General features: G+C 62.8%; 42 protein-coding genes and 1 pseudogene. 16 read left to right on the top strand and 27 right to left on the bottom strand.

Annotation, left to right across the window (positions count from 1 at the left end; all coding sequences use genetic code 11):
* The 5 genes and pseudogenes from tnpA to guaA all read right to left on the bottom strand — a co-directional run.
* Positions 1 to 419 (bottom strand): IS66-like element accessory protein TnpA (gene tnpA, locus J6497_RS33350; protein WP_225708452.1); only part of this gene is annotated, 419 nt, incomplete at its 3' end.
* Between the two features lie 845 nt (positions 420 to 1264).
* Positions 1265 to 2017, bottom strand: a complete 753-nt coding sequence (locus tag J6497_RS33345; protein WP_225708451.1) for a hypothetical protein — start codon at positions 2015 to 2017, stop codon at positions 1265 to 1267.
* Positions 2001 to 3209 (bottom strand): annotated as a pseudogene (locus J6497_RS33340) (RNA-directed DNA polymerase); the annotation flags it as partial. The pseudogene J6497_RS33340 and the gene J6497_RS33345, both read right to left, overlap by 17 nt.
* Before the next feature lie 410 nt (positions 3210 to 3619).
* Positions 3620 to 4558, bottom strand: a complete 939-nt coding sequence (locus J6497_RS33335) for a restriction endonuclease (protein ID WP_225708450.1) — start codon at positions 4556 to 4558, stop codon at positions 3620 to 3622.
* A 48-nt stretch (positions 4559 to 4606) separates the two neighbouring features.
* Positions 4607 to 6205: a glutamine-hydrolyzing GMP synthase gene (gene guaA / locus J6497_RS33330; RefSeq protein ID WP_225708455.1), complete on the bottom strand. Its 1599-nt coding sequence runs from the start codon at positions 6203 to 6205 to the stop codon at positions 4607 to 4609.
* A gap of 326 nt (positions 6206 to 6531) precedes the next feature.
* On the opposite strand from guaA, the gene J6497_RS33325 reads away from it, so the two are divergent.
* Entirely contained in the window at positions 6532 to 7641 is a 1110-nt protein-coding gene (locus J6497_RS33325) for an endonuclease/exonuclease/phosphatase family protein (RefSeq protein WP_225708449.1), read from the top strand.
* A 4-nt stretch (positions 7642 to 7645) separates the two neighbouring features.
* On the opposite strand, the gene J6497_RS33320 is transcribed toward J6497_RS33325, so the two are convergent.
* Positions 7646 to 8944: an RsmB/NOP family class I SAM-dependent RNA methyltransferase gene (locus tag J6497_RS33320; RefSeq protein ID WP_225708448.1), complete on the bottom strand. Its 1299-nt coding sequence runs from the start codon at positions 8942 to 8944 to the stop codon at positions 7646 to 7648.
* A gap of 9 nt (positions 8945 to 8953) precedes the next feature.
* Positions 8954 to 9367 carry an MAPEG family protein gene (locus tag J6497_RS33315; RefSeq protein WP_225708447.1) on the bottom strand — a complete coding sequence of 138 codons (414 nt, stop codon included), beginning with the start codon at positions 9365 to 9367 and terminating at the stop codon, positions 8954 to 8956.
* A 123-nt stretch (positions 9368 to 9490) separates the two neighbouring features.
* Between J6497_RS33315 and J6497_RS33310 the strand changes: the two genes are divergently transcribed.
* Positions 9491 to 10330, top strand: coding sequence for a metallophosphoesterase family protein (locus J6497_RS33310; RefSeq protein WP_225708446.1), 840 nt, complete (start codon positions 9491 to 9493; stop codon positions 10328 to 10330).
* On the opposite strand, the gene J6497_RS33305 is transcribed toward J6497_RS33310, so the two are convergent.
* The 4 genes from J6497_RS33305 to guaB all read right to left on the bottom strand — a co-directional run bounded on the left by J6497_RS33305 (position 10331) and on the right by guaB (position 13886).
* Positions 10331 to 10567, bottom strand: a complete 237-nt coding sequence (locus J6497_RS33305; protein WP_225708445.1) for a hypothetical protein — start codon at positions 10565 to 10567, stop codon at positions 10331 to 10333.
* A 205-nt stretch (positions 10568 to 10772) separates the two neighbouring features.
* A complete protein-coding gene (locus tag J6497_RS33300) occupies positions 10773 to 11030 on the bottom strand; it encodes a hypothetical protein (protein WP_225708444.1) in 258 nt (85 codons plus the stop codon).
* Between the two features lie 192 nt (positions 11031 to 11222).
* Positions 11223 to 12260, bottom strand: coding sequence for an NADPH-dependent curcumin/dihydrocurcumin reductase (gene curA / locus J6497_RS33295; RefSeq protein ID WP_225708443.1), 1038 nt, complete (start codon positions 12258 to 12260; stop codon positions 11223 to 11225).
* Between the two features lie 129 nt (positions 12261 to 12389).
* The gene (guaB, locus tag J6497_RS33290) at positions 12390 to 13886 is read right to left on the bottom strand and encodes an IMP dehydrogenase (protein ID WP_225708442.1); all 1497 of its coding nucleotides are present in this window, start codon (positions 13884 to 13886) and stop codon (positions 12390 to 12392) included.
* 348 nt (positions 13887 to 14234) lie between these two features.
* On the opposite strand from guaB, the gene J6497_RS33285 reads away from it, so the two are divergent.
* The 3 genes from J6497_RS33285 (at position 14235) to feoB (ending at position 17970) form a co-directional block, all read left to right on the top strand.
* A complete protein-coding gene (locus J6497_RS33285; RefSeq protein ID WP_225708441.1) occupies positions 14235 to 15710 on the top strand; it encodes a DHA2 family efflux MFS transporter permease subunit in 1476 nt (491 codons plus the stop codon).
* Between the two features lie 93 nt (positions 15711 to 15803).
* Entirely contained in the window at positions 15804 to 16079 is a 276-nt protein-coding gene (locus J6497_RS33280; RefSeq protein WP_225708440.1) for a FeoA family protein, read from the top strand.
* A 19-nt stretch (positions 16080 to 16098) separates the two neighbouring features.
* The gene (feoB, locus tag J6497_RS33275; RefSeq protein WP_225708439.1) at positions 16099 to 17970 is read left to right on the top strand and encodes a ferrous iron transporter B; all 1872 of its coding nucleotides are present in this window, start codon (positions 16099 to 16101) and stop codon (positions 17968 to 17970) included.
* Positions 17971 to 18178: 208 nt separating this feature from the next.
* Here the strand turns inward: feoB and J6497_RS33270 are convergent, their stop codons facing one another.
* Together J6497_RS33270 and J6497_RS33265 are read right to left on the bottom strand one after the other, a co-directional pair.
* The gene (locus J6497_RS33270; protein WP_225708438.1) at positions 18179 to 18871 is read right to left on the bottom strand and encodes an RlmE family RNA methyltransferase; all 693 of its coding nucleotides are present in this window, start codon (positions 18869 to 18871) and stop codon (positions 18179 to 18181) included.
* Positions 18872 to 18886: 15 nt separating this feature from the next.
* A complete protein-coding gene (locus J6497_RS33265) occupies positions 18887 to 19945 on the bottom strand; it encodes a Ppx/GppA phosphatase family protein (protein ID WP_225708437.1) in 1059 nt (352 codons plus the stop codon).
* A 196-nt stretch (positions 19946 to 20141) separates the two neighbouring features.
* Between J6497_RS33265 and J6497_RS33260 the strand changes: the two genes are divergently transcribed.
* Positions 20142 to 22517, top strand: a complete 2376-nt coding sequence (locus tag J6497_RS33260; protein ID WP_225708436.1) for a xanthine dehydrogenase family protein molybdopterin-binding subunit — start codon at positions 20142 to 20144, stop codon at positions 22515 to 22517.
* A gap of 180 nt (positions 22518 to 22697) precedes the next feature.
* Here the strand turns inward: J6497_RS33260 and J6497_RS33255 are convergent, their stop codons facing one another.
* A complete protein-coding gene (locus J6497_RS33255) occupies positions 22698 to 23495 on the bottom strand; it encodes a hotdog family protein (protein ID WP_225708435.1) in 798 nt (265 codons plus the stop codon).
* Between the two features lie 129 nt (positions 23496 to 23624).
* On the opposite strand from J6497_RS33255, the gene J6497_RS33250 reads away from it, so the two are divergent.
* The 5 genes from J6497_RS33250 to J6497_RS33230 all read left to right on the top strand — a co-directional run bounded on the left by J6497_RS33250 (position 23625) and on the right by J6497_RS33230 (position 28558).
* Positions 23625 to 24122 (top strand): YaiI/YqxD family protein, encoded by a 498-nt coding sequence (locus tag J6497_RS33250; RefSeq protein ID WP_225708454.1) that lies wholly within the window; start codon positions 23625 to 23627, stop codon positions 24120 to 24122.
* On the top strand, positions 24122 to 25933 hold the full coding sequence (locus J6497_RS33245) for an ABC-F family ATP-binding cassette domain-containing protein (RefSeq protein WP_225708434.1): 1812 nt from the start codon (positions 24122 to 24124) through the stop codon (positions 25931 to 25933). Before J6497_RS33250 ends, J6497_RS33245 begins: the two co-directional genes overlap by 1 nt.
* Before the next feature lie 3 nt (positions 25934 to 25936).
* Positions 25937 to 27016: a D-TA family PLP-dependent enzyme gene (locus J6497_RS33240; protein WP_225708433.1), complete on the top strand. Its 1080-nt coding sequence runs from the start codon at positions 25937 to 25939 to the stop codon at positions 27014 to 27016.
* A gap of 624 nt (positions 27017 to 27640) precedes the next feature.
* A complete protein-coding gene (locus tag J6497_RS33235; RefSeq protein WP_225708432.1) occupies positions 27641 to 28135 on the top strand; it encodes a DUF4265 domain-containing protein in 495 nt (164 codons plus the stop codon).
* Positions 28136 to 28207: 72 nt separating this feature from the next.
* Positions 28208 to 28558, top strand: coding sequence for a hypothetical protein (locus J6497_RS33230; protein WP_225708431.1), 351 nt, complete (start codon positions 28208 to 28210; stop codon positions 28556 to 28558).
* Positions 28559 to 28844: 286 nt separating this feature from the next.
* Here J6497_RS33230 and J6497_RS33225 read toward each other — a convergent pair whose 3' ends face one another.
* The 8 genes from J6497_RS33225 to J6497_RS33190 form a co-directional block, all read right to left on the bottom strand.
* Positions 28845 to 30056: a BaiN/RdsA family NAD(P)/FAD-dependent oxidoreductase gene (locus J6497_RS33225; protein WP_225708430.1), complete on the bottom strand. Its 1212-nt coding sequence runs from the start codon at positions 30054 to 30056 to the stop codon at positions 28845 to 28847.
* Between the two features lie 2 nt (positions 30057 to 30058).
* Positions 30059 to 30976: an SDR family NAD(P)-dependent oxidoreductase gene (locus J6497_RS33220; protein WP_225708429.1), complete on the bottom strand. Its 918-nt coding sequence runs from the start codon at positions 30974 to 30976 to the stop codon at positions 30059 to 30061.
* Positions 30977 to 31208: 232 nt separating this feature from the next.
* Positions 31209 to 31685: a MaoC family dehydratase gene (locus J6497_RS33215; protein ID WP_225708428.1), complete on the bottom strand. Its 477-nt coding sequence runs from the start codon at positions 31683 to 31685 to the stop codon at positions 31209 to 31211.
* 4 nt (positions 31686 to 31689) lie between these two features.
* Positions 31690 to 33423: an AMP-binding protein gene (locus J6497_RS33210; RefSeq protein WP_225708427.1), complete on the bottom strand. Its 1734-nt coding sequence runs from the start codon at positions 33421 to 33423 to the stop codon at positions 31690 to 31692.
* 47 nt (positions 33424 to 33470) lie between these two features.
* A complete protein-coding gene (gene mmsB, locus J6497_RS33205) occupies positions 33471 to 34358 on the bottom strand; it encodes a 3-hydroxyisobutyrate dehydrogenase (RefSeq protein ID WP_249793863.1) in 888 nt (295 codons plus the stop codon).
* A gap of 25 nt (positions 34359 to 34383) precedes the next feature.
* Positions 34384 to 35466: an enoyl-CoA hydratase/isomerase family protein gene (locus tag J6497_RS33200; protein WP_225708426.1), complete on the bottom strand. Its 1083-nt coding sequence runs from the start codon at positions 35464 to 35466 to the stop codon at positions 34384 to 34386.
* Complete coding sequence (locus J6497_RS33195; RefSeq protein WP_225708425.1) at positions 35463 to 36608, bottom strand: isobutyryl-CoA dehydrogenase; 1146 nt, start codon at positions 36606 to 36608, stop codon at positions 35463 to 35465. The genes J6497_RS33200 and J6497_RS33195 overlap by 4 nt, the downstream gene beginning before the upstream one ends.
* A gap of 21 nt (positions 36609 to 36629) precedes the next feature.
* Positions 36630 to 38126 carry a CoA-acylating methylmalonate-semialdehyde dehydrogenase gene (locus J6497_RS33190; protein WP_225708424.1) on the bottom strand — a complete coding sequence of 499 codons (1497 nt, stop codon included), beginning with the start codon at positions 38124 to 38126 and terminating at the stop codon, positions 36630 to 36632.
* A 177-nt stretch (positions 38127 to 38303) separates the two neighbouring features.
* On the opposite strand from J6497_RS33190, the gene J6497_RS33185 reads away from it, so the two are divergent.
* Positions 38304 to 39266: a LysR family transcriptional regulator gene (locus J6497_RS33185; protein ID WP_225708423.1), complete on the top strand. Its 963-nt coding sequence runs from the start codon at positions 38304 to 38306 to the stop codon at positions 39264 to 39266.
* 130 nt (positions 39267 to 39396) lie between these two features.
* Here the strand turns inward: J6497_RS33185 and J6497_RS33180 are convergent, their stop codons facing one another.
* Complete coding sequence (locus J6497_RS33180) at positions 39397 to 40014, bottom strand: TetR/AcrR family transcriptional regulator (protein WP_225708422.1); 618 nt, start codon at positions 40012 to 40014, stop codon at positions 39397 to 39399.
* Between the two features lie 60 nt (positions 40015 to 40074).
* Entirely contained in the window at positions 40075 to 40620 is a 546-nt protein-coding gene (locus tag J6497_RS33175) for a PaaI family thioesterase (protein WP_225708421.1), read from the bottom strand.
* A 136-nt stretch (positions 40621 to 40756) separates the two neighbouring features.
* Between J6497_RS33175 and J6497_RS33170 the strand changes: the two genes are divergently transcribed.
* The 3 genes from J6497_RS33170 to J6497_RS33160 all read left to right on the top strand — a co-directional run bounded on the left by J6497_RS33170 (position 40757) and on the right by J6497_RS33160 (position 44240).
* A complete protein-coding gene (locus J6497_RS33170; RefSeq protein ID WP_225708420.1) occupies positions 40757 to 41527 on the top strand; it encodes an enoyl-CoA hydratase in 771 nt (256 codons plus the stop codon).
* Between the two features lie 107 nt (positions 41528 to 41634).
* Positions 41635 to 42831 (top strand): acetyl-CoA C-acyltransferase, encoded by a 1197-nt coding sequence (locus J6497_RS33165; RefSeq protein ID WP_225708419.1) that lies wholly within the window; start codon positions 41635 to 41637, stop codon positions 42829 to 42831.
* Between the two features lie 116 nt (positions 42832 to 42947).
* Entirely contained in the window at positions 42948 to 44240 is a 1293-nt protein-coding gene (locus J6497_RS33160; protein ID WP_225708418.1) for an MFS transporter, read from the top strand.
* 3 nt (positions 44241 to 44243) lie between these two features.
* On the opposite strand, the gene J6497_RS33155 is transcribed toward J6497_RS33160, so the two are convergent.
* The 3 genes from J6497_RS33155 to J6497_RS33145 all read right to left on the bottom strand — a co-directional run bounded on the left by J6497_RS33155 (position 44244) and on the right by J6497_RS33145 (position 47540).
* Complete coding sequence (locus tag J6497_RS33155; RefSeq protein ID WP_225708417.1) at positions 44244 to 45587, bottom strand: carbohydrate porin; 1344 nt, start codon at positions 45585 to 45587, stop codon at positions 44244 to 44246.
* A gap of 19 nt (positions 45588 to 45606) precedes the next feature.
* Positions 45607 to 46626 carry a transporter gene (locus tag J6497_RS33150; protein ID WP_225708416.1) on the bottom strand — a complete coding sequence of 340 codons (1020 nt, stop codon included), beginning with the start codon at positions 46624 to 46626 and terminating at the stop codon, positions 45607 to 45609.
* 131 nt (positions 46627 to 46757) lie between these two features.
* Positions 46758 to 47540, bottom strand: a complete 783-nt coding sequence (locus J6497_RS33145) for an acetoacetate decarboxylase (protein ID WP_225708415.1) — start codon at positions 47538 to 47540, stop codon at positions 46758 to 46760.
* Positions 47541 to 47705: 165 nt separating this feature from the next.
* On the opposite strand from J6497_RS33145, the gene J6497_RS33140 reads away from it, so the two are divergent.
* Positions 47706 to 48878, top strand: a complete 1173-nt coding sequence (locus tag J6497_RS33140) for a patatin-like phospholipase family protein (protein ID WP_225708414.1) — start codon at positions 47706 to 47708, stop codon at positions 48876 to 48878.
* Positions 48879 to 49413: the final 535 nt, after the last annotated feature.

The following is a 49413-nucleotide window of genomic DNA, read 5'->3' as shown; positions in this document are numbered from 1 at the left end:
AGCACGTCCAGAACCCGGCGCAGTGCCGTCGCATCGACACCGTCGTCGACGATCACGCGAGACCCGCACATCAGCACGATTTCGATCCGCCCCGGCACCGCAGCCGGGCATGGCGCAGGAATAACCTGCGCCGGCAATGGTGGCGCATCGCTCGCCGAAGATTCGCCGCCGATGATCGCCGGTGCAAAAACGGTCGCCTCATCGGCCTCGACGAGTCGGCCCGCTCGGGCCAGTCGGCGCCACGTGAACAATTGGCTCGCAGACAGCCCGTGCCGCCGCGCCGTCACCGACACAAGCCACTGCCCGCTATAGCTCTCCGCTACGATCCGTTGCTTCTCTGCCAATGTCCAACGGCGGCGCGCACCCGTCGAAATCACGTCGAGCCTGGAAACCTTCGAAATAGGCGTATGGTTAGTCATACGCCTATGTCTTCACCGCCTCCTCACATCACGCAAGGCGGCCCCCGCCGGAGGGATACGGAATGGGTGGCGGCCGACGAAGATTTCGGGCAGGCCGAGTTCGCGCCCGAGACCATAGCTGATCTACTTTTCAAAGAGCATGAGAGTGCGTGCCCGCATTCTCGCGGCGCGTTGCGTCCGAGCTTCGCATCTTCTTTGCCCTCCTCTTGTTCGGAGGGCGCAGGGAAGACCGGGTGCTTGCTGCACCCGAGGTCTCGTGTGCCGTTGCGCATAGCAAGAGACGCACACGAGCATACAGGTACAGCGGGAGCATCCCGGCTTCCCTGCGCAGTGGCTTTACGGCTTACTTCGTGCTCTTCCCGGAGAACGGCTCTTTTGCCTCCGTCGCCTGCGCTTCTTATTGCACGCTTAACGCCAGCACCGCGGCGCCAGAACCACACGACTTCGCCGTACGCTTCCTGCGCGTACGTCCAGCGCGCATTCAGCGTCCACCGCATCTCACCGCACGTTCGTGACGATCGCGAAGCTCCCCTCATCCGCCGTGAGACAGCCGCAGTTATGCAACTGATTTGGGTGAGAACGAAAGCAGAATATTTTTGATTCCGGGACTTGACATGGCTTCGGAAAATCCGAAGTCATTTGCCCCGGGAAGTCAGCTTGTCGGACTCGATGAGCTCACTTCGTCATTGCGAGCGAAGCGAAGCGCCCGGAGACGATAGACTGGTTCGTCGCTAACGCTCCTCGCAATGACGAGCGAGACCGTCCTCAGACCAGCATCGGCGCGATCCGCGCTCCGGGTGCCAGCCTAAAGCCACTCAATGTCGGCAGCATCGAGAAATTGAATCTCAACCCATCGCAAGAGGAAGCCGAGTTCCCAACGAACTAGAGAACAATTCAATCAACTCCACCTTTGATCTGCCCGCTCCAACCACTCCGATAATCTCGTTGAACGAAAGCCGAACCAGCAAATTTAAACGCGGATTCAGGAGAATTCCCTCAGACCACTCGACTCCGGTGCCCTCAATCGCTGCACAATAACTGAGAAGCCAGTACATTAGAATTTGCCTGTAATCAGGCGATGAAAAGCGCCTGTTGGTACACTTCACCTCGATCAGCATCGTTCCAATCGAGAAATCTCCTACACCGGAAGCAACCCATTGGTATCCTGGAATCCTCGGAGCATGGATAAGGTTTTGACCACCACCGCCTGCTGCTTGTATGTATGCGAGCATGGCAACGAGGTTTTCCGCTACTTGAAGCGCAACCTGCTTGTCAGCGTTGGCTAGCGTTTGAGGCAACTGAGCATCGAAGTGCTCTCTCTGCCTTGCCAAGGCAGTACTCAAGCACGAATCCCAGTTAATTGCTCGATTTCCACCAATCAACTGTTCTCCAGCGGCTACCGCAACTTCAAAGAGCATCGCCCTTTGGACTTTGCTCGCGTCGACCAAGTCCTGAGAAACAGGTGTACAGCCATCCAAAGAAAGCGCTCTACGATTAAAACTAGCGACCACGCCCTGAGCTAGCTGCGGGAAGAGCACATCGAATATCCCAGGAATATCGCGGGCAATTGTTCTGGGATCATTAACTGATATGCGCATGACGATCGGTTTCTGTCCAGTCGCAATATACAGAAGCAAACGTTGAATCACCCCCGCGCTCAAAACCTAGCCGCCATCCATTTGCTGTACTTTTTCTCACTTGATCGCGAAACTTGAATCCTTCGTCGCCGAATTGGGCTGCTGAGAACCAGATCATTCGCTGCTCCTCCGCGCTTAGAGAATTCCACCTATTTCGCTCTCGTGTGAAGACTGTCCGATCTTTCCAGAGCCGCCAGCAGTCAAGGCATCCGCGTTTCACCGCTTCCGACGACGTGGAAGAATGGACTCTCTGGACAAATGTCGCCCGTTCTTGAGTTCGTCGAAACCGGAGTGCGCGCAGATAATGGAGACAACTCACGTCCGCCAACAATAGGTGCGGCAAATGATTCGGAATAGCGTCGAGCAATTGATCTAGTGCATCGTGAATAGAAGCAAATCGAGCGTCCGAGCAAACTGAGGCTACGCCTCTCATTATGGTCGACCAAGATGCACGGAAGGCATGAAGATTCTTTGGGGAGAGCAGCGTCTTACAAAGGCGCAAGGCTGCATCAGGATCATGCAACCTCAGGGTCCTACCAATTTGGGTTACCAAGAATGTATCGGGCTGCGCTTTACGTAGCTCGCTATCCAACAGCGCACGGATATCCAATCCCTCAACAATTTCTTTTAGCTCATCATAGTCGGACTCAGGCGAGTCGGAATACGGATCAAATCTAAGATCAATCTCAGCAAGTTTATTTGCCTGATCGTCGGAAGTTCCTAGTTGCGCCTTAACGTAGTCCACGTAATGCTTTGCTGTTAGTATTGTTGTCTTCGTTCGATTCAGGGTTAAGCCATAATCCGCAAGAGCATGCGACAGCACTGATAGAGCGCGATAAGCTTCTGACTGATTGGCCGTCACCAGCACAAAATCGTCAACGTATCGCCGCCAAACAATCCCAGCAACCGTGAGAGCGCTGTCGATTGAATTCATGAGTAGCTCGGCAAGTATGCGGGAGCACTGCCCCCCAACAGGCAATCCAAAAGATCGACCGGATGCAAACTTGCTTAGGAAGCGATCAACTTGCAGAGCTACGTTGGACGCCTCACCGAAGAGGTCACCGATCAGATTTTCGATTCTATGATGCGAAACATGCTCGTAGAAGCTAGAGATATCTGTTTGAACGACTACGGCTGTTTCCAGTTGTTCCCGACAGTCGCCTACACTGGCTTCTCGGAAAGTACGCCAAGATGAAACGCGGTCGAATAAGCTATGTCTGGAATGTACCTGTAGGAGTGCGCTCGATCGCTACGTTTCGGCTCCAAAGCTTCGGCAATAGCAATCCCCAAGCCATTGAAATAGACATTCCAAAAGGGATGTATCTTAGTTGTGATCCGGAATCCGGCAGATCCAGTCGCCACGAGCAAGCGTTCCGAGAAAACTGGCAGCTCTTCGATTAATCGCCTTGCGGTCTTTCTGTCGACTTTCTCAACTCTCTTGCTGAACTCAAAGGCTAGGCTGCCAACACACAAACTGCGCGTTACCTGTGGGCTCTACAGGCATTGGTCAAGCGAAACACTCGGTGGATTATTGCTGCCTAGCCGGTTGAAGGAAGGCTGAGCCTAGTAGCCGAGGCCTCCCAGCGCAGCAGGAATTCGCATTAGTCCCTCCATGCGTTCGATCTCGGATTCGGTTGGGTGCCTAGCGACATATGGATAGATGCTGAGTATGAATTCCTTGAGCCGATCGAACGCAAGCGGGGAGTATGTGTCCCCTGCCTGGAACTCATTAAGAGTTACCATGACCCATTTCGCGAAAACGAGTGGAATGGCGACATCAGGGATATCTTCCCAGCCGTCTATCAGGCCTTTTCCACGCTGAGATTCGCCGAGCCTCCGATCGCAATTGCCTTTACAGCACCAATAGACTGTATCGACATGCTTCTTTCCGTCAATGTCGCGACGCTGCCAAATAACGATAATGCCTGCTGGTACTGGATTCAGCAGGTCCTTCCCGCAATGATGGCAGGTCAAACACGGGTGTGTGCTAAAAATTTTCGCGGGCTTGGGATTTTCGCCCATCCAGGCGGTCATCGACTTTGGAAAGTATCTCTTTGCGACGTGAAGACCTTCGGCCCCTTTCAAGAGATACGATTCAATGCGTTCGCGATCGAAGATTTGCGTTTCTACCTTCGTCGAAAGGCCCGCGATAGCATCCGAAAGGCCCGAGCTAGGAAGAGTTGAGTAAAAACCTACAAATCCGTTGCACCCATTTGCCTCAACGCGATCTCTAATGTTCGACTCATCTGCTGGATTCACCGAAGCTCCGGAATGCGCCTTGTGCTTACAGCTTACGAGCCAGCGAACAACAGTTTCGCCGCCAACGCCTCGACGCCTTTCAACCGCAATGAGGTCTTTTCCGCCGTCGGCTCCTCGGCTAGGACCTTCGAGAATCTCGTAGCCAAGCAACGTCAAGAAGTCCCGGGCAAACAGTTCAAAGGTATCTTGCAGACCACCACCAAGGTGAGCTTCCGGAATTTCCTTAAAGTCTAGAGCAGCCATTTTTCGATTCTTGTCACAGCCCAGTGAAACTGGCGGAGCAACAACTCCCTACTCCCACTCAATCGTCCCCGGCGGCTTGCTTGTCACGTCGTACACCACGCGGTTCACGCCCTTCACCTCGTTGATGATCCGCGTCGCGGTCGCCCCCAGGAAGCTCATGTCGAACTGATAGAAGTCCGCCGTCATGCCGTCAGTCGATGTCACTGCGCGCAGGCCCACGACGTATTCATACGTCCGGCCGTCGCCCATCACGCCTACCGTCTTCACCGGCAGCAGCACCGCGAACGCCTGCCAGATTGCATCGTACAGGTCGGCCTTACGGATTTGGTCGATGTAGATGGCGTCGGCCTGACGGAGGATGTCGAGCTTTTCTTTCGTGATGTCGCCGGGGCAGCGGATGGCGAGGCCGGGGCCCGGGAATGGGTGGCGGCCGACGAAGGCTTCGGGCAGGCCCAGTTCGCGGCCGAGCACGCGGACTTCATCCTTGAACAGTTCGCGCAAGGGCTCCACCAGCTTCATGTTCATACGTTCCGGCAGGCCGCCGACATTGTGGTGCGACTTGATCGTCACCGACGGGCCGCCGGTGAAGGAGACGCTTTCGATCACGTCGGGATAGAGCGTGCCCTGCGCCAAAAATTCGGCGCCGCCGATTGTCTTGGCTTCCTGCTCGAACACGTCGATGAAGAGGCGGCCGATGGTCTTGCGCTTCTGCTCGGGGTCGGTGACGCCGTTGAGCTCGCCAAGGAATTGCTTCGACGCATCAACGTGAACGAGCGGGATATTGTAGTGATGACGGAACAGGTCGACGACGGTTTCGGCCTCGTTGAGGCGCAGGAGGCCGTGGTCGACGAAGACGCAGGTGAGCTGGTCGCCGATCGCTTCATGGATCAGCACCGCCGCGACCGCTGAATCGACGCCGCCGGACAGGCCGCAGATCACCCTGCCCTTGCCGACCTGGGTGCGGATCTTCTCGATCGCCTCATCGCGGAAGGCGCGCATGGTCCAGTCGCCGGTGAGGCCAGCAACCTTGCGGACGAAGTTGCGCAGGAGTTTTGCGCCGTCGGGCGTGTGCACCACCTCGGGGTGGAACATCAGCCCGTAATACTTCCGCTTCTCGTCCTGGATCACGGCGAAGGGCGCGTTGGCCGAGACGCCAGCCACCGTGAAGCCCGGCGGCATCTTCGTGATCCGATCGCCATGGCTCATCCAGACCTGGTGGCGCTCGCCCATCGACCAGGTGTCGTCGAACAATTTGCTCGCGGTCTTTACTTCCAGATCGGCGCGGCCGAACTCGCGATGGTGGCCGCCCTCGACCTCGCCGCCGAGCTGGGCGGCCATGGTCATCTGGCCGTAGCAGATGCCGAGCACGGGGACGCCGGACTCGAAGATCGCCTGCGGCGCGCGCGGCGAGCCCTCCTCATGCACCGATTCCGGGCCGCCGGAGAGGATCACTGCCTTCGGCTTCATCTCGTGGAAGGCGGCATCTGCCTTCTGGAACGGCACGATCTCGGAATAGACGCCCTCCTCGCGGACGCGGCGGGCGATCAGTTGCGTCACCTGACTGCCGAAATCGACAATCAGAATCTTGTCATGCGCCGAGGCCACGGAGGGCGTCGACGACTCGCGGTCGGGCTTGGCGGCTGTCATGGCCAGCAGATACGCGACGGGGGGCTGGCTCGCAACGGCGGCGAACCAATGGCGCACATTCTTTTGCAGGCATGGACAGATCCAGTTACGTCAGTAATATTGACCTAATTTACCCACGAGCGTGACCTCCGCCGCAACGAACGTGGCGATGAATTGCCCCGCTGTAGTCCGCATTTCACGATTCGGCTCTAGGAAGTCAGTCTGAAGGACGCGCTCGCGCGCGTCTCGAGGCCGACGACCGCTGTATCCTGCGATCATCCACGCGTAGAATATCTTCCTATTATCTACTACAAATTGTATGCCGATTTCCAGGGCCAAGGGTACTCATGAAACTCGCATCCTTCAATGTTGAAAACCTCTTCATGCGCGCGCGTGCGCTTAATGGTTCCGGATTCTCGGCTGAAGGCAGAGAGGTCCTGAAGGCGCAAGCCGACATCAACGCCATCCTCGGCAAGGACAAGTACACGCCGACGGATAAAAAGCGGATCGTCGAAATTCTCGATACGCTCGGCTTGAAGAAAGCCGACGAAAGCAAATACGCGATCCTGCGCCAGAACCGCGGCCATCTCGTCAAGCGGCCGCGCAGCGGGCCGGTCGAGGTCGTGGCGAACGGGCGCGACGACTGGATCGGGTGGGTCGATCTCACGCTCGAGCAGGTCAATGAAAACGCAACCCGCAATACCGCGCGAGTCATCCAGGCGATCGATGCGGATGTGCTCGGGGTCGTGGAAGCGGAGAACCGCCCCGCCCTCGTCCGTTTCTGCAAGGATGTGATGCCGGCCGTCGGCGGCACGCCTTACGATCATATCATGCTGATCGACGGCAATGACGATCGGGGCATCGACGTCGGCCTGATGACGAAGAAGAAATTCAATATCGTCTCGATCGCCAGCCACGTCGATGACGAGGATGACGATGGCCTGATCTTCAGCCGCGATTGCGCGCAGTTCGAAATAGAGACGGCGGACGGAAACAAGTTGATCGTTCTCGCCAATCACTTCAAGAGCAAGGGTTTCGGCTCGCAGGCGACCTCGGACGCCAAGCGCAAACGCCAGGCCGAGCGCACGGCAACGATCTATCGGCAGCTCCGCAGAGAGCATGAATTCATTGCGATCGTGGGCGACTTCAACGATACTCCTGACAGCGATCCGCTTGCGCCGCTGTTCAATCAAACCGGCCTGAAGGACATCAGCGAGTTGGCGGGATTCGACGATGGCGGACGCCCCGGTACATTCAAGAACGGCACGGCATCAAACAAGATCGATTACATCCTGCTGTCGCCGGACCTGTTTGCGAAGGCAACGGCGGGCGGCATCTTCCGCATGGGCGTCTGGGGCGGCAGGAATGGCACGTTGTTCGAGCATTTTCCGGAGATCACCCGGGAAGTCGAAGCGGCGTCCGATCATGCGGCGATCTGGGCCGAACTCGATATTTAACCGCTCACGCTCGTTTCAAGATCGAGACGAAGAACCCGTCGGTTCCGGTGCGGCGGGGTGTCATCAGCCAGCCCTCGGGCGATGGCAGCGCCGCGGCGGCGAAGGCTTCCGCCTTGTCCCCGAGGACGGCTGCGGTCTGTTCCGCCGGGACAACCGAGAACTCGCCGTGGCGGGCCACGAAAGCGGCGACCTGCTCGCCGTTCTCGGCCGGCAGCACCGAGCAGGTGATGTAGGCGATCCGGCCGCCCGGCTTCACCAGTGGTGCCGCGCGGTCCAGCACCTCGGCCTGGTCCTTCAGCCGCACCTCCAGCGCCCCCGGCCGCATCCGCCATTTGGCGTCCGGGTTGCGGCGCCAGGTGCCGGTGCCGGTGCAGGGCGCGTCGATCACGACGAGATCGAAGGACGCCTTGATATCCGACAGCGGATCGCTGTCGCCCTTCGGCGTGCGGACCTCGCAATTGTGCACGCCGGCGCGCGACAGGCGTTCATGGATCGGCGCGAGCTGGCGCTTGTCGCGGTCGGTCGCGATCAGCCGCCCCTTGCCCTGCATCATCGCGGCGAGCGCCAGCGTCTTGCCGCCGGCGCCGGCGCAGAGATCGATCACCTGCTCGCCGGGCTTTGCGGCAGAGAACAGCGCGGCGAGCTGCGAGCCCTCGTCCTGCACCTCGATGCCGCCCTTGATGAAATCCTCCTCGGCATGAACGCCGACATTGCGGGCGTCGGCGCCGAGTTCGATGCGCAGACCCAGCGGCGACCACGGCGTCTCCCTGGCGCCGAGATGCTTCAGCCGCGGCAGCATCTTGTCGCGGCTCGTCTTCAGCGTGTTGACGCGCAGGTCGAGCGGCGCGCGGCTCGCCATTGCGGCGGCTTCCGCCGCGCGATCGTCGCCGAACACTTTTGCGAGATACGGATCGAGCCATTCCGGATAATCGCCTGCGATGTGCGCCGGCGCACCCTGCAGCGAGCGCGAGGCGAGCGCGGTGCGCTCGCTATCCGTGAGCGGCACTGGGGCGAAGCGGCCGCCGTCGCAGAGTGCTGAGATCGCATCGAGGTCCATGCCGCGCTCGATGTGGAGCATGCCGAGCACGCGGGCGCGGGCGCTGTCGTCATCCATCAGCCAGGCGCTGGAGGACTGCCGGCGCAGCACGTCCCACACCAGGCCGCTGATCGCCGCGCGATCGCCGGAGCCGGCATAGCGATGCGCGGTGCCCCACTCCTTCAAGGCTTTCGCCGCCGGCACGCGCTGCGCGTCGATGGTCTCGATCAGTTCGATTGCGGCGGAGAGGCGCGCGGCGGGGGTCATCAAGAACTTTCAGATCAGGAGCAGGAGTTTCAGGGCGAAGTAGAGCCACATCGCAAACAGCACCAGCGCGCTTGCGAGCCAGGCTGTCGAACGGGGTGCGGAATCGCTCGAAGTGACGAAGATGCCGGCATGGGCAAAGCGCGTCACCACGAACACCCAGGACAACAGCACGATGACAAGATCGGCACGGCGCAGCGGCAGCGCAAGTGCGATCAAGAGATAGAACAAGATCGGTAGTTCGAACTGGTCGCGGTAGCAATCGGCAAACTGCGTCGCTCGGTTCGGCGCGCCGAGCGCTGTGTCGCGGATCCTGGTTGCGCCGCTGACCAGCGCGCCGCGCCGCGTTCGCATCATACCGAACAAAAGCGCGAAGGTGAGCCCGACCAGCACGAAGACCGGCAGCAGAACCATTTGAACCGACATGGGATTCATACCCCGTTTAAAACGCAAGCGATAGCTGATGGCGAACGCTTCCGCTACTGACAACTGACACCGTCATCATTCCGACTTCGGCCCGATCTAACATCGTTCCAAAAGGAAGGTTGCATGTCCGAATTTCGCCTGACCCAGATTTCCGATACCCACCTCGCCCGCCGCCGGCCGACGCTAACAGCCAATTTTGAGGCGATCGCCGAACATATCGACGCGACGCGGCCCGACCTCGTGCTCAACAGCGGGGACGTTGCGTTCGATGGGCCGACCAGCCGCGGCGATCTCGAATTCGCGAAATCACTGCATGCGGCGCTGCCGGTCGAGTGCCGTTACCTGCCCGGCAATCACGATATCGGCGACAATCCGACCGCGGTCGGCACGCCGCCAACGCAGCCGGCCACAGAGGAGCATTGCGATGCCTTCCGCGCCATCATCGGCGAGGATCGCTGGCGCTTCGAGGCGGCCGGCTGGTGCTTCATCGGGCTCAATTCACTGATCATGAATACCGGGCTTTCCAGCGAATCCGAGCAGTTCGACTGGCTCGCTTCACAGCTTGGCAATGTCGCAGGCAAGCCGGTGGCGCTGTTCTTGCACAAGCCGCTGTTCCTGAATCTGCCTGACGATGCCGAGCTTGCGGAAACCGCGATCCGCTATGTCCCGCAGCCAGCGCGCGCCCGCTTGATCGAGATGTTCGGCGCGGTCGACTGGCGCCTGGTCGGCAGCGGCCATGTGCATCAGCGGCACGACTTCACCTTTGGGCGCGTCCGCCACGTCTGGGCGCCGTCGGCCGGCTTCATCATTCCGGATGACAAGCAGGACCTGATCGGGATCAAGGAAACCGGGATTGTCGAATACCGCTTCCGGCCCGACAGTTTCGAGGTCCGCCACGTCAGGGCAAAAGGCCAAGTCGATATCAGCCTCGACGCGCTGCTCGCAGAGATGGCGGCGGGCTAGCTAAATTTTCGCCGTGTCCTTCAGTTCCTGCTGGATCACCGTCAGCAGCGCCCGCAGGGATTCCGCGTTGGCGCGTGGCGCCGGCGGCTCCAGCGGCCCTATTCCGAACGGTTCCGGCTCGGGTTCAGCCTCGACGAACTTGCCGTGCAAAACATCGGCGCGACGGCCGATGACCCACATGGTCACCCCATAGCCGGCCGCCAGCAAAACGACACAGAAAATACTGATTTCAAACATGACTACACCTGAAAATAACGTATTGATTCAATGTGTTGCATGCACAGTCAAGCGAACGCGGGGCTCGCAGGAAGCATTTGGTTAACGGTGTGATGTTTCGGATACGGCAGCCCCTGCCCGCGGCCCGCGACGTGGCAGCTGCCGGCACAAAAAAGTCCGCCGCGCCGGCGCGGCGGACTGGTGTTGCTTTCAAGTATTTGAGCCGTCAGTCGCCGTAGTACGGCGCCGCGTAAGGCGACCCGTAGTAGGCCGGTGGCGGGGAATTATCCCAAGGTGCGGTGGCGAATGCACCAACGCGCGGCCCCGGATAGTAGGCTGGCCCACTGGGATAATATGGGGTGGCCGTGGTGGCCAAGTCGGGGTCCACCATCTGTCGCTGCACGTAGCGCTCGCGGGCGGCGGCCGGGTTTGCCAATGTCGCTGCCGCGATCAGTGCTGCCGATAGGATTGCCAGTCTTCTCATCAGCTTCTCCATTCCGATACCAGGAACCGATGACGTTCGGCTTCCCGGCATCTTGGCTTGCTGGTTGAAACATGATCCTCGCGTGGACCATGCTCGCTCACCAACGGTCGCGTGCAGCAGCGCGTTCCTGATTTCCATTCAACGACACGCGAGGTCGCGCGCGGCGATCCACGCTCGCTGAGCCGTGAAGGTTCACGCCTTGTCCGGCCCGACGCGCACGAGCTGCTTGCCGAAATTGGCGCCCTTCAAAAGGCCCATGAAGGCTTCGGGTGCGCTCTCGAGACCCTCGGTGACGAACTCCTTGTACTTGACCTTGCCCTCGCGCACCCACTGCGACATGTCGCGCAGGAAATCGCCATGGCGGGCGGCGAAATCGCTGACGATGAAGCCGCGGAACGTCAGGCGCTTTGTTAAAATTGCGCGCATCATTGCGCCGGCCCATTTCGGTGGCTTGCTATCGGTATCGTTGTAGTGGGCGATCAGTCCGCAGACCGGCACGCGCGCGAACGGATTCAACAGCGGGAACACCGCGTCGAACACGGCGCCGCCGACATTCTCGAAGTAGACATCGATGCCCTTCGGACAGGCCGCCTTCAACTTGCTCGCGAGGTCGGGGTCGCGATGATCGAGGCAATCGTCGAAGCCGAGTTCGTTCTTCACGAAGTCGCATTTGTCCTTGCCGCCGGCGATCCCGACCGCGCGGGCGCCCTTGATCCTTGCGATCTGCCCCACCGCGGAACCGACTGCGCCAGACGCAGCAGCCACAACCACGGTCTCGCCGGGTTGCGGCTTGCCGATATCGAGCAGCCCCGTGTAGGCAGTCATGCCGGGCATGCCGAGCACGCCAATCGCAGTCGAGATCGGCGCGAGCTTAGGATCTATCTTCGACAGGCCCTTGCCGTCGGAAAGCGCATGCGTCTGCCAGCCGGCGCGCGACAGCACGATATCGCCCTTGGCAAAGCCGGAATTATTCGACTCGATCACCTCGCTCACCGTGCCGGCTTCCATCACGCCGCCGACCGGCACCGGCTGCGCATAGGACGGACCATCGCTCATGCGCCCGCGCATATAAGGATCGAGCGACAGCCAGATCGTGCGGAGCAGAACCTGGTCCGCACCCGGCTCCGGCACGGCATATTCCTCGAGGCGGAAGTCGGATGGTTTGGGCTCGCCAACGGGACGCGAGGCGAGAACGATGCGCTTGCCTTCTAAGTTCTTGCCTTGGGGCATAATGTTTCCTCCTAATGTTCAGTTAGTCATTGCGAGCGTAGCGAAGCAATCCACAGCTCCGCAAGCGGAGGAATGGATTGCTTCGTCGCTAGAGCTCCTTGCAATGACGGCGCTGACGAAGGAGAGAGCTTACGCCCCGCCCGGATAGTTCGGGGATTCGCGGGTGATGGTGACGTCGTGGACATGGCTCTCGCGCAAGCCCGCACCGGTGATGCGGATGAACTCCGCCTTGTCGTGGAATTCGGCGATGTTCCTGGCGCCGACATAGCCCATCGCCGCGCGCAGGCCGCCGGCGAGCTGATGCATCACATTGGCGACGGGCCCTTTGTAGGGCACCTGTCCCTCGATGCCTTCGGGGACGAGCTTGAGCGTATCCTTGATGTCCTGCTGGAAATAGCGGTCGGCCGAGCCGCGGGCCATCGCGCCGACCGAGCCCATGCCGCGATAGGCCTTGTAGGAGCGGCCCTGCCACAGGAAGACTTCGCCCGGCGTCTCGTCGGTGCCGGCGAGCAGCGAGCCGACCATCGCGATGTCGGCGCCGGCGGCGAGCGCCTTGGCGAGATCGCCGGAATATTTGATGCCGCCGTCGGCGATCACGGGCACATTCGCCTTCTTCGCCGCCTCGACCGCGTCCATGATCGCGGTGAGCTGCGGCACGCCGACGCCCGCGACGATGCGGGTGGTGCAGATCGATCCCGGGCCGATGCCGACCTTGATCGAGTCGGCGCCGGCATCGATCAGCGCCTGCGCGCCGTCTCTGGTTGCGATATTGCCGGCGATCACCTGCACCGCGTTGGAGAGCCGCTTGATGCGGTTGACGGCTTCCAGCACGCGCGAGGAATGGCCGTGCGCGGTGTCGACGACAATGAGGTCGATGCCGGCGTCAATCAGTCGCTCGGTGCGCTCGAAGCCGCCCTCGCCGACCGTGGTCGCCGCCGCGACGCGCAGGCGGCCCTGCGCGTCCTTTGAGGCCAGCGGATGCGCCACCGCCTTTTCGATGTCCTTCACGGTGACGAGGCCGACGCAGCGATATTGATCGTCGACGACGAGCAGCTTCTCGATGCGATGCTTGTGCAGCATCCGCTTGGCTTCGTCCTGGCCAACGCCCTCGCGCACCGTCACGAGGTTTTCGTGCGTCATCAACTCCGAGACCTTCTGCCTGGGATCGGTGGCAAAGCGTACGTCACGGTTGGTCAGGATGCCGACCAGCTTGCCCGGGACATTCTTCGCCCCGCCGGTGACCACGGGAATGCCTGATATGCCGTGGTCCTTCATCAGCGTCAGCGCGTCGGCAAGCGTCGCGTCGGGCTCGATGGTGAGCGGATTGACCACCATGCCGGATTCGAACTTCTTCACCTGCCGCACCTGCGCCGCCTGGCCCTCGGGATCGAAATTGCGGTGAATGACGCCGATGCCGCCGGACTGCGCCATCGCGATCGCCATGCGCGCCTCGGTGACGGTGTCCATCGCCGAGGCGATGATCGGGATGTTGAGCGGGATGACGCGGGTGACGTAAGAGCGGATGTCGACTTCGGAGGGAAGCACGTCCGAGAGGCTCGGCTTCAGCAGCACGTCGTCAAACGTGTAGGCCTCGCGGATCGCGGGGGATGCCTGTACCGTCGCCATTGCCAACTCCTTTCGGCGGCGATCCGCCGCGATAAACATAAAAGGATGTGCGCCGCCTCCCGGCGCTGCCTGCTGCAGCGCCGTCGAATCGGAGCCCATCGGTAGGGTTGACGCTGGTCGATAGCATGGCGACATGACGAATCAAAGTGTTTGCCAGCCATGCACAGGCTTTTTCAGCGCCTGCTTGATCGAATCTCAGCCCCATTGAGAGGGGCGGATCACGTCCAGGAACGCCAGAATCCCAGCATTACGCAAGATTTAGGTGGTCGGGCGGGTTCCGCAATAGCCAGTATGAGGGCGGGGTGATACAGCCCGCCTCGCCTTCCGCTACTCAAGCCTCCCGACTCCATGGACAAGCAACGCCTGATCCCGCTGATCGTCGCCACCGCGCTGTTCATGGAGAACATGGATTCGACGGTTATCGCGACCTCGCTGCCGGCGATCGCGGCCGATATCGGCACCAGTCCGCTGACGCTGAAGCTCGCGATCACGTCCTACCTGCTCTCGCTTGCGGTCTTCATTCCAGCGAGCGGCTGGACCGCCGACCGGTTCGGCGCTCGGCTGGTGTTTGCGGGGGCGGTTGGCGTGTTCATGCTGGGATCGATCGGCTGCGCGCTGTCGTCCTCGGTCACCGATTTCGTGTTCGCGCGCATCCTGCAGGGCCTCGGCGGGGCGATGATGACGCCGGTCGGCCGGCTGGTGCTGTTGCGCTCGGTCGACAAGAGCGCACTGGTCAACGCCATGGCGTGGGTGACGGTGCCGGCGCTGATCGGCCCCGTAATCGGGCCGCCGCTTGGCGGCTTCATCACCACTTATTTCTCCTGGCATTGGATCTTCTTGATCAACATTCCGATCGGGATCCTCGGCATCTTCATGGCGCTGAAATACATCGATCCGATCAAGAGCGAGGACCCGGAGCCGTTCGATCTCTATGGCATAGTGCTCGCCGGCATCGGCCTTGCCGGTATAGCCTTCGGCCTTTCGGTCGCAGGCCTCAACCTTTTGCCGTGGGCCGTCGTCGCCGCGCTGATCGCCGTCGGCTCGATCTCGATGACGCTTTACGTCATACACGCCAGGCGGACGGGATCGCCGGTGCTGGATTTCTCCCTGCTGAATTTGGCGACGCTGCGCGCCAGCATCATCGGCGGATTCATGTTCCGCCTCGGTGTCGGCGCCTTGCCGTTCCTGCTGCCGCTGTTGATGCAGGTTGGTTTCGGGCTGTCGCCGTTCCAGTCGGGTCTCGTCACCTTCGCCTCCGCCGTCGGCGCCATGGGCATGAAGACGCTCGCCGCCCGCATCATCCGCAGTTTCGGCTTCCGCAACCTGATGACGGTCAATGCGGTGGTGAGCGCGCTCTTCCTGGCCGCCTGCGCGCTGTTCACGGCGGCGACCCCGCTGCTCCTCATCATGATCATCCTGGTGATCGGCGGCTTCTTCCGCTCGCTGCAGTTCACCGCGATCAACACGGTCGCCTATGCCGAGGTCGAGCCGGCGCAGATGAGCCGGGCTACCACGCTGGTCAGCGTCAACCAGCAGCTTGCGATCTCCGCCGGCGTCGCGGTCGGCGCGTTTTCGGTGGAGACCACGATGTGGCTGCATAGTGCGAGCGAGTTGAGCGCGACCGTGTTCGCGCCCGCCTTCCTGGTGGTCTCGCTCGTCTCCGCGGCGTCGGCCTGGTTCTTCTGGCAGATGCCCGACGATGCCGGCCACGAGATCTCCGGCCGCAAGGCGGTCGAGATTTCCAGCCGCAAGGGCGCGGCGAAGGCCGCCGTCAAGGCAGCGAGCGAGGGCACGCAGGACGCGCGGGATCAGCGATTGGGATAGTGCCCGGTCCTTCAGCTTGTAATCGTTCTAAATCCCAGCTTCGTGTTGGTCGTAGCGCTTGACCCTTTCGCCCCCGGCTGGAAAACACGAGCAATGAGCGAGCAAACCGATATCCGAACATCTCAGCCGTTGGGATTGGCCAAGCGGGGATATTCGGGCGTGATCCAGCATCTGGCCGTAGCGGAGGCGATGTCCGCGCTCGCCGGCCACGAACTTGAGAGCCGGTTGATCGAACTTGGTTTCGTCGAGGGCGCCCGGGTCGAGGTGCTGCACGAGGGGATCGTTGGACGTGACCCGATCGCGGTCAGGGTCGAGAACGTCACGATCGCCCTGCGTCGCCGCGAGGCCATGGCGATCATCGTCGCCTGATGGAACGAGCGGTAACGCGATGGAAGCCCCACTGTTGCATCTCGCGCTGGTTGGCACGCCCAACAGCGGCAAGACCTCGCTTTTCAATGCGCTGACGGGCAGCCGCCAGAAAGTTGCGAACTATCCGGGCGTGACCGTCGAGCGCAAGGAGGGGTTTTTCGTCACCCCCGCCGGACGGCAGGTTTCGGTGGTGGACCTGCCCGGCACCTATTCCCTGCGCGGACGCAGCCCGGACGAGGAGATCACCCGCGACATGGTGCTGGGCCGCACCGCGGGCGAGGCCGCGCCCGACCTCATCCTGTGCGTCGCGGACGCAACCAATCTGCGGCTGACGATCCGTCTCCTGCTTGAGCTCAAGGACACCGGTCGCCCGATGATGCTGGTGCTCAACATGTTCGACATCGCGGCCCGCCGCGGTGTGAGCGTGGATGTGCCGAAATTGTCGGAGGCGCTCGGCGTGCCGGTGGTGACCTCGATCGCGGTTCGCAAGGGCGGGATCGCCGAACTGCTCGGCCGAACCGACGAGATCGCGGCGCAGGAGCAGACGCCCGTCGGGCCGAATCGCTGGCAGCCCCTCACCGCCTCCCAGTTGCGAGCCATGCAAGCCGAGGCCGACCGCATCATTGCGTCCGCCGTCACGCTGCCGGCCAAGCCGGACACCTGGACCGGCCGGATCGACGCGGTGGTGCTGCATCCCGTGGCGGGACTTTTCATCCTCGCGCTGATCCTGTTCCTGATGTTCCAGGCCGTGTTCGCCTGGGCACAGCCGCTGATGGAACTGCTGTCCTCCGGCTTCGACGCCCTTGGCCAGTTGGTGCAGGACACGTTGCCGGAGGGGCTGCTGCAGAGCTTCCTGCAAAACGGCGTCATCTCCGGCGTCGGCAGCGTCATCGTGTTCCTGCCGCAGATCATCATCATCTTCCTGTTCATCCTGCTGCTGGAAGACTTCGGCTACATGGCCCGCGCGGCGTTCCTGATGGACCGCATCATGGGTGGCGCCGGGCTGCACGGCCGCGCCTTCATCCCGCTGCTGTCGAGCTTTGCATGCGCGATCCCCGGCATCATGGCGACGCGCGTGATCGACAACCGGCGCGACCGCCTGACCACCATCCTGATCGCGCCGCTGATGACCTGCTCGGCGCGGATACCCGTGTACACGCTGATCATCTCGGCATTCATTCCGGACCGCGATGTCTGGGGCTGGTTCAACCTGCGCGGCCTGGTCCTGTTCGGCCTCTATGCGGCGGGCATCAGCAGCGCGCTCGGCGTCTCGTTCCTGGTCAAATTCTTCATGCTGCGCGATTACGCCCCTGCGCCGTTCATGCTGGAATTGCCCGACTACAAACTGCCGCGCCTGAAGAGCATCGCCATCGGCGTCTACACGCGGGCGAAGATGTTCCTGCAGCGGGCCGGCACGACCATTTTCTCGATGATGGTCTTGATCTGGTTCCTGGCATCATTCCCGACCGCGCCGGCCGGCGCCGAAGGACCCGCCATCAACTACAGCCTCGCCGCGATCATCGGCAAGGCGCTCGAACCGCTGTTGGCGCCGCTCGGATTCAACTGGCAGATTGCGGTGGCGCTGATCCCCGGCATGGCGGCGCGCGAGGTCGCGGTGGCAGCCCTCGGCACCGTCTACGCCATCGAGGGCGGCAAGGAAGCCGCCGATCAGATCGGCCATGTGCTCGCGACCAAATGGAGCCTCGCCACCGCGCTGTCCCTCCTCGTCTGGTACATCTTCGCCCCGCAATGCGCCTCGACTCTCGCCGTGATCCGCCGCGAGACCGGCGGCTGGCGATGGATGGCGGTGACGTTCGTTTACATGCTGGCGCTCGCGTATCTGGCGAGCCTTGCGACGTACAACATGGCGGTCACGTTGGGCGCTGGTTAGCTTTCTCCGTCGTCCCTGCGAAAGCAGTCCGTAGGATGGGTAGAGCGCAGCGAAACCCATCGCGATGGAGCAAGCCGCGCGAATGATGGGTTTCGCTTCGCTCTACCCATCCTACACACTCGCCACGTCATTGCGAGCGAAGCGAAGCAATCCACCTCTGCACAAATGGCGGCATGGATTGCTTCGCTTTGCTCGCAATGACGGTGCGTTATGCCGTCACCTTCGTCGCGCCGCGAAAGCCTGTCGCTAGCACGTAGCGCTCCGAGGAATCCTGCCGGCTGGCGGCGGGCTTCACATGGCGCACGGTTGCGAAATCGCGCTTCAATTGCGCCAACAGCTCGGCATCCGCGCCGCTCTGGAACGCTTTTGCCAGGAACGTGCCGCCGGGACTGAGCACGTCGCAGGCGAAGGCTGCGGCGGTCTCGACCAGGCCGACGATGCGAAGCTGGTCAGTCTTACGATGGCCGGTCGTGTTGCCGGCCATGTCGGACATCACGATATCGGCGCGGCCGCCCATCATCGCGATCAGTTTTTCCGGCGCGTCATTGTCAAGGAAATCGAGCTGGGCGAAGGTGACGCCGGGGATTTCCCCCATTTCCAAGAGGTCGATTGCGATCACCCTCCCCTTGCCCTCGGCGGCACCGACGCGCTTGGCCGCGACCTGGCTCCAGCCGCCGGGCGCGGCGCCCAGGTCGACCACGGTCATGCCCGGCTTGAGCAGGCGATATTTGTCGTCGATCTCGACCAGCTTGAAGGCTGCTCGCGAGCGGTAACCCTGCGCCTTGGCCTTCGCCACATAGGGATCGTTGAGCTGGCGCTCCAGCCAGAGCTTCGACGACAATTTGCGCTTGCCGCCGCTCTTGACCGTGACGTGCAGCCGGCCGGTCGAATCTTTCGCCATAGGGTCTCTATTCTGTTACGTCGCCTGCAGGCATGCCTTCAGCGCACCGTCCTCGTGCATCATCTCGACCAGCATGCCTTCGCGCAGGCCGCGGTCGGCGACGCGCAGCCGGGGCAACGGGAATGCGGTCCTGACGGCATCGAGGATCGCGCATCCCGCCAGCACGAGATCGGCGCGCTCGATGCTGATGCAGCTGCTGTTGATGCGCTCCTGATAGCTCATGCCGAGCAGCTTTTGGATCGTCGCGGTGACGTCGGCGTCGCTCATCCAGATGCCGTCGATGCGGCGGCGATCGTAGCGCGGCAGGTTGAGGAATACGCCTGCGAGCGTCGTCACCGTGCCCGACGTGCCAAGCATGTGCATGTCACGCAAATCCGTGCCGTGCTTGGCCGCGAACGGGGCGACATATTGCGCGACCTCGGCGACCATCCGCGCATATAACTCTTTTGTGACATCGCGACCGCCGAATTGCTCGGCAAGACTAACGACGCCGAGCGGGATCGACATCCAGGACCTGATGCAGGGTGCAGCATCCGGCCTCGCCGGATCGCGCTCGATGCGCACCAATTCGGTCGAGCCGCCACCGATATCGAACAGGATCGCGCCGCGGCCCCTTCGGTCGAGCAGCGGCGAGCAGCCGATCACGGCCAGCGTCGCCTCGGTCTCGCGGTCGATCACCTCGAGCTTGATGCCTGTCTCGGCGGCGACGCGGGCGCGGAAACTGTCGGCATTGGCGGCGGCGCGGCAGGCCTCGGTCGCGATCAGCCGCAGCCGGCGGGCCTTGCGGTACCGGATTTTGTCGCTGCAGATCGAGAGCGCGGCGATCGCGCGCTCGATTGCGGCGTCGCTGATGGAACCGGTCGCCGAAATACCTTCGCCGAGCCGGATGATTCGCGAAAAAGAGTCAACGACACGGAACCCGTCCCCGGTGGGACAGGCGATCAGGAGCCTGCAGTTGTTGGTGCCAAGGTCCAGCGCGGCGTAGACGCCGCTTTCGGCGGCGGACGCCGTAACCAACCCTGACGGGCTCTCGCCGGCCGCAAGGCCGACGAAAGGCCGCGTGTCATCCTTCATCAACACTGTCTTTCCACCGGCGGACGCCGCCCACCGAAGAATTTCCGTTCACGGAAACTTTAGCAGCACCAAGGACCTACGCAACAAATCATCACACGCGACATGCCTAATCGGGCGTTGTCGCTTACATCACCCTACGTTATCTGGTGGAAACCGCGCGAATTTGCTCCAGATCGCGGCATTTCAGGTATTTCCCATGCAGGATCACACATCGCCCGTCGCCCTCGAGAACGCTATCGCACTGCAAAAATACGGCGTCGGACAGCCGGTCCGCCGCAAGGAAGACGACACGCTGGTGCGCGGCAAGGGCAAATACACCGACGATTTTTCCCTGCCCGGCCAGGCCTATTGCTGGATGGTGCGCTCCTCGCACGCCCACGGCATCATCAAGGGGATCGACACCTCGGCGGCCAGGGCGATGCCCGGCGTGCTCGGAGTGTGGACAGGCGCGGACCTCGCAGCCGCCAACTACAACCCCTTCACCTGCGGCATGCCGCTGAAGAGCCGGCACGGCTCGCCGCTGCTGCAGACCAACCGCCCGGCGCTGCCGACCGACAAGGTCCGCTTCGTCGGCGACCCCGTCGCCTTCGTGGTGGCGGAAACGGCGGCGCAGGCGCGCGATGCGGCCGAAGCCGTCGAGGTCGATATCGAGCCGCTGCCGGCGGTGACTGACGCCGCCGAAGCCGCCAAGCCCGGCGCGCCGCAGCTCTACGACCACATCCCGAGCAACGTCGCGCTCGACTACCACTATGGCGACACCGACAAGATCAATGCAGCGTTCGCCAGCGCCGCGCATGTGACGAAGCTCGACATCGTCAACACCCGCGTCGCCGTGGTGTCGATGGAGCCTCGCGTGGCGCTCGCGGTCTATGACAACACAACCGAGCGTTATACGCTGCAGGTGCCGACCCAGGGTGTCTCCGGCAACAAGGCGACGTTCGCAAAGATCCTCAATGTACCGCCGGAGAAGGTCCGGATCCTCACCGCCAATGTCGGCGGCTCCTTCGGCATGAAGAACCTCAGCTATCCCGAATACACCTGCATCGCGCATGCCGCGAAGGAGCTCGGGCGTCCCGTGAAATGGACCGACGAGCGTTCGACCAGCTTTCTCTCGGACAGCCAGGGCCGCGCCCAGCTCATCCATGCCGAGCTGGCACTCGATGCGGACGGCAAGTTCCTGGCGGTGCGCCTTTCCGGCTATGGCAACCTTGGCGCCTACATCACCGGCGTCGCCCCCGGACCGCTGTCGCTCAACACCGGCAAGAATCTCGCAAGCGTCTACCGCACGCCGCTGCTCGGCGTCGACATCAAGACGGTGCTGACCAACACCACGCTGATGGGCGCCTATCGCGGCGCCGGCCGGCCCGAGGCCAACTACTACATGGAGCGGCTGATCGATAAGGCCGCCGACGAGATGGGCATCAACCGGCTGACCTTACGGAAGCGCAATTTCATCAAGCCGTCACAACTACCTTTCCCGGCCGCTTCCGGCGTCACCTATGACAGCGGCGATTTCCAGGGCGTGTTCGAGAAGGCGCTGGAGGTTTCGGACTACGAGAATTTCGGCAAGCGCAAGCGCGAGAGCAAGAAGAACGGCAAATTGCGCGGCATCGCGGTCGGCTCGTACCTCGAGGTCACTGCGCCGCCGAGCGGCGAGCTCGGCAAGATTACCTTCGATCCCGATGGATCGGTGACGCTGACCACCGGCACGCTGGATTACGGCCAGGGTCATGCGACGCCGTTCGCGCAGGTGCTGTCCGACCAGCTCGGCGTGCCCTTCGACAACATCAAGCTCGAACAGGGCGACAGCGATCTGGTGCGGTTCGGCAACGGCACCGGCGGCTCGCGCTCGATCACGGCGAGCGGACAGGCCATTGTCGAGGCCTCCGCGCTCGTCATCGAGAAAGGCAAGAAAGCCGCCGGGCATATCCTGGAAGCGTCAGAAGCCGATATCGAATTTGCCGGCGGCCGCTTCACCATCGCCGGCACCGACCGCTCGATCGGCATCATGGAGCTCGCGCAGCGCATGCGCGAGGGCCAGATTCCCGAGGGCGGGCCTGATACGCTCGACGTCGACCACGCCACCAAGGAGACGCCGTCGACCTTCCCGAACGGCTGTCATGTCGCGGAGGTCGAGATCGATCCGGATACCGGCGTGATCAGGATCGTGCGTTACACCGGCGTCAACGACTTCGGCACCATCGTCAACCCGATGATTGTCGCGGGGCAATTGCATGGCGGCGTCGCGCAAGGCATCGGCCAGGCGCTGATGGAAGAGGTCAATTACGACGCTTCTGGCCAGCCGATCACCGGCTCGTTCATGGACTATGCGCTGCCGCGCGCCGAGGACATTCCGAGCATGGCGGTCGACGACCATCCCTCCCCGGCGAAGAGTAATCCGCTTGGCACCAAAGGCTGCGGCGAAGCCGGATGTGCGGGCAGCCTTGCCACAGTGGTGAATGCAGTCGTAGATGCGCTCTCCGAATACGGCATCAAGCACATCAACATGCCGCTGACATCGGAAAAGATCTGGCGCGCGATCCAGGACGCGAAGAAGGCGAAGGCGGCGTAGGCACCAACCCCGCGCTCTCTCATACCTCTCCCCGCCGGGGAGAGGTCGGCGCGTAGCGCCGGGTGAGGGGTGCCTCCGCATACGAAATGTCGCCAGCTTACGTCGCGGAGAGACCCCTCACCCGGATCGCATCTCCGATGCGATCCGGCCTCTCCCCGGCGGGGAGAGGCGAAGAGGAAGTTACGCCGCGGCCTGCTCGCGGGGCTGGTAGATCGCGATGTGCCAGCAATGCGCCAGCGGCGTGGTGCCGTTGGCGACGACGAGAGCGTCGAGTTCGACGAAGCGGTGGCCCTTCTTGTCGTAGTTGGCTGTCACCTTCGCCCGCGCGGTGAGTTCGTCGCCGGTTTTCGCCGCCGAGAGAAGCTGCATCCGGCTGCCGACATGAATCCAGGGGCCGAGGATGGCGTTGTCGACCAGCGCCTTGTTCATCACCTTCTGCAGCATGCCGGGATGGCCGAGATTTTCGCGCGCGTAGATCGCGTCCGTCTCCCTGATATCGGCGAGATATCCCGTGGCAGCATCGCCGGCCCAGGTGTAGGGACGGGTGCCGAGCCAATTGCCGATTTCATAGGATGACGCGTTCACCGGCTTGCGCTCGGCAACCGCGGCGACCTCGGTGTAATCCTTGATCGAAACGACAGGCGCCGCAGTCGGCAGCAACGCGCTGCCGGTGGCGCAAAGCTGTCCGCGGCTGAACACCTCGATCGACAGCGCGCCGTCGCGCTCCTCGCCCCTCACCTCCGCAAGCTCGCCGTCATAGACCGGCTTGACGAAGCGCGCATCGATCAGGCCGCGCGCGAGAAAATCGCGGCCCCATTTCGCGACCGGCAGATGCATCATATAGGCCATGACGTCGACGCCGGGGACCAGCCCGCCCGAGAAGCCGTACCGCCGCGCCACCGTGTCATCATGGATCTTGTTCTCGGACTCGTTTGACGTGTTGTAGGCGGAGACGCGGTAGGTTTGCGGATTGCCCATGGGGTTCCCCTTATTTCGGTTGTTTTCTGACGAGATCGTACGCGATCAACGGTGCGTGGCAAGCCTGCCGCCGGCTCGCAATTTTCCGCCCGATGGGTTACATGCGGCGCACGAATGAACCAGCAAGCCATGACGCCGACTGAAAACCCCACCCGAATCTATGTCGATGCCGACGCCTGTCCGGTGAAGGACGAAGTCTATCGCGTCGCGCTCCGTCATGGGCTCCTCGTCAGCGTGGTCGCGGGCAATTTCATCCGCGTGCCGCAGGACCCGCTGATCGAGCGCATCGCCGCCGGTTCCGGCATGGACGCCGCAGACGACTGGATTGCGGAGCGCGCCGGGTACGGCGACATCGTCATCACCGCTGATATTCCACTGGCGAGCCGCTGCGTGAAAGCGGGCGCGGACGTGATTGCTCCGAACGGCAAACCGTTTACGGAGCAATCCATCGGCATGACGCTGGCGATGCGCAATCTGATGACCGATCTGCGTTCGTCGGGCGAGATCACCGGCGGGCCACGATCGTTCTCGCCGCGCGACCGCTCGGCGTTCCTCTCGGCGCTCGATACCGCGATCCGCCGCATCCAGAGGCGCCGCGCTGAGCAAACCGCAACGGGGCAAGGCTGATGGCGCCTCCTCTCATCCAACTCAAGGACATCAGGCTGACGTTCGGCGGCACGCCGCTATTGACCGGCGTCGAGCTGTCGGTCTCGGCCGAAGAGCGCGTGTGCCTGATCGGGCGCAACGGCTCGGGCAAGTCGACGCTCTTGAAGATCGCGGCCGGCCTGGTCGAGCCTGATGCCGGCAGCCGTTTCGTGCAGCCGGGCGCGACCATCCGCTATCTGCCGCAGGAGCCAGATTTTGGCGATCACGCCACCACGCTGGCCTATGTGGAAGCCGGGCTCGGACCCGGCGATGACCACTATCAGGCGCGCTATCTGCTCGCGCAGCTTGGGCTCTCCGGTGATGAAAGTCCCGCCCATCTCTCCGGTGGCGAGGCGCGCCGCGCGGCGCTGGCTCGGGTGCTGGCGCCTTCGCCCGACATTTTGCTGCTGGACGAGCCGACCAACCATCTCGATCTGCCGACCATCGAATGGCTGGAGAGCGAATTGCAGAACCGGCGCAGCGCGCTGGTGCTGATCAGCCACGACCGCCGCTTTCTCGCCAATCTGTCGCGCGCGACCGCCTGGCTCGACCGCGGCCAGATCAGGCAGATCGATCGTGGCTTCGGCGCGTTCGAGGCTTGGCGCGACGAGGTGCTGGCGGAGGAAGAACGCGAGCAGCACAAGCTCGACCGCAAGATCGTCAACGAAGAGCACTGGCTGCGCTACGGCGTTTCTGGTCGCCGCAAGCGCAACGTCAAGCGGCTCGCCAATCTGCATGCGTTGCGCACGCAGCGGCGGAACTATCGCGGCACCGCGGGCAGTGCCAATCTCGCCGCTGCGGAGGCAGAGAAATCCGGACGGCTGGTAATCGAGGCCAAGAACATCAGCAAAGCGTTCAGCGAACGCAAGATCGTCGAGGATTTCTCGATGCGCATCCAGCGCAGCGATCGCGTCGGCGTGGTCGGCCCGAACGGCGCCGGCAAGACCACGCTGGTCAACCTGTTGACCGGCGCGGAGATGCCCGATAGCGGCAGCGTACGGCTCGGCGTCAATCTCGAAATGGCGACGCTGGATCAGCACCGCGAAAGCCTCGATCCGAAATCGACGCTGTCGGAAGCCCTGACCGGCGGCCGCGGCGATCATGTGATTGTCGGCGGCAAGCCAAAGCATGTCGTCAGCTACATGAAGGATTTCCTGTTCTCGCAGGAGCAGATCCGCACGCCGCTGGAAGTCTTGTCCGGCGGCGAGCGCGGCCGGCTGATGCTGGCGCGGGCGCTGGCCAAGCCCTCGAACCTCCTGGTGCTGGACGAGCCGACCAACGACCTCGATCTCGAAACTCTCGACGTGCTCGAGGAGATGCTCGGCGATTACGAGGGCACGGTGATCCTGATCAGCCACGACCGCGATTTCCTCGATCGTGTGGTGACGTCGGTGATCGTGCCCGAGGGGGACGGCCGCTGGATCGAATATGCCGGCGGCTATTCGGACATGCTGGCGCAGCGCGGCGCGGATTTGAAGCGCGAGGCGATGAAGACGGCGGCTGTCGAAGAGAAAAAGGAAGCGAAGCCGGCAGCGCCCAGCGCCGCACCAAAACGACGCCTGAGTTTCAACGAAAAGCACGCGCTGGAGACGCTGCCGAAGACGATCGAGAAATTGCAGGCGGAGATCGCGAAGCAGCAGAAGCTGCTTGACGATCCGAATCTCTATACGAAGGATAGAAAGAAATTCGACGAGGCATCCGCCGCAGTCGCCAAGGCGCAGCAGGAGCTTTCGGCGGCCGAAGACCGCTGGCTCGAGCTCGAAGTGCTGCGCGAAGAAATTGAACAGGCATAATCCATGACCACTCCCCTCGCCGCAAAAATCGCCCGCGAATACGGCACGCCCTGTGCCGTCATCGACATGGACCGCGTCGAGCGCAACATCGCGCGCATCCAGGCGGCGTGCGATGCGGCCGGCGTGGCGCATCGTCCGCACATCAAGACCCACAAGAACCCGATGCTGGCGCAGATGCAGATCGCGGCCGGTGCCAAGGGCATCACCTGCCAGAAGCTCGGCGAAGCCGAGATCATGGCAGATGCCGGCATCTCCGACATCCTGATCAGCTACAACCTGCTCGGCGACGAGAAGATGGCGCGGCTCGGTGCACTGCAGGGGAAAGCAACCGTCACCGTCGCGGCCGACAATTCAGTTGTTGTCGCCGACCTGCCGAAAGCGGCCGTCGCGTCCGGCCGCGCGCTGTCGGTCGTTGTCGAGTGCGACACGGGGCGCAAGCGCGCCGGCGTCGAGACTCCAGCGGAAGCGGTCGCGCTGGCGCGGGAGATTGCTGATGGCAAGGGACTGCAATTTGCGGGCTTCATGCTGTATCCGACCGAGACCGGCTGGGCAGACGCACAGAAATTCTTCGACGAGGCGCTCGCCGGCGTGCGCGCGCATGGCCTTGACGCGACCATCGTGTCGACCGGCGGCACACCGAACCTGAAGAATCTCGGCAAGCTGATGGGCGGGACCGAGCACCGCTTCGGCACCTATATCTATAACGATCGCATGCAGGTCGCCGCTGGCGTCGCCACCTGGGACGATTGCGCGCTGCACATCTATTCGACGGTGGTGAGCCGCGCCGCGCCTGAGCGCGGCATCCTCGATGCCGGCTCGAAGACGCTGACGACGGATACCGGCGGGCTCGAAGGCCACGGGCTGATCCTCGAACATCCCGAGGCCAAGATCGCGCGCTTTGCCGAGGAGCACGGCTTTCTCGACCTCTCTCGGAGCAACACGCGCCCCAACGTCGGCGACGTCGTCCGCATCGTGCCCAATCATGTCTGCGTCGTCGTCAACATGATGGACGAGGTGGTGATGGTGCGCGGCGAGGAGATTTTGGGCACGCTGCCGGTCGCGGCGCGAGGGAAGCTGCGCTAGTCTAGCTCGCCGGCGCTACATTTCAGCGCTGGCTGATCCGCAGGGCTTGAAGGTTTGGAGCGAGCGCCCGTGCAAGCACCCTTCATGTTTCTGGGCGTAGGCAAGCACGCCCATGACAATGAAAGCCACTACGACAAATCCGGCTACGAGGTTGTGCACCATGGCTGCCACTCCAGCTCAACTCACAAGGCGACCAGCGCGATCGTGCCCCGGCGCGATCGTGGGATCAACGCCGGGGCGCACTTCCTCTCGGCTGACCGGGGCTGGGGGCTGAGTGGTCAGCGAGAGGTCGCGCAGCCAAGGAGAGCACAACCGCTGAACTGATGGCAGTGCAAACCGTGCCGCGCTGCGCAAAAATCCAGACGTCGTGCAGCGCCTTCGGCTGCGACCGCGAGGCTACATGCAACTGGCGTAGGCTAACTCTTAAGAGCGTCGTGATGAAGATCAGCGCTCCCCGACCAACTACTGGCGAGTAGCGAAGACTTGGTGTCGTAATCTAGTCGTGGTATTTAAATTGCATTGCAATCTAACAGCGAACTCAATTTAGGAAAGAAATCATATGCGAAGATGCCCACGAACTCCGGACAGCAATAATCGGCTTAAGCACGGAGGCACCTCGTTTGCATGAGCGATCAACTGGTCAAAGTCAGATTCAAATTGGACGCTGAAGATTGGCATGGCCACGGAGGGGAAAAGTTGTGGGCTGCAAAGCTCGATACCGGGCTTCTCGAAATCAAGAATACTCCTTTCTTCAAGCAAGGGATCAGCTACTGCGACGTTGTAAAAGCGTCGCCCAGCGACGATCCAATGCAGTTTGATTTCGAATCGGTTGTCGAGCGCGGCCATCATTCCACATACATGATCCTAATCGACCCAACCGAGAGTCGAAGAGGTCAGTATTGGAAGAGGCTAGAGAATGCTGGCTGTACGTGCGAAAGCGGACAAATTAAACTGAGTATTGGAGAGCGGTTGATCTTCGCGGTGGACGTTTCACCCACCGCTGACTTGAATGAAGTCAATAATGTTCTCAGAAGCGGGCACGAAGACGGGGTATGGATATATCAAGTGGGATACGTCAGCTCCCACGACGCATCAAAGGCCACGCAAAAGCTTAGTTGATGCCGGCCATCGTTTGCTGCCGCCCTCGCTGGAGGGCGTCAGGGCGAAGCTCAACAACGTCGATCTCCAGGTATGGCTCGTCAGCAGAAGCAGTTGCAGCGTAGGCCCAAGAAAATGGCGCACGGGCGAAACAAGTATCAGTCACGAGAAAACCGTGCTCGTGTCCGTGACATATTGCTTCGCGACTGGGATCCCATCGGGGTCTACGGAATACCAGAGGCCAGCGACGAGTATGATGCCTACGCAGATAGAGCCTATGTCATGCTTATGGACAAAGGTGCAACCGCGAGCGAAATCGCGGGCTATCTCTATATTGTCGCCACCGAGCATATGGGATTAACTGATGACGGGCAATTGGCCGAGAAGAGTGAGCAGGTTGCCCAACTACTGGTCCAGCTTCGACCTGAGTTCGGTACCCACTGAAAAGCGATGACCGACAAAGTCGGCCGCCGAAAGGGATTTAGGCATAGGCCCCGTTGAGATATTCGAGCGCCTGCATTGCAGGCGGGCGCTCTCCCGTTGGGGACGGCTTTTCCTTCGACCGGTGCATCATCTGCTCTTGCAGCTCGGCCGCGACTTCGTGGTTGTGAGTAATCGGCCCACGCTAACCGCTTGATCATCGTTGAGCTTTTAGGATGGGTAGAGCGCAGCGAAACCCATCAATTCCGGCTGCGACCAAGACGATGGGTTTCGCTTCGCTCTACCCATCCTACGCATTGAGCCATCTCATCGCGCCCTTCCCCGCGGCGGCACCGGTCGCAAACGACGCCTGTAATAGATAGCCGCCGGTTGGGGCTTCCCAGTCGAGCATCTCGCCAGCGGCGAATACGCTGGGCAAACGTCGAAACATGAAATTGTCGTCGAGTTCGTCGAATGCGACGCCGCCCGCGGTGGAGATCGCGCGGGCAATCGGTGCGCTACCGGTGAGACGCACCGGCACGGCTTTGATGAGACGGGCGAGATCGGCGGGAGATTGCGATGGCAGAGACAGGTCCGAAATCTTCGCGGCCTCTTGCAACAGGCCGATGGCGACGGGCGACAGATTTGCGGTCTTGCGCAGGAAGTTCGAGAAGGATTGCTTGCCTTTCGGCATCGATAGTTTCGTCGTGAGTTCATCGAGCCCGAGATCGGGCCGCAATGTGATATGGAGGGTTGCCTCACAGTCGCGGAGGATCGCCTCGCGCAGGTCGGCGGATAGCGCGTAGATCGCGCCGCCCTCGATGCCGGTGCGGGTGACGATGGCCTCGCCGCGCACTGTTTGCCCGCCAAAACTCAGCGCCACGCCCTTGAGCGGCTGGCCCTCGAAGCGATTGCGGAAGATATCCGACCAGGCGACGGTGAAGCCGGAATTGGCCGGCCGCAGCGGCGAGATCTTCACGCCTTTCGCCGCGAGCACATCCACCCATGCGCCATCAGAGCCAAGCCGCGGCCAGCTCGCGCCACCGAGCGCCAGAATTGTAGCGCTCGCCTCGACCGTGCGTTGTCCTGCCGGTGTCTGAAACAGCAGGCGGCCGTCGTCCCACCCGGTCCAGCGATGCCGCAGCAGCAGCCGCGCGCCGGCGCCGTCGAGCCGGCGCAGCCAGGCACGCAGCAGCGGCGAGGCCTTGAACGCTTTTGGGAAGACCCGGCCGCTGGAGCCGATGAAGGTCGGCTGGCCCAGCGCCTCGCTCCAGTCGCGCAACGCTTGCGGCGGGAACGCTTCGACAGCGGCTTTGAGATCCGGCATCGCCTCGCGGTAGCGCGCGAGGAATTTTGGCAGCGGCTCACTATGGGTGAGATTGAGGCCGCCGCGGCCGGCCATCAGGAATTTGCGCCCCGCCGACGGCATCGCGTCGTAGATCGTAACCTGTGCGCCGGCCTGCGCGAGCACCTCAGCCGCCATCAGGCCGGCGGGGCCGGCGCCGATGACGGCAATGGACATCGTCAGAGCTTGATCCCTGCTCTGGCAGCCGCCTGGGCGACATATTTCTGGGTCTGTTCGAAGGCGCCCTGCAACGCCCTAGCCTTCGACATGTCGCTGATCTCAGCGAAATGCGCGGCGATGGCGTCGGGCGTCCATTCGGAGGACGGCAGGTTGATGCCTTCGGTCTCGAGGATCTTGATCACCGCAAACGAGCCGGCGCCGGCGCCCATGATGGTGCGGGTCGGCGCGTCCTCGCTCAGCATGTATTCCACCGCCGGCGTGATTGCTTCCGCCTTCATCAGCGCGAGCGCCTGCGGCGGCAGCAGCTCTTCGGTCATACGGGTGGCGGCCGTCGGAGAGATCGTGTTGACGCGGATGTTGTTCTTGCGGCCTTCCTCGGCGAGCACGTTCATCAGCCCGACCATGCCGGCCTTGGCTGCGCCGTAGTTGGCCTGGCCGAAATTACCGTAGAGACCCGAGGACGAGGTCGTCAGCACGATGCGGCCGTAATTGCGGTCGCGCATGCCGGCCCACACCGCCTTGCAGCAATAGAAGGTGCCGACGAGGTGGACGTCCAACACCTTCTGGAAGTCGGCGACTTCGAGCTTGCCAAACGACTTGTCGCGGAGGATGCCAGCATTGGCGCAGAGCAGATCGACGCTGCCCCACTCCTTGGTGGCGCGCTCGACCGTCGCGGTGACCTGCTCGAAGTCAGAAACGTCGGCGCCATCGGCCATCGCAGTCCCGCCGGCTTTGCGGATTTCCTCGACCACGGTCTCCGCCGGCGACAGCGAACCGCCGCTGCCGTCGCGCCCGCCGCCAAAGTCGTTGACCACGACCTTGGCGCCGCGGCTGGCGAGCCCGAGCGCGTGCGCCCGTCCCAGACCATTGGCCGCGCCGGTGACGATGGCGACGCGTCCGTCAAACCTGATTGTCATGACTCCACTTCCCTGTTCGCTTCTTCCTCCTCCCCTTGCGGGAGAAGGTGGCACGCATGGCGCGCCGGATGAGGGGTTCTCTCCACATTTGCGCTCGCGGAGAGAGACCCCTCACCCGCCTCGCTTCGCGAGGCACCCTCTCCCACAAGGGGAGAGGGTACGAGCGCACCAATTTGTCAGCTTTTGAGCAGCGACGGATGGCCGGGTCAAGCCCGGCCATGACGAGCAAGCTTCAGGCGAAGTAGATCAGGCCCAGCCAGTCGGCGACCAGCGCCGGCTTTTCCTCGCCTTCGATCTCGACAGTGACGTTGGTGCGCGACGCCAGCTCGGTCGGCTTGCGCAGCTTGGCCTCGGCAAGCACGAAGCGGCCGCGGACGCGCTTGCCGGAGCGCACCGGCGAGATGAAGCGCAGCTTGTCGAAGCCGTAATTGACGCCCATCGTGGTGCCCTCGATGACCGGCATCACCTGATAGGACATGATGCTGAGCAGCGACATCGTCAGGAAACCGTGGGCGATCGTGGTGCCGAATGCGGTCTCCTTGGCGCGCTCGGGATCGACATGGATGAACTGGTGATCCTCGATCACGTCGGCATAGGTATTGATCCGCTGCTGATCGACCAGGTGCCAGGCGGACACGCCGATCTCCTTGCCGACCATGCCCTGGTAGGTCTCCAGCGACACGGGCGGCTTCTTCCAGACTTCGTTCATTTTGCTAATTCTCCGATCCCGTCGCGCGCACCTTCTGCAGCTCCGGGAATTCCTCCTCGCGGAACTCGATCCCGCGCAACGCGTCCTCGCGATTATCCTCATGTTCGAGCCGGCGCAACTGCACCCGGCGAATCTTTCCCGAGATCGTCTTCGGCAGCTCGGTGACGAGTTCGATCTTTCGGATACGCTTGAACGGCGCGAGACGGGTATGCAGATGCCGATAGATCGACAACGCCGTTTCCGGCGTGCGCTCAACGCCCGAGGCCAGCAGCACATAGGCCTTCGGGATCGCAAGCCGGATTGGATCGGGACTCGGCACAACTGCGGCTTCCGCGACCGCCTCATGCTCGAGCAGGACGCTCTCCAGTTCGAACGGGCTGATGCGGTAATCAGATGACTTGAAGACGTCATCGGTGCGACCGACGAAGGTCAAATAGCCCTCCTCGTCGCGGAACACCACGTCGCCGCTGCGATAGATCGCGCCGTCGGCCCCGGAGAGCTTGCCGTCATCGCTCTGGTAGCCCTGCATCAGGCCGGCTGGCCTGTCGGCACCGAGCACGAGCGTGACCTCGCCTTCCTGGGTCGGATTACCATCGAGATCGGTGATCTCGACGCGATAGCCGGGCAGCGGCCGGCCCATCGAGCCGATCTTGACCTTCTGCCCCGGCGAGTTGCCGGCAAGCGCGGCGGTCTCGGTCTGGCCGTAGCCGTCGCGGATGGTCAGGCCCCAGGCCGTGCGAACCTGGTCGATCACCTCCGGATTGAGCGGCTCGCCGGCGCCGCAAACTTCACGCAACGACACCTTGAAGGCCGAGAGCTTCTCCTGGATGAACAGGCGCCACACCGTCGGCGGCGCGCAGAGCGTGGTGACACCACAGCGGCCGATGGTGGCGAGCAGCGCCTTGGCGTCGAAGCGCGGCTGATTGACGACGAACACGGTCGCGCCGGCATTCCAGGGCGCGAAGAAGCAGCTCCAGGCATGCTTGGCCCAGCCGGGCGAGGAGATGTTGAGATGAACGTCGCCCGGCTGCAGGCCGAGCCAATACATTGTCGACAGGTGGCCGACCGGATAGCTGCGCTGGCTGTGCCGCACCAGTTTTGGCTTCGCCGTGGTGCCGGAGGTGAAATAGAGCAGCATCGGGTCGTCGGCGTTGGTCGGGCCGTCTGGCGTGAAGGTCTCGGACGCATCCGCCGCCTGCTCGAAGGGCAGCCAGCCGTCCTGCTGCGACGTCGCAGCGACCACGATGCGCACGAGCTTCTCGCTGCCGAGATCGGCAAACTTGCCGACCTGATCCTGCGTTGCGACCACGGCCCTCGCCTTGCCGCGTTCAAGTCGGTCGCGCAATTCGTCTGAAGTCAGCAGCGTGGTCGCGGGGATGACCACGACGCCAAGCTTCATCGCCGCCAGCATGGTTTCCCAGAGCGGCACGACATTGCCCAGCAGAAGCAGCAAATGATCGCCGCGCTTCAAGCCTTGCGCGCGCAGGAAATTCGCGACCTGATTGGAGCGCCGCGACAGCGTGGCGAACGACAGCTTCGTCTCGCGATCGCTGCCGGCATCGACGATCCATAGCGCCGCGCGGTCGCGACTGTCAGGGCTTTGCGCGAGCTCGGCGTCGAACCAGTCCAGCGCCCAGTTGAAGGGCACCGGATCGGGCCAGCGGAATCCTTTTGCTGCGGTGTCGTAGTCCGTGCGATGCTGAAGCAGAAACGCGCGCGCTTCCTGAAAGGTGGTCATCAGGTCGTTCCCTCCGCGCCCTTGTGGTCGCTAGAGGATAGCGACCTTTATTTTCCGGCGAGTGCCCTAACGTGCTGGATAATTCCGGAAAAGTCGACCCCGCCGTTACCCGCAGCATCGAACGCCTGATAGATCTCCTGAGCGTGCTTGCCGAGCGGCGTGACCGCGCCGGCCGTGTTGGCGGCGTCCTGCGCCAGCGTCAGATCCTTCACCATCAGGTTCGCGGCGAAGCCGGGCTTGTAGCCGTTATTGGCCGGCGAGGCCGGAACCGGGCCCGGCACCGGGCAATAGGACGTGATCGCCCAGCATTGACCCGACGAGGTCGAGGCGACGTCGAACAGCGCCTGATGCGAGAGCCCGAGCTTCTCCGCGAGCACGAAGGCCTCGCCGACGCCGATCATGGAAATGCCGAGGATCATGTTATTGCAGATCTTGGCCGCCTGCCCCGCACCAGCGCCGCCGCAATGCACGATCTTCTTGCCCATGCTCTCGAGCACGGGCTTCGCCGCCGCGAACGCCTTGTCCTCGCCGCCGCACATGAAGGTGAGCGTCGCCGCCTTGGCACCGCCAGTGCCGCCGGAGACCGGCGCATCCACCGACAGGACGCCATGCTTGGCTGCGAGCGCATGCGCCTCTCGCGCGCTTTCTACATCGATGGTCGAGCTGTCGATGATGAGCGCGCCCTTGGTCATCGCCGGCAGGACTTCGTTCCACACCGACAGCACATGCTTGCCGGCGGGCAGCATGGTGATGACGATGTCGGCGCCCTTCACCGCGGCCGCGCTGCTTTCCGCAATCGCGGCACCATCGCTTTTCGCTTGGTTGCGTGAGGCTTCCACCAGATCGAAGGCGGTCACCTTGTGGCCGGCCTTCACCAGATTGGCGGTCATCGGGCCGCCCATATTGCCGAGGCCAATGAATGCGATCGTTGCCATCTCGATGTCCTCCCCGTCGTATCTTCTATTTTGACTTGTCGAATGTGAGCTCGTCGGCGCCGATCTCGACGAAATAAGGCGTCAGCATTTCAGGCGTCACATCCTCGACCCGCGGCGGCGACCATTTCGGATTGCGGTCCTTGTCGATCACGGCGGCGCGCACACCCTCGCGGAAATCGTCGCTGGCGAACACGGCGAGCGCGGCGCGATATTCCCGCACCAGGCATTCCTCCAGCGAGGATGATGCGCGCGCGAGCCGCAACAGCTTCAGCGTCACCACCATGCCGCGCGGCGACTTCTCGTTCAGCACCTTCAGCGTCGACAGCGCGAATTCCGAGCCGTCGCGCTGCAGCGATGCGATGATGTCTTCCATGCGGTCATGCGCGAACCAGGAATCGATCTTGGGCTGCATCGCCGCAACAGGACCCGCCATCTCGCCGGTCGCAAAGCCATTGATCAGCTTCCTGACCTCGGCATGTGTCACACCGGCGCCAACCTTTATCAGCGCCTCACGCAATTCGGGCAATTTCGACGACGGCACCACGGCGTCGGCAAATTTCGCGTAGATCGCGTCAGGCCCATTCATGGTCTGCCCGGTCAGGCCGAAATAAGCGCCGAGTTCACCCGGCGAGCGCGACAGCAGCCAGGTGCCGCCGACATCAGGAAAAAAGCCGAGGCCGACTTCGGGCATCGCAAGTTTGGTGCGCTCTGTGACGACGCGGTGCGAGCTGTGGCCTGATAGCCCGACGCCGCCGCCCATCACCAGGCCGTCCATGAACGCGACATAGGGCTTCGGATATTTCGCGATCCGCGCGTTCATGACGTATTCCTGGCGCCAGAACCGCTTGCCGAGGTCGCCTCCCGCCTTGGAGCTCTCATAGAGCCCGCGGATGTCGCCGCCGGCGCAGAGACCGCGCTCGCCGGCGCCTTCCAGCAGCACCACGGCCACGTTCGGATCGCTCTCGAACTGGTCCAGCGCCGCGTCGATGCCCTCAGACATCTCCAGCGTCATGGCGTTGATCGCCTTGGGACGGTTGAGGCGGATCACGCCCGCCGCTCCTTCGCGGCGAACGATCAGATCGCCGTCACCCTGCGCAGCAGCCGTCATCGCGCCCCCTCGATCATCTTGCGCGCCACGATCAGCCGCATGATCTCGTTGGTCCCTTCCAGGATCTGGTGCACGCGCAAATCGCGCACGATCTTCTCGACGCCGTATTCGCTTAAGTAGCCGTAACCGCCGTGCAGTTGCAGCGCCTGGTTGGCGACCTCGAAGCCGACATCGGTACCGAAGCGCTTTGCCATCGCGCACAGCTTGGTTGCCTCGGGGTCCTTGCGGTCGAGCGCGGCGGCGGCTCGCCAGAGGAAGGTGCGCGCGGCCTCGAGTTCGGTCGCCATGTCGGCGACGCGGAACTGCAGGGCCTGGAATTCGTCGAGGCGCTTCCCGAACGCCTTGCGGTCCTTCATGTAGGCGAGCGCCTTGTCGAGCGCGCTCTGCGCGCCGCCGAGCGAGCAGGCTGCGATGTTGAGCCGGCCGCCGTCGAGCCCGGCCATTGCGATCTTGAAGCCGATGCCCTCCTCGCCAAGCCGATTCTCGACCGGTACGCGCGTGTTCTCGAAGATCACGGCGCGGGTCGGCTGCGCATTCCAGCCCATCTTGCGCTCATTGGCACCGAGCGACAGGCCGGGCGTCTCGGCCTCCACCACCAGCGTCGAGATGCCGCCGGGCCCTTCGCCGCCGGTCCTGACCATCACGACATAGAGGTCGCCGCCGCCGGCGCCCGAGATGAACTGCTTCTGACCGTTCAGCACGTAATGATCGCCGTCGCGCACCGCACGGGCGCGCAGCGCCGCCGCATCCGAACCCGAGCCCGGCTCGGTCAGGCAATAGCTTGCCAATAGCTCCATGGTGCAGAGTTTTGGCAGCCATTTCTGGCGCTGGGCGTCGTTGCCGAAGGCATCGATCATCCAGGACGCCATGTTGTGGATGGAAATATAGGCCGACACGGTCGGACAGCCGGTCGCGAGCGCCTCGAAGATCAGCGCCGCGTCAAACCGCGTCATCGCCGAGCCGCCGACATCATCCTTGATGTAGATGCCACCCATGCCGAGGCTTGCCGCCTCGCGCATCACGTCGACCGGAAAATGCTTCTCCTCGTCCCAGCGCAGCGCATGCGGCGCGATCTTCTCCGCCGCAAACGCCCGCGCCATGTCTCTGACGGCGATCTGGTCCTCGTTGAGAGCGAACTGCATCCGTCGCCTCTCAGGAGCGGATCACTTCATCGTCGGAATCGAGAACTCCGCCCCCTCCTTGACACCGGACGGCCAGCGCGAGGTGACCGTCTTGGTCTTGGTGTAGAAGCGGATCGAGTCCGGACCGTGCTGGTTGAGGTCGCCGAAGCCGGACTTCTTCCAGCCGCCGAAGGTGTAATAGGCGATCGGCACCGGGATCGGCACGTTGATGCCGACCATGCCGACATTCACCTTGGCGGCGAAATCGCGCGCGGCATCGCCGTCGCGGGTGAAGATGGCGACGCCATTGCCGTAGTCGTGCTCGGACGGCAGCGCCAGCGCCTCCTTGTAATCATGCGCGCGCACCACCGACAGCACCGGGCCGAAGATCTCTTCCTTGTAGATCCGCATGTCCTTGGTGACGTTGTCGAACAGCGAGCCGCCGAGATAAAAGCCCTTCTCATAGCCCTGCATCTTGAAGCCGCGGCCGTCGACCGCGAGCGTCGCGCCTTCCTTGATGCCGATATCGATATAGCCCTTCACCTTCTCGACCGCCTCACGCGTCACCAGCGGGCCATAGTCGGCGGACGGATCGATCGAGGTGCCGATCTTCAGGCTCTCCACGCGCGGGATCAGCTTTTCCATCAGACGGTCGGCGGTGGTCTTGCCGACGGGAACGGCGACCGAGACCGCCATGCAGCGCTCACCGGCCGAGCCGTAGCCGGCGCCGATCAGCGCATCGACCGCCTGGTCCATGTCGGCGTCGGGCATCACGATGGCGTGGTTCTTGGCGCCGCCGAAGCACTGGCAGCGCTTGCCGGTCGCGGCCGCGCGCTCATAGATATATTGCGCGATCGGCGAGGAGCCGACGAAGCCGATCGCCTTGATATCGGGATCATCGAGGATGGCGTCGACCGCTTCCTTGTCGCCGTTGACGACGTTGAGGATGCCCGGCGGCAGGCCGGCCTCGATCATCAATTCCGCGAGCCGCATCGGTACCCCGGGATCGCGCTCCGAGGGCTTGAGGATAAACGCGTTGCCGCAGGCGATCGCGGGGGCGAACTTCCACATCGGGATCATCGCCGGGAAGTTGAACGGCGTGATGCCGGCAACGACGCCGAGCGGCTGACGCAGCGAGTAGATGTCGATGCCCGGGCCGGCGCCTTCGGTATACTCGCCCTTCATCAAATGCGGGATGCCGCAGGCGAACTCGACCACGTCCAGCCCGCGCTGGATATCGCCCTTGGCGTCGGGAACAGTCTTGCCATGCTCGCGCGCCAACAGTTCGGCGAGCTTGTCGTAGTCGCGCTGCACTAGTTCCAGGAACTTCATCATCACACGGGCGCGGCGCTGCGGGTTGGTCGCGGCCCATTCCGGCTGCGCGGCCTTGGCATTCTCGACCGCGGCGCGCAGCTCGGCCTTCGAGGCGAGCGCCACCTTGGCCTGCACATCGCCGGTCATAGGCTCGAAAACATCGGCCGTCCGGCCCGACGTGCCCTTCACTTCCTTGCCACCGATGAAATGTCCGATAGAGCGCATGAAAACCTCCCTTCGTCCCGGCCGGACGCCTGATCCGCACCTTACTGTTTCGATGCGTTTTCTTCACGCGAACCGGTATCCACTTCGCTCGAAAACGCTCTAGATCGCTTTACAAACCCTATTGACCCGCATTTTATGGGATTCAAGTCCGATAAATTGCACCATAGATGTGCGGAAATGCTGGATCAAGGCGGCGCGATCGACTGGGACGATTTTCGCTTCGTGCTCGCCATCGTGCGCGGCGGATCGGTGTCGGCTGCGGCAAAACAACTCGGCGTCGATCATGCCACAGTGATCCGCCGTGTCGACCGGTTGGAGCATCACCTTTCGGCGAAGTTGTTCGACCGCCGCAAGACCGGCTACCTCCTCACCGAAGCCGGCCAGCGTGTCGCCGACAGCGCGGAGGCGATGGAATCGACCATCGTCGCCAACCAGGAGGCGGTCGGCGGCTCGCGCGCTCATCTGACCGGCACGGTGCGGATCGGCGCGCCCGACGGCTTTGGCAGCCACTTCCTGGCCTCGCGCCTGGTGAAATTCACCGAGCGCTACCCCGATGTCGATCTGCAGCTGGTGGCGACCGCGCGATTGTTCAGCCTGTCGAAGCGCGAGGCCGATATCGCAATCAGCCTGTCGATGCCGAAAGAGGGTCGGATCGTCGGACGCAAATTGCTCGATTACAGCCTCGGACTTTACGCTGCGCCCTGCTATCTCGACCGCGCGCCGAAGATCACCGCGCGGAGCGACCTGCCGAAGCACCGCTTCGTCGGTTATATCGAAGAACTCTTGTTCACGCCCGAGCTCGACTATCTGCCGCAGGTCTCGCCAAAACTCTCCGCCAAATTCCGCAGCGCCAATCTGATCGCGCAGCTCAACGCGACCATCGCGGGCTATGGCATTGCGGTGCTGCCGCATTTCATGGCGACATCGCATCCGGAATTATCCCCGGTGCTGCCCGAGGACGTGCGGATATCACGCACCTTCTGGCTATTGATGCACGCCGACAGCAAGGACCTCGCCCGCATCCGCGCGGTTGCGGATTATATCTATGAGACGGTGGAGGACGAGCGCACGCTGTTCAGCGGGGGCGAGACGCTCGCCACAACAACACCGCGTCGTCCCGGCGAACGCCGGGACCCATAACCACAGGATCGCGTTGTTGTACGAACGCTGATTGCCAAGGGATTTGTTGGGTGGGCAAAGCGCAGCGTGCCCACCATCCGCGTTCGGTGCAAGAAAAGGTGAGCACGGTGCGCTTTGCCCACTCTACGAGTTAGAGCGCCTTTGCGCGCGGCTTCTTCACCGCGGGTTTTGCAGTGGCGCGAGACAGCACAGCTTCGCGGCCGGCGGCAAGGATCTCGTCGGACAACTCGCCATTGCCGGCGATGCGGGCCATCAGGACAGTTCCCATCATGGTCGCGAGCGCAGCCATCGCCTGCTTGCGCGCGGTCCTGGGCGGCACATCCAGAATCTGATCGGCCATCATGTCGATCATCCGCTCCAGCTTGGCGGCGAAGGCCTTGCGGGTCTTCGGGCTCTCGCGGGCGATCTCGGCGCCGAGCGAGGGAACCGCGCAGCCGCGGCCGGGATCGTCGCGATGCGTCGTCGTCAGATAGGAATCGACGATGGTCGCCAGCCGCTTCTCCGGCGGCGTCCCTTCGGCGATCTTGCGCCAGCGCTCGTTGGCACGGTCCATGGCGTAGCCGAACGCCTCGATCACCAGCGCCTCGCGGGAATCGAAATGGGCGTAGAAGCCGCCATGGGTCAGTCCGACCTCCTTCATCAGGTCGGCGACGCCGATGCCATGGGCGCCGCGCTCGCGCAGCTTGATCGAGGCCTGCTTCACGATCCGCTCGTGGGTCTCCGCCTTGTGCTCTTTCGAATAACGCATGGGTGTCTCATTGGATGTTTCCAGTCATATAATAACATCTACCTGCGGAAAAAGCTGCATCTATTTCGGATTCGCACCGCCCCCGATCATGGAAAAGGTCGCGGTTGCGTGCACCGCAAGCTTGCCGGCACCGTCGCGGACGAAACCTTCAGTATAGCTGGTCTGGCGGCCGAGCTTGATCACCTTGCCCTCGGCGCGGATCGTGCCTGAACGCACCGAGAGCGGTCGCAGATAGGTGAGTTTCAGGTCGAGCGTGACCGAGGTCCGGCCGGCCGGGAGCATGGTCGAGATCGCGCAACCCATGGCCGTATCGAGCAGCGCCGCGGCGGTCGCGCCGTGCAGGAGACCGATCGTGTTCTCCAGGCTCTCTTCGGGATCAAGTTCCATCACAATTCGGCTGGGTTCGACGACTGCCATTCGTAAACCGATCAGCTTGGCGAACGGTGGCGGCGGCAGGACACCGTCGCGAATCCCGCACATCGCTTCCATACCGGACATCGCCGCAGCGATCTTCGCAATCGGCCCAGGCGCCTGCCAATCCACCACCCGCTCGCGGCGGGACGCAGGCGAAAGCAGATCGATGGTAACGGTATCGGCGAAGGTCATGGCGGCTCCTTTTGAATGATGATTATCATTCTATTGTACGCACTGCCGCATCGCAACAGCGACGGCGCGACGGCTTGACAAGCGCCGCCATTGTCCGGGAAGTGGCTCTCATGTTCCCCTGCCCCGAGATGATCCCATGGAAATGCTCAATCCCCATTGCGGCGTCGACCGCGATTCCCGCGGCGTGGTTCGCGTCACCATCTGCAACGCCGGTTCGCTGAACATCCTGAGTTCGGCCGTCACTGATGGCGTCCGGGAAGGCTTCGAAAAGCTGGCCGGTGACCGCGACATCCGCGCCGTGATCCTGGCCGGCCAGAGCGAGAAGAGCATGATCGGCGGCGCCGATATCAAGGAGATGGCGAAGCTCGATCAGAAGTCGGCGGAAATCTTCATCACGCGGCTGCGCGACCTCTGCGAGGCCGTGCGCAACTTCCCGGCGGCGGTCATCGCGCGCATGCCGGGCTGGTGTCTCGGCGGCGGGTTGGAGGTGGCCGCAGCCTGCGATTTCCGGATCGCAGCGCATGATGCCAATTTCGGCATGCCCGAGGTCCGCGTCGGCATCCCCTCGGTGATCCATGCCGCGCTGCTGCCGCGGCTGATCGGCTGGAGCCGCGCGCGCTGGCTGGTGATGACGGCCGAGAATATCGACGCACCGACCGCGCTCGCCTGGGGCCTCGTCGACAAGGTCGCGAACGAAGGCAAGCTTGATGCCGAGGTCGAACATACCGTGACGACACTCCTCGAATGCGGCCCCGAAGCGCTGCGCATCCAGAAGGATTTGCTGCGGCAGTGGGAAGAACTGCCACTGAGAGAGTCGGTCAATTTGAGCATCGGCGTGTTCGGGAAATCGTTCCTGACCGGCGAACCGCAGCGGCTGATGCAGGGCTTTTTGGAGCGGAAGCGCTAGCTTCGCACGAGAATTTGTCATGCGGGCGGGCGTTGCAATTTTTGCGGCGCATCATATGATCATCATCATGTGACCAAGAATCCTCTGACATCCAGGGAGCCCCCGCCATGGCCAATGCCTCCGATCCCGTCGTCATCCTTTCCGCCGCCCGCACGCCGCTGGGCCGTTTCATGGGCGAATTGTCGCCGTTCAGCGCACACAAGCTCGGTTCCCACGTGATCGGCGCGGCGCTGGAGCGGGCCAGGCTCGCGCCGGAACGCGTCGACGAAGTGTTCATGGGCAATGTGCTGCCGGCCGGCCAGGGCCAGGCGCCGGCCCGCCAGGCCGCGCGCGACGCCAAACTGCCCGACGCAACCGGCGCCACCACCGTCAACAAGGTCTGCGGTTCCGGCATGAAGGCGACGATGCTCGGCCACGACATCATCAAGGCCGGCTCGGCCGAGATCGTGGTGTCCGGCGGCATGGAGAGCATGAGCAATGCGCCGTATCTGCTTGCCAAGGCCCGCGGCGGCTATCGCGCCGGCCATGACCGCATCATTGATCACATGATGATGGACGGGCTCGAGGACGCCTACGAGACCGGGCGCTCGATGGGCGATTTCGGCGAGGCAACGGCGGAGGCCTATCAGTTCACTCGCAAGGACCAGGACACCTACGCGGTAGAGACGCTGACGCGGGCGCGCAAGGCGGTCGAGGGCGGCGCGTTTAAGGCCGAGATCGTGCCGATCACCATCACGGAGAAGGCTGGCCCGCGCGTGATCGCCAACGACGAGCATCCGCTTAAGGTGGATCCCACCAAGATCCCCGGATTGAAGCCGGCATTCCGCGCCAACGGCACCATCACGCCGGCCGCCTCCTCTGCCAATGCCGACGGCGCCGCGGCGCTGATCCTCGCCAGGCGTTCGCTGGCCGATCGCGACGGCCTGCCGGTACTGGCCGAGATCAAAGGCCACGCCACCCACAGCCAGGAGCCGCAATGGTTCACCACGGCGCCAATCCCGGCGATCCGCAAGCTGCTCGACAAGGTCGGCTGGAGCGTCGGCGACGTCGACCTGTTCGAGATCAACGAGGCCTTCGCGGTGGTGGCGATGGCCGCGCAGCGCGATCTCGGCATTCCCAGCGAAAAGCTCAACATTAATGGCGGCGCCTGCGCGCTCGGCCATCCCATCGGCGCCACCGGCGCGCGGCTGATCGTGACGCTGCTGCATGCGCTGGAAGCGCAGAACCTGAAGCGCGGCGTCGCTGCGCTGTGCATCGGCGGCGGTGAGGCCACCGCGATCGCGGTCGAACGGATCGCGCACTAGCGGCGCGCGTACGTCCTAAAATGAGGGAACTATGGCATTTCTGCCATTGCGCCCTTGTGCTAGATGCGGAAGTCAACAATCAGGCAAAACTTTCAGATCGAATTTTCTGAGGCTGCATGATCTCGAACTGGCTGGCGGCTGCCCTCGGCCGCCGCAATATTCATTACGGCTGGGTGATGGTCGGCGTCACCTTCCTCACCGCGCTGATCGCCGCCGGCACCGTCGGCGCACCTGGCGTCTTCATCGTGCCATTGCAGCAGGAGTTCGGCTGGAGCACGGCGAAGATTTCTTCCGCGCTCTCGATCCGCTTCATCCTGTTCGGATTGATGGCGCCATTCGCCGCTGCGCTGATGAATCGCTACGGGCTGCGCAATGTGACGCTGATGGCGCAGCTCATCGTGGTTTCCGGCCTGCTCGCGTCGCTTGCTATGACGCAAGTCTGGCAGTTGGTGCTGCTGTGGGGCGTTGTGATCGGGATCGGCACCGGCATGACCGCGCTCGTGCTGGGCGCGACGATCGCAGCGCGCTGGTTCGTTGCGCAGCGTGGCCTCGTCATCGGCATCATGACCGCGAGCGTCGCGACCGGCCAACTCGTCTTTCTGCCCCTGCTCGCAACCCTCACTGAGCGCTTCGGCTGGCGGATCGCGCTGTCGCTGGTGTGCGTCGTGCTCGGCCTGTCCGCCTTCCTGGTGCTGCTCGTCATGCGCGACCGCCCGAGCGACCTCGGGCTGCGTCCGTTCGGCGATACCGGTAACGAGCCGCTCCCCGCACCGCCGCCGAGCAACGCACCGATCGTGGCGGCGGCGCTCGGCACGCTGCGCGACGCCTCCAAGTCCCCGGTATTCTGGATCCTTTTCGCGACCTTCTTCATCTGCGGCGCCTCGACAAATGGCCTGGTTCAGGTGCACCTGATCCCGATGTGCCTCGATTTCGGCATTCCGCAGGTGCAGGCCGCGAGCCTGCTTGCCGCGATGGGCATTTTCGATTTCTTCGGCACCATCATCTCGGGCTGGCTGTCGGACCGCTACGACAACCGCTGGCTTCTGTTCTGGTATTACGGCCTGCGCGGGCTCTCGCTCATATTCCTGCCGTTCACCGACTTCTCGTTCTACGGCCTGTCGCTGTTTGCGATGTTCTACGGGCTCGACTGGATCGCCACCGTGCCGCCAACCGTGCGCCTGACCGCGCAGAATTTTGGGGCCGAGCGCGCCAATCTCGTCTTCGGCTGGATCTTTGCCGGACATCAACTCGGCGCGGGAGCCGCCGCCTTTGGCGCCGGCCTGTCGCGCACGGTGTACGCAAGCTATCTGCCCGCCTTCTTCATTGCCGGCGCACTCTGCCTCATCGCAGCTTCGATTGCGCTGGCAATCAGGCGGCCCGCGCTGAAAGCGGCCGTCGCGGCGGCTTAATACTTAATAGGAGATGGTCGTGCGCACGCCGACCATCACACCATCCTTGATGCGATGCGTCTGCGCGGGATCGTAGGGGTTAACCGCGCCGCCACCGGGATGCGCGATGTATTGAAACACCGGCTGCAGCAGGAAGCCGGGCCTGACCTCGTGCTGATAGGTGACCTCGAAGATCGCTTCAAAGTCGCGGACCGGGTACGGCGTGCCGGTGAAGAACTGGATGTCGCGGTCAAAAGCGCGGGCGCGGTCGGATATCCGGGCGTAGGTCGCGGCGACGCCGAACCTGTCGTTCGGATGGGCATCGCTGAAACCAGTGAACAGAAAACCGCCGTCGATATAGGTGCTGATCAGGTTGCGATCGGACGGGCTCACCGACGCTCGCATGAAGAAGGCAACGCCCTTGTCCGAACCCGGAGCCGCGCGCGCCAGCAACTGCTCATAGACCATGAACAATCCATTGTCGCGCCGATGCCAGAGCGGATCGCCGGAAGTGTTGGGATCGGCAAGCGACAGGGCGTCGGCCGAGAAGCGCTGATCGGCAAACGATATCATGTGATACCAGCCGCCGCCGGTGATGGTCGCCGGCAACCGGCTCTCGCCGATCTCGAACTTGTATTTGAGCTGGCCGATCCACCAGGGCGGATCGTTGACGCGAAACAGCAGTCCGTGAGGATTGGCGATCTGCGCATCGGCGGCGGCGGACGGCGCCGCGGTGCCATCGAACAGCGCAACGTAGGCGGTGATCTTGTCCGACAGCCGCGCCTTGACGCGGATACCCGGGACGGCAAGCGGCGGCGACGGGCCGCCGGCCGGCAGGTTGATGCCGGTGATGCCGGGCCAGCCCAGCGCGGAGTTGACGAAGATGTCGTCGTATTGGCTGTCGATGAACTCGATGTCGGAAGCCTGCTGGCCGACCCGGACTGCGAGCTTGCCGCCAAGCATTTGCTGCTCGATCCAGAGTTCATAGAGCCGTGTCGCTGACAACGCCTCGATGCCCGATACCAGCATCAGGTTGCCGATATAGCTGCGCGACAGGCCATCGCCATGGATCTGGAACATGTTGGCGTGGAACGTTGCGCCGGTCCATCCCATCACCTTCTCCAGATCGATGGTGGTGCCGAGATCGAGCCGACCGGTATAGATCGCGCCGGTGCGCACGCCGCCGGAGATGTTGGCGAACCCCTCGCCGATATAAGTCAAGCTGAATTGATAGCCGGCATCGGCCAGCCTGTCGCGCAGGTCCCTCCTGGCATTGTCAGGCTGATCCGCCGCCTGCGCGGCCGGCGCAAGGGCAACGGCGATGATCGCCGCGAATAAAGTGACCGCGCGGATCAGCACTCGGTACATGCAATGAGACCGCAGCCCGCTATTTGACGATGCCCAGGCGACGCATGATCAGATAAGCAAGGCCGGAGGCGGCGATCATCAGCACCGCAGCCCAGAGAAATCCGCCGTCGACATCGGTGAACGGCAGTCCCTTGGTGTTCATGCCGAAGATGCCGGTGACCAGCGTCGGCGGCAGCAGCAACATGGTCACGACCGACAGCGCGTGCAGATGCCGGTTGCTCTCCTCTTCCAGCTTGAAGCGAAGCTCTTCCTCCAGCAGACGGCTGCGTTCACGCAACTCGGTGATATCGTGATCGAGGCCGTCGAGCCGCTGCGCGAGCTTTGCGGCATGCAGGCGCAGCGCTGGGCTGAGATTTTCGGGGCTGTTCTGCTCGAGCCGGTGGAACAGGACGCGCAAGCCGGCAAGCTGGCGGTGCAGCCGCAGACAAGTCCGCCGCAACCGGCCGAGCCCAGCACGCATCTCCGAGCTGGTCTCGCCGGCCACCACCCGTTCCTCGACGTCATCGATCTCGGTGCCGATCTTGTCGGCGATCCGGTCCATGGTGTCGGCGACCTCGTCGATGATCTTCTCAAGCAGGGCAGCCACCGTCGCGACGCGATGGCCGCCCTCGAGCACGCGGCGCGTGGCATCCACCGCGCACAGGGCCTGATGGCGGCCGCTGATCAGGAAACGCTCGGTCATCGCGAAGCGAAGGAAGCCGGTTTCCTCCGTCGGAGAGTCAATCTCGCGTACGAGATCAGAGAACACGCCATAGACGCAGTTGTCGATGATGTGGAGCTGCTGGAAATTGTCGTGCGACAGCAGGAGATCGCGCGCGAGCGCAGGAATCTGCAGGCCAGCGAGCCATTGCCGCGTGCGACTGTCCGCCAGATTGAAATGCAGCCACAACCTGCCATCATGGCTAAGTTCGATCGGCGCATCGATCGGCAAGGATTCAGCATTGCCGTCGCTGTGCAGACGGAACGCCCAGACCAGGCCCGGAATAGCTGGCATGGTATCCGCAGGCACGCTGGTGATCTTGACTGGTTCAGCCGACATGATCAGACCGAAGCTCAACGCCAGACATAGCGAACCCCTGCGCAAGGCAGCGCAATCGATGCGGGGCCCCTTCCCCGCATAACAACACGCGACGATTGAATTACGCTTCTGTTACAGTTTGATGTCGCGGCCTACTCCGCCGCGAGACCAGTCGCGGCAACCTGCTTATCTTCCTTGTTGTAATCGTGCACGACGCGGCCGAACGGCAGCGTCAGATCGGCCAGGAAATGATGTGCACCGACGACCCGCCGCACCGGAAAATCCGCAACCGGCGCATTGACGTGCGGCACCAGATGCAATCGGCCAGGACCGATCCATGAGCCCTTGACGTTGATATCGGTCAGGTTGATGGCGACGAGCTGGCAGACTTCGAGACGGCCGTCGACGCCCGGGATCATCTTCAGATTAATTTGCGTCTTCGACAGCGTCGCGCGGGTCATGTCGCCATTGCCCGCCATGCTCCCATGCTTGTAGCCCATGGTGCCCACGGCGACGAGCTGGCCGGCGTATTCGAGCGTACCGGTCAGCGTGTCCTTGACGATCTCGAGCTTGGGATGGGCGTATTTCTTCGGAAAGCCCCAGATCTCCCGGCCCGCCGCAATCGGCGGATCATCGTCGAGGTACATCTGCGAAACAAAATTGACCTCTTCGCCGTGCAAGCGCGCCGGGATCACCAGACCGGACTCGGTATAGCTGCCGAAGCCGGAACTATCAGGCATCTTGATCCATTCGTAGTGCACGATCGGCTGATCGATCGGCTCGAGCGGCTCAGGCAGCCCGGCACGGACCAGCGCGGGATCGGTCTCGTAGGTAATGACCAGGAATTCGCGATTGACGAAGCGGTAGGGTCCTGCGGGATAGCTCGGACCCGCGGCCGGCATCGACGGAAGCCTCAAGATCTCTTCACTGCGCATCGCAAATCCCCCTGTTTGCAATAGGTCGCGCGAAAGTTAACGGCCGAGATTGACACAGATGTGAGGGATTTCCTTCAGCCGCGTGACCCCGAATGTCCCACCTGGCAACTGTCATCAGCACGTCACGGGCACACGGAATCGTTGGCGCGCAGGGAGTGTAAGGACATGGATGCGCGCAGCCCACATTTCGACGAACAAGAAACTGCAACGTCCCATCGCGGCTGGCGACCGGAGCGCTGCGACCGTGTCGCGCTGGTGCTGCAAGGCGGCGGTGCGCTCGGTGCCTACCAGGCCGGCGTCTACCAGGCGCTGCACGAAGTGGGTATTGAGCCGGATTGGATTTGCGGCGTCTCGATCGGCGCAATCAACTCGGCGATCATCGCCGGCAATCCGCCGGAGCGGCGGCTCGAGCGGCTGCACAAGTTCTGGGACCGGATTACCGGCCGCAAGATCTGGCACTACACGCCTGACGGAGACATCTTCCGCAAGGCGCGCAACTTCACGAGCTCGTTCCTGACGACCGCGCTGGGCCAGCCCGGCTTTTTCGCGCCACACACGACCAATCCCTGGTTCAGCCCGGCCGGCGCCAGGACCGCCACGAGCTACTACGATACGGCGCCGCTCCGCGAGTCGCTGCTGGAGCTGGTCGATTTCGACCGCATCAATTCCAAGAAGATGCGCTTCGCAGTCGGCGCGGTGAACGTGCTGTCGGGCAATTTCATCTATTTCGACAACGCGCACGACGAGATCATTCCCGAGCACATCATGGCGAGCGGCGCCTTGCCGCCGGCGCTGCCGATGGTGAAGGTCGGCACCGACCATTTCTGGGATGGCGGCATCGTCTCCAACACGCCTCTGCAGCATCTGCTCGACCAGGCCGACAGCCTGAATTCGCTGGTGTTTCAGGTCGACCTGTTCTCGGCCCGCGGCGTGCTGCCCCGCGACATCGAGGATGTGATGGGCCGCCACAAGGACATCATGTATTCCTCGCGCACGCGCTACAACACCGACATGTACCGCAAGACCCACAACCTCCGCGCCCGCCTCTACAAGGCGCTGTCGAAGCTTCCGGACGAGCAGTTGTCGGAGGAAGAGCGCCAGCTCCGCGATGCCAACAGCGCCCTGCCGAGCATCGCGATCCTGCAACTGATTTATCAGCAGAAAGCCTATGAAGGCCACGCCAAGGATCACGAATTCTCGGGCACCTCGATGCGCGAGCACTGGATGAGCGGACACGAGGATACCAAGCGCACGCTACAGCGACGCGACTGGATCAAGATGCCCGATGACGGCATGGGCATCGTGGTCCACGACGTGCACCGCGAGAACGAGGTGTAGGACACTCTCTCGTCGTCCCGGGCTTGAGCCGGGACCCATAACCACAGGGAGATGTGATGTGCTTCGCTGCAACCACGCGCTCGCGCGCCACAACACCTCCCTGTGGTTGGGTCCCTGCTTTCGCATGCTTTCGCAGGGACGACAGCGAGTGCATCGTAGGATGGGTAGAGCGAAGCGAAACCCATCATTCGTGCGGCTGGCGACCAAGGCCGATGGGTTTCGCTTCGCTCTACCCATCCTCATATGGGGATTTGTGAGTCAAGGCCTTTCGATTGGCTTGAGTGAGGTTGGCACGGTGCGAGGGCGGCGCGCGGAGCCATGCGTAGCGCAGCGCGCCGACCGTGTTCCGGGCGAGGATTGGCTTCCGAAGATTTCTGCAGCTCACTGCATCACCTCATATCCGGTCGGACTGGTGTGGTCCGGACCCACATTCCGCATGCTTGCGGCGAGGAAGCCCTGAGGATGAGACCCATCTACAAAACGGCTGTTTGTTCGGCCCATGGGTGGCACGGTCATCATCCATCCCGCGCGGACT

Origin of the sequence: Bradyrhizobium cenepequi, assembly GCF_020329485.1 — a bacterium.
Classification (GTDB): domain Bacteria; phylum Pseudomonadota; class Alphaproteobacteria; order Rhizobiales; family Xanthobacteraceae; genus Bradyrhizobium; species Bradyrhizobium cenepequi.
The sequence above is the reverse complement of the archived record's forward strand: the minus strand, read 5'-3'. Positions and strand labels throughout refer to the sequence as shown.

Excerpts from the sequence above, each read along its gene's own strand:
- J6497_RS33245 (WP_225708434.1), top strand. The coding sequence starts at position 24,122 with ATGGCGCCTCCTCTCATCCAACTCAAGGACATCAGGCTGACGTTCGGC.
- guaA (WP_225708455.1), bottom strand. The coding sequence starts at position 6,205 with ATGACAGCCGCCAAGCCCGACCGCGAGTCGTCGACGCCCTCCGTGGCC.
- J6497_RS33145 (WP_225708415.1), bottom strand. The coding sequence starts at position 47,540 with ATGCGCAGTGAAGAGATCTTGAGGCTTCCGTCGATGCCGGCCGCGGGT.
- J6497_RS33280 (WP_225708440.1), top strand. The coding sequence starts at position 15,804 with ATGAGCGAGCAAACCGATATCCGAACATCTCAGCCGTTGGGATTGGCC.
- J6497_RS33160 (WP_225708418.1), top strand. The coding sequence starts at position 42,948 with ATGATCTCGAACTGGCTGGCGGCTGCCCTCGGCCGCCGCAATATTCAT.
- J6497_RS33305 (WP_225708445.1), bottom strand. The coding sequence starts at position 10,567 with ATGTTTGAAATCAGTATTTTCTGTGTCGTTTTGCTGGCGGCCGGCTAT.
- J6497_RS33200 (WP_225708426.1), bottom strand. The coding sequence starts at position 35,466 with ATGACGGCTGCTGCGCAGGGTGACGGCGATCTGATCGTTCGCCGCGAA.
- J6497_RS33310 (WP_225708446.1), top strand. The coding sequence starts at position 9,491 with ATGTCCGAATTTCGCCTGACCCAGATTTCCGATACCCACCTCGCCCGC.
- J6497_RS33220 (WP_225708429.1), bottom strand. The coding sequence starts at position 30,976 with ATGACAATCAGGTTTGACGGACGCGTCGCCATCGTCACCGGCGCGGCC.
- J6497_RS33265 (WP_225708437.1), bottom strand. The coding sequence starts at position 19,945 with ATGAAGGATGACACGCGGCCTTTCGTCGGCCTTGCGGCCGGCGAGAGC.
- J6497_RS33320 (WP_225708448.1), bottom strand. The coding sequence starts at position 8,944 with ATGACCCCCGCCGCGCGCCTCTCCGCCGCAATCGAACTGATCGAGACC.
- J6497_RS33140 (WP_225708414.1), top strand. The coding sequence starts at position 47,706 with ATGGATGCGCGCAGCCCACATTTCGACGAACAAGAAACTGCAACGTCC.
- J6497_RS33270 (WP_225708438.1), bottom strand. The coding sequence starts at position 18,871 with ATGGCGAAAGATTCGACCGGCCGGCTGCACGTCACGGTCAAGAGCGGC.
- J6497_RS33260 (WP_225708436.1), top strand. The coding sequence starts at position 20,142 with ATGCAGGATCACACATCGCCCGTCGCCCTCGAGAACGCTATCGCACTG.
- J6497_RS33300 (WP_225708444.1), bottom strand. The coding sequence starts at position 11,030 with ATGAGAAGACTGGCAATCCTATCGGCAGCACTGATCGCGGCAGCGACA.
- J6497_RS33150 (WP_225708416.1), bottom strand. The coding sequence starts at position 46,626 with ATGTCGGCTGAACCAGTCAAGATCACCAGCGTGCCTGCGGATACCATG.
- J6497_RS33165 (WP_225708419.1), top strand. The coding sequence starts at position 41,635 with ATGGCCAATGCCTCCGATCCCGTCGTCATCCTTTCCGCCGCCCGCACG.
- J6497_RS33335 (WP_225708450.1), bottom strand. The coding sequence starts at position 4,558 with ATGGCTGCTCTAGACTTTAAGGAAATTCCGGAAGCTCACCTTGGTGGT.
- J6497_RS33185 (WP_225708423.1), top strand. The coding sequence starts at position 38,304 with ATGCTGGATCAAGGCGGCGCGATCGACTGGGACGATTTTCGCTTCGTG.
- J6497_RS33230 (WP_225708431.1), top strand. The coding sequence starts at position 28,208 with ATGGCTCGTCAGCAGAAGCAGTTGCAGCGTAGGCCCAAGAAAATGGCG.
- J6497_RS33155 (WP_225708417.1), bottom strand. The coding sequence starts at position 45,587 with ATGTACCGAGTGCTGATCCGCGCGGTCACTTTATTCGCGGCGATCATC.
- J6497_RS33210 (WP_225708427.1), bottom strand. The coding sequence starts at position 33,423 with ATGACCACCTTTCAGGAAGCGCGCGCGTTTCTGCTTCAGCATCGCACG.
- J6497_RS33285 (WP_225708441.1), top strand. The coding sequence starts at position 14,235 with ATGGACAAGCAACGCCTGATCCCGCTGATCGTCGCCACCGCGCTGTTC.
- J6497_RS33345 (WP_225708451.1), bottom strand. The coding sequence starts at position 2,017 with ATGCGCATATCAGTTAATGATCCCAGAACAATTGCCCGCGATATTCCT.
- curA (WP_225708443.1), bottom strand. The coding sequence starts at position 12,260 with ATGCCCCAAGGCAAGAACTTAGAAGGCAAGCGCATCGTTCTCGCCTCG.
- J6497_RS33215 (WP_225708428.1), bottom strand. The coding sequence starts at position 31,685 with ATGAACGAAGTCTGGAAGAAGCCGCCCGTGTCGCTGGAGACCTACCAG.
- J6497_RS33190 (WP_225708424.1), bottom strand. The coding sequence starts at position 38,126 with ATGCGCTCTATCGGACATTTCATCGGTGGCAAGGAAGTGAAGGGCACG.
- J6497_RS33250 (WP_225708454.1), top strand. The coding sequence starts at position 23,625 with ATGACGCCGACTGAAAACCCCACCCGAATCTATGTCGATGCCGACGCC.
- J6497_RS33255 (WP_225708435.1), bottom strand. The coding sequence starts at position 23,495 with ATGGGCAATCCGCAAACCTACCGCGTCTCCGCCTACAACACGTCAAAC.
- J6497_RS33175 (WP_225708421.1), bottom strand. The coding sequence starts at position 40,620 with ATGACCTTCGCCGATACCGTTACCATCGATCTGCTTTCGCCTGCGTCC.
- J6497_RS33240 (WP_225708433.1), top strand. The coding sequence starts at position 25,937 with ATGACCACTCCCCTCGCCGCAAAAATCGCCCGCGAATACGGCACGCCC.
- J6497_RS33180 (WP_225708422.1), bottom strand. The coding sequence starts at position 40,014 with ATGCGTTATTCGAAAGAGCACAAGGCGGAGACCCACGAGCGGATCGTG.
- mmsB (WP_249793863.1), bottom strand. The coding sequence starts at position 34,358 with ATGGCAACGATCGCATTCATTGGCCTCGGCAATATGGGCGGCCCGATG.
- J6497_RS33170 (WP_225708420.1), top strand. The coding sequence starts at position 40,757 with ATGGAAATGCTCAATCCCCATTGCGGCGTCGACCGCGATTCCCGCGGC.
- J6497_RS33325 (WP_225708449.1), top strand. The coding sequence starts at position 6,532 with ATGAAACTCGCATCCTTCAATGTTGAAAACCTCTTCATGCGCGCGCGT.
- J6497_RS33225 (WP_225708430.1), bottom strand. The coding sequence starts at position 30,056 with ATGTCCATTGCCGTCATCGGCGCCGGCCCCGCCGGCCTGATGGCGGCT.
- J6497_RS33315 (WP_225708447.1), bottom strand. The coding sequence starts at position 9,367 with ATGTCGGTTCAAATGGTTCTGCTGCCGGTCTTCGTGCTGGTCGGGCTC.
- J6497_RS33195 (WP_225708425.1), bottom strand. The coding sequence starts at position 36,608 with ATGCAGTTCGCTCTCAACGAGGACCAGATCGCCGTCAGAGACATGGCG.
- J6497_RS33235 (WP_225708432.1), top strand. The coding sequence starts at position 27,641 with ATGAGCGATCAACTGGTCAAAGTCAGATTCAAATTGGACGCTGAAGAT.
- guaB (WP_225708442.1), bottom strand. The coding sequence starts at position 13,886 with ATGGCGACGGTACAGGCATCCCCCGCGATCCGCGAGGCCTACACGTTT.
- feoB (WP_225708439.1), top strand. The coding sequence starts at position 16,099 with ATGGAAGCCCCACTGTTGCATCTCGCGCTGGTTGGCACGCCCAACAGC.